Annotated in this window: 42 protein-coding genes, 1 tRNA gene and 1 pseudogene; 20 read left to right on the top strand and 24 right to left on the bottom strand. The window is 64.3% G+C overall.

Translation table 11 applies throughout. The features are described from left to right. Window positions 1–54: 54 nt before the first annotated feature. Window positions 55–552 (bottom strand): hypothetical protein, encoded by a 498-nt coding sequence (locus J7360_RS01365; protein ID WP_244667735.1) that lies wholly within the window; start codon window positions 550–552, stop codon window positions 55–57. Window positions 553–624: 72 nt separating this feature from the next. Then, entirely contained in the window at window positions 625–897 is a 273-nt protein-coding gene (locus tag J7360_RS01370) for a KGG domain-containing protein (RefSeq protein WP_244667738.1), read from the bottom strand. 881 nt (window positions 898–1,778) lie between these two features. Here J7360_RS01370 and J7360_RS01375 point away from each other — a divergent pair. After that, complete coding sequence (locus tag J7360_RS01375; RefSeq protein ID WP_209033099.1) at window positions 1,779–2,054, top strand: hypothetical protein; 276 nt, start codon at window positions 1,779–1,781, stop codon at window positions 2,052–2,054. A gap of 537 nt (window positions 2,055–2,591) precedes the next feature. On the opposite strand, the gene J7360_RS01380 is transcribed toward J7360_RS01375, so the two are convergent. Further along, entirely contained in the window at window positions 2,592–3,035 is a 444-nt protein-coding gene (locus J7360_RS01380; RefSeq protein ID WP_209033101.1) for a BLUF domain-containing protein, read from the bottom strand. Between the two features lie 492 nt (window positions 3,036–3,527). Here J7360_RS01380 and J7360_RS01385 point away from each other — a divergent pair, with 492 nt between their 5' ends. After that, complete coding sequence (locus J7360_RS01385; RefSeq protein WP_042806308.1) at window positions 3,528–4,079, top strand: CPBP family intramembrane glutamic endopeptidase; 552 nt, start codon at window positions 3,528–3,530, stop codon at window positions 4,077–4,079. A 445-nt stretch (window positions 4,080–4,524) separates the two neighbouring features. Here the strand turns inward: J7360_RS01385 and J7360_RS01390 are convergent, their stop codons facing one another. After that, complete coding sequence (locus tag J7360_RS01390; RefSeq protein WP_209033103.1) at window positions 4,525–4,920, bottom strand: H-NS family nucleoid-associated regulatory protein; 396 nt, start codon at window positions 4,918–4,920, stop codon at window positions 4,525–4,527. 261 nt (window positions 4,921–5,181) lie between these two features. Here J7360_RS01390 and J7360_RS01395 point away from each other — a divergent pair, with 261 nt between their 5' ends. After that, window positions 5,182–5,388, top strand: coding sequence for a hypothetical protein (locus tag J7360_RS01395; RefSeq protein WP_156202018.1), 207 nt, complete (start codon window positions 5,182–5,184; stop codon window positions 5,386–5,388). Here J7360_RS01395 and J7360_RS01400 read toward each other — a convergent pair. From J7360_RS01400 to J7360_RS01415, 4 genes are all read right to left on the bottom strand, one after another. Next, a complete protein-coding gene (locus J7360_RS01400) occupies window positions 5,385–5,636 on the bottom strand; it encodes a hypothetical protein (RefSeq protein WP_209033105.1) in 252 nt (83 codons plus the stop codon). The genes J7360_RS01395 and J7360_RS01400 overlap by 4 nt on opposite strands. A 58-nt stretch (window positions 5,637–5,694) precedes the next feature. Continuing rightward, window positions 5,695–7,032 carry a site-specific integrase gene (locus J7360_RS01405; protein WP_209033125.1) on the bottom strand — a complete coding sequence of 446 codons (1,338 nt, stop codon included), beginning with the start codon at window positions 7,030–7,032 and terminating at the stop codon, window positions 5,695–5,697. 251 nt (window positions 7,033–7,283) lie between these two features. Next, window positions 7,284–7,357: transfer RNA gene (locus tag J7360_RS01410), tRNA-Gly, on the bottom strand. Window positions 7,358–7,475: 118 nt separating this feature from the next. Then, entirely contained in the window at window positions 7,476–9,260 is a 1,785-nt protein-coding gene (locus tag J7360_RS01415) for an autotransporter domain-containing esterase (protein WP_014090904.1), read from the bottom strand. A 187-nt stretch (window positions 9,261–9,447) separates the two neighbouring features. Here J7360_RS01415 and thiS point away from each other — a divergent pair, with 187 nt between their 5' ends. From thiS to J7360_RS01435, 4 genes are all read left to right on the top strand, one after another. Continuing rightward, complete coding sequence (gene thiS, locus J7360_RS01420; RefSeq protein WP_022558627.1) at window positions 9,448–9,648, top strand: sulfur carrier protein ThiS; 201 nt, start codon at window positions 9,448–9,450, stop codon at window positions 9,646–9,648. A 49-nt stretch (window positions 9,649–9,697) separates the two neighbouring features. Continuing rightward, a complete protein-coding gene (locus tag J7360_RS01425) occupies window positions 9,698–10,492 on the top strand; it encodes a thiazole synthase (RefSeq protein WP_007964565.1) in 795 nt (264 codons plus the stop codon). Between the two features lie 222 nt (window positions 10,493–10,714). After that, entirely contained in the window at window positions 10,715–11,473 is a 759-nt protein-coding gene (gene trmB / locus J7360_RS01430) for a tRNA (guanosine(46)-N7)-methyltransferase TrmB (protein WP_057661141.1), read from the top strand. A 77-nt stretch (window positions 11,474–11,550) separates the two neighbouring features. Further along, window positions 11,551–13,413 (top strand): SLC13 family permease, encoded by a 1,863-nt coding sequence (locus J7360_RS01435; protein ID WP_057661143.1) that lies wholly within the window; start codon window positions 11,551–11,553, stop codon window positions 13,411–13,413. A gap of 58 nt (window positions 13,414–13,471) precedes the next feature. Here the strand turns inward: J7360_RS01435 and J7360_RS01440 are convergent, their stop codons facing one another. Beyond that, window positions 13,472–13,813 (bottom strand): Rieske (2Fe-2S) protein, encoded by a 342-nt coding sequence (locus tag J7360_RS01440; protein WP_007964568.1) that lies wholly within the window; start codon window positions 13,811–13,813, stop codon window positions 13,472–13,474. A gap of 260 nt (window positions 13,814–14,073) precedes the next feature. Here J7360_RS01440 and J7360_RS01445 point away from each other — a divergent pair, with 260 nt between their 5' ends. The 5 genes from J7360_RS01445 to J7360_RS01465 all read left to right on the top strand — a co-directional run bounded on the left by J7360_RS01445 (window position 14,074) and on the right by J7360_RS01465 (window position 18,877). Continuing rightward, the gene (locus tag J7360_RS01445) at window positions 14,074–14,349 is read left to right on the top strand and encodes a hypothetical protein (protein WP_057661145.1); all 276 of its coding nucleotides are present in this window, start codon (window positions 14,074–14,076) and stop codon (window positions 14,347–14,349) included. A gap of 463 nt (window positions 14,350–14,812) precedes the next feature. Next, window positions 14,813–15,526: a fumarylacetoacetate hydrolase family protein gene (locus tag J7360_RS01450; protein WP_007964570.1), complete on the top strand. Its 714-nt coding sequence runs from the start codon at window positions 14,813–14,815 to the stop codon at window positions 15,524–15,526. 60 nt (window positions 15,527–15,586) lie between these two features. After that, on the top strand, window positions 15,587–16,018 hold the full coding sequence (mscL, locus tag J7360_RS01455; protein WP_022558624.1) for a large-conductance mechanosensitive channel protein MscL: 432 nt from the start codon (window positions 15,587–15,589) through the stop codon (window positions 16,016–16,018). 123 nt (window positions 16,019–16,141) lie between these two features. Continuing rightward, on the top strand, window positions 16,142–17,560 hold the full coding sequence (locus J7360_RS01460) for a M28 family peptidase (protein ID WP_057661147.1): 1,419 nt from the start codon (window positions 16,142–16,144) through the stop codon (window positions 17,558–17,560). 264 nt (window positions 17,561–17,824) lie between these two features. Next, window positions 17,825–18,877: a LacI family DNA-binding transcriptional regulator gene (locus J7360_RS01465; RefSeq protein ID WP_007964576.1), complete on the top strand. Its 1,053-nt coding sequence runs from the start codon at window positions 17,825–17,827 to the stop codon at window positions 18,875–18,877. Between the two features lie 369 nt (window positions 18,878–19,246). Here the strand turns inward: J7360_RS01465 and J7360_RS01470 are convergent, their stop codons facing one another. Beyond that, entirely contained in the window at window positions 19,247–22,183 is a 2,937-nt protein-coding gene (locus J7360_RS01470) for a TonB-dependent receptor (protein WP_209033107.1), read from the bottom strand. A gap of 139 nt (window positions 22,184–22,322) precedes the next feature. Then, entirely contained in the window at window positions 22,323–25,790 is a 3,468-nt protein-coding gene (locus tag J7360_RS01475; protein WP_209033109.1) for a LamG-like jellyroll fold domain-containing protein, read from the bottom strand. A gap of 217 nt (window positions 25,791–26,007) precedes the next feature. Between J7360_RS01475 and J7360_RS01480 the strand changes: the two genes are divergently transcribed. Then, entirely contained in the window at window positions 26,008–27,972 is a 1,965-nt protein-coding gene (locus tag J7360_RS01480) for a glycoside hydrolase family 97 protein (RefSeq protein ID WP_007974028.1), read from the top strand. 137 nt (window positions 27,973–28,109) lie between these two features. Here the strand turns inward: J7360_RS01480 and J7360_RS01485 are convergent. From J7360_RS01485 to cysD, 8 genes and pseudogenes are all read right to left on the bottom strand, one after another. Continuing rightward, window positions 28,110–29,615: pseudogene (locus tag J7360_RS01485) on the bottom strand (carboxylesterase family protein). Next, window positions 29,615–30,532 (bottom strand): TrmH family RNA methyltransferase, encoded by a 918-nt coding sequence (locus J7360_RS01490; protein WP_057661153.1) that lies wholly within the window; start codon window positions 30,530–30,532, stop codon window positions 29,615–29,617. The pseudogene J7360_RS01485 and the gene J7360_RS01490 overlap by 1 nt, the downstream one beginning before the upstream one ends. Before the next feature lie 290 nt (window positions 30,533–30,822). Continuing rightward, window positions 30,823–31,392 (bottom strand): GNAT family N-acetyltransferase, encoded by a 570-nt coding sequence (locus J7360_RS01495; RefSeq protein ID WP_209033127.1) that lies wholly within the window; start codon window positions 31,390–31,392, stop codon window positions 30,823–30,825. 67 nt (window positions 31,393–31,459) lie between these two features. Then, on the bottom strand, window positions 31,460–34,135 hold the full coding sequence (locus tag J7360_RS01500) for a M1 family metallopeptidase (RefSeq protein ID WP_209033111.1): 2,676 nt from the start codon (window positions 34,133–34,135) through the stop codon (window positions 31,460–31,462). Between the two features lie 344 nt (window positions 34,136–34,479). After that, window positions 34,480–37,605, bottom strand: a complete 3,126-nt coding sequence (locus J7360_RS01505; RefSeq protein WP_209033113.1) for an efflux RND transporter permease subunit — start codon at window positions 37,603–37,605, stop codon at window positions 34,480–34,482. Next, window positions 37,602–38,672, bottom strand: coding sequence for an efflux RND transporter periplasmic adaptor subunit (locus J7360_RS01510; protein ID WP_007964558.1), 1,071 nt, complete (start codon window positions 38,670–38,672; stop codon window positions 37,602–37,604). The genes J7360_RS01505 and J7360_RS01510 overlap by 4 nt, the downstream gene beginning before the upstream one ends. 261 nt (window positions 38,673–38,933) lie before the next feature. Next, the gene (gene cysN / locus J7360_RS01515) at window positions 38,934–40,847 is read right to left on the bottom strand and encodes a sulfate adenylyltransferase subunit CysN (RefSeq protein ID WP_209033115.1); all 1,914 of its coding nucleotides are present in this window, start codon (window positions 40,845–40,847) and stop codon (window positions 38,934–38,936) included. Window positions 40,848–40,909: 62 nt separating this feature from the next. After that, a complete protein-coding gene (gene cysD, locus J7360_RS01520; protein WP_007964555.1) occupies window positions 40,910–41,818 on the bottom strand; it encodes a sulfate adenylyltransferase subunit CysD in 909 nt (302 codons plus the stop codon). A 179-nt stretch (window positions 41,819–41,997) separates the two neighbouring features. On the opposite strand from cysD, the gene J7360_RS01525 reads away from it, so the two are divergent. From J7360_RS01525 to J7360_RS01535, 3 genes are all read left to right on the top strand, one after another. Next, window positions 41,998–43,845: an assimilatory sulfite reductase (NADPH) flavoprotein subunit gene (locus J7360_RS01525; RefSeq protein ID WP_057661161.1), complete on the top strand. Its 1,848-nt coding sequence runs from the start codon at window positions 41,998–42,000 to the stop codon at window positions 43,843–43,845. 108 nt (window positions 43,846–43,953) lie between these two features. Continuing rightward, window positions 43,954–45,675 (top strand): assimilatory sulfite reductase (NADPH) hemoprotein subunit, encoded by a 1,722-nt coding sequence (gene cysI / locus J7360_RS01530; RefSeq protein ID WP_081027790.1) that lies wholly within the window; start codon window positions 43,954–43,956, stop codon window positions 45,673–45,675. Next, complete coding sequence (locus tag J7360_RS01535; RefSeq protein WP_022558611.1) at window positions 45,672–46,397, top strand: phosphoadenylyl-sulfate reductase; 726 nt, start codon at window positions 45,672–45,674, stop codon at window positions 46,395–46,397. Before cysI ends, J7360_RS01535 begins: the two co-directional genes overlap by 4 nt. A 134-nt stretch (window positions 46,398–46,531) precedes the next feature. Here the strand turns inward: J7360_RS01535 and J7360_RS01540 are convergent, their stop codons facing one another. From J7360_RS01540 to J7360_RS01550, 3 genes are all read right to left on the bottom strand, one after another. After that, on the bottom strand, window positions 46,532–48,133 hold the full coding sequence (locus J7360_RS01540; RefSeq protein WP_057661164.1) for a PepSY domain-containing protein: 1,602 nt from the start codon (window positions 48,131–48,133) through the stop codon (window positions 46,532–46,534). Further along, the gene (locus J7360_RS01545) at window positions 48,133–50,136 is read right to left on the bottom strand and encodes a TonB-dependent receptor (protein WP_057661188.1); all 2,004 of its coding nucleotides are present in this window, start codon (window positions 50,134–50,136) and stop codon (window positions 48,133–48,135) included. Before J7360_RS01545 ends, J7360_RS01540 begins: the two co-directional genes overlap by 1 nt. Window positions 50,137–50,331: 195 nt before the next feature. Further along, window positions 50,332–50,769: a DUF2946 family protein gene (locus tag J7360_RS01550; RefSeq protein ID WP_057661167.1), complete on the bottom strand. Its 438-nt coding sequence runs from the start codon at window positions 50,767–50,769 to the stop codon at window positions 50,332–50,334. Between the two features lie 302 nt (window positions 50,770–51,071). Between J7360_RS01550 and J7360_RS01555 the strand changes: the two genes are divergently transcribed. Further along, window positions 51,072–52,268, top strand: coding sequence for a GAF domain-containing sensor histidine kinase (locus J7360_RS01555; protein WP_057661169.1), 1,197 nt, complete (start codon window positions 51,072–51,074; stop codon window positions 52,266–52,268). An 850-nt stretch (window positions 52,269–53,118) separates the two neighbouring features. Here J7360_RS01555 and J7360_RS01560 read toward each other — a convergent pair. Continuing rightward, the gene (locus J7360_RS01560) at window positions 53,119–53,400 is read right to left on the bottom strand and encodes a hypothetical protein (protein WP_022558606.1); all 282 of its coding nucleotides are present in this window, start codon (window positions 53,398–53,400) and stop codon (window positions 53,119–53,121) included. 8 nt (window positions 53,401–53,408) lie between these two features. Then, window positions 53,409–54,392 (bottom strand): LysR family transcriptional regulator, encoded by a 984-nt coding sequence (locus J7360_RS01565; RefSeq protein ID WP_057661171.1) that lies wholly within the window; start codon window positions 54,390–54,392, stop codon window positions 53,409–53,411. A gap of 165 nt (window positions 54,393–54,557) precedes the next feature. Here J7360_RS01565 and cobA point away from each other — a divergent pair, with 165 nt between their 5' ends. The 3 genes from cobA to J7360_RS01580 all read left to right on the top strand — a co-directional run bounded on the left by cobA (window position 54,558) and on the right by J7360_RS01580 (window position 57,541). After that, window positions 54,558–55,760 carry a uroporphyrinogen-III C-methyltransferase gene (gene cobA / locus J7360_RS01570; RefSeq protein WP_081027792.1) on the top strand — a complete coding sequence of 401 codons (1,203 nt, stop codon included), beginning with the start codon at window positions 54,558–54,560 and terminating at the stop codon, window positions 55,758–55,760. A gap of 16 nt (window positions 55,761–55,776) precedes the next feature. After that, on the top strand, window positions 55,777–56,736 hold the full coding sequence (gene cysK, locus J7360_RS01575) for a cysteine synthase A (RefSeq protein WP_007964534.1): 960 nt from the start codon (window positions 55,777–55,779) through the stop codon (window positions 56,734–56,736). A gap of 298 nt (window positions 56,737–57,034) precedes the next feature. Continuing rightward, window positions 57,035–57,541, top strand: coding sequence for an isoprenylcysteine carboxylmethyltransferase family protein (locus tag J7360_RS01580; protein ID WP_057661174.1), 507 nt, complete (start codon window positions 57,035–57,037; stop codon window positions 57,539–57,541). The last annotated feature ends 130 nt before the right edge of the window (window positions 57,542–57,671 follow it).

The following is a 57,671-nucleotide window of genomic DNA, read 5'->3' on the forward strand; positions in this document are numbered from 1 at the left end:
CATGGATGAATCCTCTACATAAGGCGATAGTGTCGCGCATCTGCGGTGAGTTGATCAGACCTTCCCTAAGTCCCAGTGATCCTCCGCGTCCACCCCCTCTAAAAAATTCTGCATCGTCATCCGATAGCCCTGAACGAGAGGGAGCGACGCTATCAGCTTGCCCAAGAGCATCTCGTTGGGCTCAACAACGTCCATTTGATCGGGCACATGACCGCTTGCCTCGATTGCAGGCACCAACGCCATGCCATCGCCCGCGCCAATGTCTAACAACGTGCTTGGCCGAAGCGCATCGTAGAGGTTGGCCAGCTCCGCGCTCACGGCGTCATATAGGGCCAGATTGCCCCCGCCACGAATAAAGACCTCAAAGGCGCGCGGTTCGTCGTAGGCATTGCGAGAGCTCCCATGCTCAAGGGCCTCGATGATAGCGCGGCCCATGATCGAGCCTTGCTGGACAGCGCGCTCAAGATAGCGACTACTCCCTGCGTCGTCTCGGGCACCCAAGGCTGCCAGCGCATTGGCGAGATGAGTATTTGCGGCAATCAGATATGCCATGCCGTTACTTGGCCTTCGTCATGGGAGTGCTGCGTATGCTACTTCAGCGGCGAACAAGCCATGTCCTAACGACTAAGTAGCATCGACCTGTGCGGCTATTGGCACAGGAGAAAAGACATCTTCCAAGGCCACTCGCGCATGCTTTGCACTACCGCCCTTCTTGCCTATTCTCGCCATATGCTCCTTGTCCTGACTGACGGCTTGGCCTCCCTTCCTTCCTGCTTCTATGGCTCGTTCTGACGAGAAACGATGCGCATTGCCACTGGCTTGCGCAGCTCTGCCGCCCCGCCTGGCGAGCTCTAGTCGCGCTTCAACCGACATCGTTGCAAAACCCCGTTTCGGCATTTCTTTTACTATCTCGTTTGCGTCTGACATGCTCGCTGCTCCAGTCTTTCTTGGTGCGAGCTTAAGGAGCGTATGGGATGAGACTTGTGAAGCTGCTGCACAACAGAACCTCTCGGAAATAAACCGTTAACAGAAAGGACTAACCCGAAAGCGCTAGTGCACTGTGCGACGTGTTGCAACACGAGGAGCATATGATGGGCCGCCTGCAAGTTCGGCGTTATTCTGCTTCGAAGCGATGAGTTTGATCGATGAGACACCTTCCGCTGGCGGTTGTAGGGTTCGAGGTTCCTAAAGATGAAGCCGACTCGCACGGCCATGGAAAGCCCACCGTCATTTACCTTTCGCTTGCCCCGAGCGCCAGTTGGAAGCAGGCCTTCGATGCGTTTGTGGACGCAACTGGAGGAAAACTCGCAGACTCGCGCCCACTTGTCGTCGGCAACCGGATCATTGCCTACCCTTGCTTTGGGCAAGCGGCCGCCGTCGCATCTCAGCTTACGGCTGTGATTGAGGATCCCCGCCGCCTACAGCTGCGGTTGTAGGATCGTCCCGGTCCTGAATCCTTCTCGTAGTGAGGTGAGTCATAGGCTTCCATGCTGCGCATGCTTCAAGCCCCGACAGCGCTGTGGGCAATGAAGGGATGCGCGCCCCTCCTTCGCCCCTTCTTTTACAGATCGATCCAACTGAAGCCAGTTGATACGCAATACGTTTAGGTGCAATCTTTGCAACCGCCAGGGACTGCGGTATGGACATCCGCGTTGACGACAGTCAATGCGTCGTTGACGACAGTCAATGCGTCGTTGACCACCATCAACCACCTTTAGCAACAACGGGGACATCCGCAGGCCAAGGCCGCTTGGTGGGTTCACTCGGTTGGAGTCCCCATGCTGTTCATGATTGATCGATTTGCAGTCTATGTGACACCTCTTAGCGAACAGCTAGAGGCAGGCAACCGCTGGACAGTGTCTTGGCGCATTGATGATATCAAGCAACTGAACGAAACCGTAGAGAGAGGCACGCTGGCTGGAGTGTTTCCTACAGCCGCGCTTGCTGCGCAGGCGGGGCGGCGAGCCTCCATGGAACAGCTAGACCGGCTGATCGGCGAGACGGTGCGCAAGGGTAGGCAGACCTATATTGAGCCAGACGATGACCAAGATTAATGCAGGGGCGCTGCGACACCTGGAGAGCCAATGCCGGTCAGCAGGACCCCGGTGCTCGACACCCCGCACGAGTCCAGTTCTTTTCGGGCGTAAGCCACGGCCTCGGCGTATGTTGCAAATCCTGAAGAAGGCAATTGATAACAGTGCAGGGTTAAGCCGCCAGATCTCGAGACCAGGATCTCTGGAAAGAACTGGGACCCCATAGCAGCGGCATGAGCCGTAAGCGCGTAATCACCCACATGTCGGATCATGACGACATTCCTTGTAGTCGCTCCAGGGAAGCCATGATAAAACGTCCGCGGCAACCGAGTTGTCGGGATATTTCTCACAATTAAAATGAAGTTTCCTGATAGTCCACAACATCCCGCTGATGTATATTTTGCGTTGGATGTCAGACTATCTCACACCGTCAGAAGGCGGTGACTGACGTGCATGTGGCTTAGTTTTTTGTTGTATTTGAAAGCCGCCGGTAGATGCCGGCGGCGTTTTTATTTGCTCCGCTTGGTCATGGCCGCTCAGAATTTTAGATGCGGTTTTTCAAGATGGCAGGACCAGTTCTGACCCTTCCCAAAACGTCAGTAGGTGCTGGATCGCTTTCGGCTTTTCACCTGCAACCGTCAATGCGAGTCGCGCACGGTTCCAGCGCTGCGCACTGACTTCCACGATGGAACCGGGAAGAACTTTTCGGCAGGCCATCTGCCACTGCGGGAAGTAACGCTCGGTGATCTGATCGTTGTAAAGCTCAGCCACAAGATCGTGACGGCTTGACCGCTTGATGCGGTCGTAAGTGTCGTGCAGATGCGCGGGCGAGCCTTCGATGTATTGAAAGAACCGTTGACCGTCGTAGAGCAACACGCCGGTAATGGCGTTCTGCGCGTTCAGAGCGCTCGATGAAACCAACAAACGATCAACCTCAGCCAGTGTCCAAGGACGCCGGACCTCACTCACATAGGCAATCGCATGTAGGGGACCGGTTGTCACATGTGGGCTCTCAATAACGATAGACGTCTGCTTCCTAGCGCGCAGGTCACAGCTGGCCGGCTTTCCCTTGTGCCGGGTTGGCCGACAGTATCATGCTCCCCGTCATGGCCCACAAGCTTCACCGAACTTCGGTTGCATAGCAACAGTCGGCTCAATATGCTCCATCAAGGCTTTTTCGCCTTTATCATGGCAGGACGACTCACTAGATTTGACTGCCGCGAACTCACCGCCGCTTAAGTCTTCATTGCATGATTTCGGCACCGAGTAGCTCATAGCTCGGCGCAGTTATGTCCTTTGGCACGGTGCTTCGGGCTGGCTGCCCGATATGATCGTGCGCCCACGATGAAATTATCCGGCATGCCTCACGCTACTCACTCTTTTTCGTTTCCTCGCACCAGCTTTTCCAAGATGAGCCATCCGGTCAGCCGACTGGTGATGATCGGTGCGATCATGGCGCTCGCCTACTTTTCTTGGCTGCCCTTTCCTTGGCGGATGCCAGTCGTCGGTCTGATGGGGCTCGCGCTGGTATGGCTGGAAACCCAAGACCGACCAGCTTGCGGCCTGACATGGCTCGGGCTAGGCCGCACGCTTGGGTGGGTGGCGCTGCTGGTGCTCTTCGTCACCGCAATCATCACACCGCTTTTCCAGCCGCTGATCGACTACCTGACAGGCACCAAGACCGATTACAGCGCCTACGGTGCGCTTCGCAACAACGCATCAGCAGCCATGCAGCTGATTGGGTATGCCTGGATCAGCGCCGCCGTTGGAGAGGAGCTGGTGTTTCGAGCGTTTCTGATGCACCAGCTTGAAGCGCTTTTTAACCGCGTTGGACTGGGCCGCATTGGAGCAGCCGTTGTCGGCGGCGTTGTGTTCGGCGTCATGCACGCAAGTCAAGGCGTTTCGGGAATTCTACTGACGGGCCTTGTTGGCGCAGGGTTTGGGTATGCATACCTGCGCTCAAACCGGAACCTGTGGGCGCTCATCTTGGCGCACGGGTTGGTGGATACATGGGGCGTCACGACACTCTACCTTGGGTGGTATTGAGCCTACTCCGGCTTACTTGGAGGGCGAGCCGGTCTCCCAGGAACAAGGGTTCAAGCTGCAATAATGGACATTCCCTTATTTACCGGAGTGGAGCCCCCAGCCCATTGGTGCCATTACTTGACGCATCAAGGTGACCGGGCAATCCTTGGCGCCACACTTCAAAATTTCATCGCGTGGCGCAAAAACTGCAGGGCTGCACCCCCAGAACAGCCCTATCTTCAACATGTGGCATTCTGCGGACCCTGCGGTTTGAGCTTGGTCGTATCGCTTTAGGAAATCACTAAACGACCGGCTACCATGGTGCCTGCGAAGTGGTGCGCTGATGCAAAAAAAATTTTCTGCAGCCAAGCAGGCGTGATGTTAGTTGATCGCCGAAAAGAGCCACAGTTAAAGATGAGTGCCCGGAACGCTTTTCGAGCACTCATCGTCTTGGCTTTTGAGAGCATCAGCCCGGGAAAGCCGGAAACTTCTCATCCGGGTGCTTGGCTTTCCACTCCTTGTAAGACGCACTGCCCTGCCAGATGGTGAAGGCTTTGGGCGGACGGCCACGCCCTGACCACGTTTCTTGGTTGTGTGGCAGCCAATACTTCGGCGCTACTTCTTTCTTTGTGGAAGCAGATTTCTTCGGCTTGGTCACGCCAGCACCGATCAGAGCCGCAATCTCCGACTTCTGCTTTGCACTGAAATGCTCGGTGTATTGGTCGAGCAACTTGACGATCTCTGAATAGGCTTCAGATGATTGCTGCTGGCGTAGCTGAGCTTCCTGCTCTTCCAACTTCCGAATTTCTGCTGCCAATTTTTCCTTGGCAGCGGCAAGGGCACTCAGAGACGCGGTTCTCATTCGAAATTGATCCAGTCAATTGATAGTAAATTATTAGCGAAAAGTCGAGCCCAGTAAAGCCCTACTTCTCCGATCACAAGCTCGGCTTGCACTCTCAATAGTTTAAAATTGTTACGCGAGGCTTACGCCTGTTGCCGTTTTTTCAGAAAAATGACGTCACGCGCCCCTCGCCGCCTGGACATCTAACATATAGAGCCAACGACTTGACATGCTCTATTATTCGATTACAAGAAGCAAGCCACCCTTATCAAAAAAACCCACATGAAAATCGAAGATTTTTGGAACCAAGCCTTCATCGCAGCTCTGACCAGACTCCCCGTTGAGCAAGCTAAAAAAGAAGCCACAGATGCACTCAATGCATGCATTGATCATTGGAATGAAGAAGGCCGTCAATATTTTCCCCAACTCCCGCAACGTTGGTCCGATGCGGAAATCACCTCAATTCCGAGACAGGGAAAGGATTTCTAAAGCTGATGTCCGACAGGAAATGGCTCGGGATTCTCCTCAAATGAATATCCCAATTTCTCCGCCCTTTGTATTGCTTCTTCTTTGGTCGACCCACTACAAACAAACACATAAGGCGGCGGATCGGTTAGCACTAAAAACCATTCCGGCGGATCGGTCAGCGTTGCATGCCCATGCTGAGGACTTGCCTCAACAAGAATAACTTTGCGACTCTGCCGTTGAGGCTTCGATTTTTGGTTTCCATATGCCATCTATACACCTCATGCGGTTTAAGATATCCAACCTAGCGAAATTTGGTTGAGGATCGCTCTAATTCTTGGTCTTTGAAGAGAAATAGTGCACTCGATAGATCGGCAAAGCGACAGGCGGTTTGAAGCGCGCCAATGTCGCTATACGATCTGGAAGCGTGCGTCGATCGATATAGAACTTCTCCAACACCCCCTGCCCTCGCGCGTGACCTGTGATTGCAGCAATGGCTGAGGCCGATACACCCGCCTCATCCAGACGCGACGCAATGGTGTGGCGAAAGCCATGAAAGCCTTGCCCCTTCGCCGTGATCCCTTGGCGTTTAATGTAGACCGAAAACTGTCGGCTCAACTGTCGACCAAAGCCCAGTCCGGTGCTATTGGGCAGATGCGGAAAGATTTGCGTGTGTCCCGCTTGGCGCACTTCGTCAATGTAGACTAGAAAACCGGCATCGATCACCGGTTGCGCCAACGGCACAAAACGGCGGCTGTTCTTGTTTTTGACGCTCTGTCCCTTTCCACCCTGTCGCACGAAGAACCCTGCTACCCCGTCGATCGTGTCGATGTCCTCCACCCGAAGCTGCGCGATCTCGTTAACACGAGCCCCTGAGTAAAGCCCAAGCATCGGACCAAACCACCGATGTGGATACTTCTTGGCCCATGCAGGAAAAGCCACAGGATCGAAGATGGCCTTCAACTGGTCATCGGTGAAAGGCTCACCCGTGTCGTCTGCGTCAGGCGTCGAAATCGCACGGATACCGGCCAACGGATTGCTTCCCAGAAGCCCTGCCGAAACAAGCGACACCAAGAACACCGACAAGCGCTGTCGATGCTTGGCAACCGTCCAGGCGGCAGGCTCTGGAACTTGATGGGCTTGGGCAAGCGTCACTACATCCATGACCGCAAGGTCCTTGTAAGGCGCTCGCTTGGTCGCATTCGACGGCCACCACCGCACGACATCGAAAAATGCCCGCACATGGTCTGCCGTCAACGCGGACACTGCCAGGTCTTGCCCCACCGCACCAGCAAACAAACGCAATGAGTGGCGGCTTTCAAGCACTGTCTTGCTGTGGAGCTTCGCGCGACCCAAGTCCCCCAAGTGATCAGCAATCGCTTTGGACAACAGCGGGCCAGACGCCTTGGCCTTCCCGGTGCGCCAACCGCTTGGCTTGGCGGGCGGGACAACCTCGGCGGCAGGCTCGCGCAACAACTCAGCAAACAGCGCTGCGTCTTCAGGGGTATCGATCTGGGCCTTGCCCAGACGCGTGCCATTAGGCAGCGTCACATCGGTCAATGTGAGTTCGCGCAGTCCTTGTTCTCGGATGCGCCGCAACACTTCGTCCAGATCCACCGGCTTCCCCTGCCTCAACGCTTGGAACGCGTTCGATAGTGCCATCCCCATGCAGGCAGACACCAGACGCGCAGTATCGCCGGGGCGAAGATGGAGAGGACGAACCAGAAAACGCGAGCCGACCTGCCCCCGTAAATCAACAGGAACCAAGAAGCGCACGTAGAGGCCTGACGGCCGATGCAGCAAGAGGGGCTTTGGCAAAACGATACCTCAAACGATACCTTGGGAGGTCGTTCGAGGCGGTCTTCAGTCAGGCGAAATAGTCAGCACAATCAAGAGATTAGCGCTGAACTTCGCAAGACTGGAGCGGGCGATGGGAATCGAACCCACGTCAGTAGCTTGGGAAGCTACAGCTCTACCATTGAGCTACGCCCGCATGGCGCTGGCAGAGTTTATGCGGGTGCAGGTGTCCGGCGCAATGTGCGCCGATAAGACGAGGGCCGGTTGCCCGGCCCTCGTGTGTTGCGTGTGAGCCAACTGCGGCCTACCGCGCCTCAGAAGTTGCCGCTGAAGTTCACGAACAAGGTGGCATCGCGGGCGCTGCGCTGGGCCGTGGTGGTGCTCAGGCCGATGTTGCTCTGCAGGCCCCACAGCCCGGTACGGGCACCCAGCACGACGGTGGCGTAATTGCGATCGAAGTTCTGCCCCGGGACGGTGTACATGCCCACTTCCGGCATCGACTGCAGCCAGGCGCTGGCTTCGCCGCCGTCCTTGAACTCGTGGTCGTAGGTTGCCTGCAGGTACGGCTTGACCATGGCACCGTCCAGACGCACCTGGAAGCCGACTCGGCCGACCAGCGAATCGATGTCCTGGTTGGCGTAGCCCAGCGCGGTGGCGCTGTCGTTGCTTTCCGTATAGCCGTCGAGCTTGATCTTCTGCCAGGTCAGGCCGGCCACCGGGCCGTACTTGAGGTTGCCTTCGCCCAGCGAATACCCGGCGTTGAGGGCGGCGGTAAGGTTGCTGCCGTCGGGGGAGCCGCTGTGCACGCGGGTCGCTGGCCCAAGCTGGACTTCGCGGTCCACGTCGTAGCTCAGCCAGCTGTAGCTGACCTGGGCATTGACCCACACCGGGCCGGTATACCAGCCGAAGAAGCCGCCCAGCGTGGTGTCGTCCTGCTTGAAGCTGCCGTTGCGGTTGCCGAAGTCGGCGTCCATGCGGCCGAAACCGGCAAAGCCACCGAACACCAGGTCGCCTGCAGTCCAATCCACGCCGAACAAGCCGGCCGGCGCCATGCCGTCATACAGGTCGGCGTGGTCGTAGCGCTGCATGTCGCCACGCACGCTGCCCCACCAACGCATGCCATCGGCGTCCGGCTTGCCGTCCAGATGCCAGGCCACCTGGTCGGCGCGCGCGCGGCCGCCGGCCTGCGCCGAATGCGTCAGCACCTGCTGCAGACGCGGCGCTTCCAGCAACGAGATGGCGTATTCGCCCAGGATCTGGTGCACTGCCGTGGTCGGGTGAATGCCATCGGCGAACACATAGGTGTTCTGCGCATTGGCGGCGACCAGGCTGGTCGGGTTACAGGCAGGCAGCGGCACGGCCGGGTTGCAGGCGGTACTGGTGACATTGCTGAAGCCATAGGTGCCCGGGTTGGCGACGATTTCCTGCAGCATGTGGAAGGTGTCGACCGGAATCACGCGCAGGCCGGCGGACTGCAGGCCATTGAACAAGGCGGTGTTGTAGGCGGTGGCCGCAGCGGTGCCTTGCGCCATTCCCACGGCGCCGCCGGCGCGGAAGCGCGGGGTGAGGCCGACGTCCGGAATGGTCGGCACCATGACGTAACGCGCGCCGGCATTCTGCAAGGTGGCCACGGCACCGACCTGGGCGGTCACCGCGCTGCCGATGATGGCCTGCGCCTGTGCCGGGGCGAGCGACGCGGCGAGCAGGTCGTTGGCGCCGCCCCACACGGTGTACAGCGCATTGGGGTTGGCGCGGCCGCCATTGGCGGTGAGGTAGGTGTTGATCTGGCTGGTTACCGACGGTGCAGCGCCGAGCGCGCTGACCGAGCTGGCCTGGATGCGCGCACCGCCGGCAGCGTAGTTGTCGCCGGTCTGGCCGTTGCCGTTGGGCGCGGCATTGGTGCCGAAATGGTCGCCGACATATTCGGCCCACACCCAACCCGGGTTGGTGGTGAACTTGCCGGTGACCGCGCGCGAAGCGGCCGGCAGCAGCGGGTTGTAATAACCGCTGTCGGTGAGGCTGTCGCCGAAGAACACGGTCTGGTCGAAGGCCGACTCGGCCATGGCCGGGGCGGCCGCGATAGCGATGGCCATAGCCATCAGGGAGCGGATCGGGCGAAGTGTTGAAGCCATCGGAATGCCTGCTTGAGTGAGTGGGACCGGGCCGGCGTGCATACGTACGCTGGCGAATGGCACATGGTTTCACCCTCGCCGCCCGCGCTCACGCTGCATTGCCGCATAACGCAAAAACGCGCGCCGGAGTGGCACGCGATGCAACAATGATGACATGAACATCCAACTCAACGGCACTCCGCGCGCACTTCCGGACAACTTGCCGCTGGCCGCCCTGCTGGAGCAGGAAGGCCTAGCACAACGCCGCGTCGCGGTAGAGGTCAATGGCGAAATCGTGCCGCGCGGACGGCATGCAGAACATGCGTTACGCGAGGGCGATGTGGTGGAAATCGTGCACGCGCTGGGCGGCGGATGATGCGCCGCGCAGGCCGGCGCATCCGCGCCCGATCGGTGATAATTGCCGCATGACGAATCCCGCCCCCTCTGATGCGCTGGTCATCGCCGGCAAACACTACCGTTCGCGCCTGCTCACCGGCACCGGCAAGTTCAAGGATCTGGACGAAACCCGCCGGGCCACCGAAGCCGCCGCGGCCGAAATCGTCACCGTCGCCATTCGCCGGGTGAATATCGGCCAGGACCCCAACGCGCCCAACCTGCTGGATGTGCTGCCGCCGGAGCGTTACACGCTGCTGCCCAACACCGCCGGCTGCTACACCGCCGAAGACGCGGTGCGCACCTGCCGGCTGGCGCGCGAGCTGCTGGACGGCCACAACCTCACCAAGCTGGAAGTGCTCGGCGACGAGAAGACGCTGTACCCGGATGTGGTGCAGACGCTCAAGGCCGCCGAACAACTGGTCGCCGATGGGTTCGAGGTGATGGTCTACACCTCCGACGACCCGATCCTGGCCAGGCGCCTGGAAGACATCGGCTGCGTGGCGGTGATGCCGCTGGCCGCGCCGATCGGCTCGGGGCTGGGCATCCAGAACAAGTACAACCTGCTGGAAATCATCGAAAACGCCAAGGTGCCGATCATCGTCGACGCCGGCGTGGGCACCGCCTCGGATGCGGCGATCGCGATGGAACTGGGCTGCGATGGCGTGCTGATGAATACCGCCATTGCCGGTGCGCGCGACCCGATCCTGATGGCCAGCGCGATGCGCAAGGCGATCGAGGCCGGACGCGAGGCGTTTCTGGCCGGGCGGATTCCGCGCAAGCGCTACGCATCGGCGTCGAGCCCGGTGGATGGTGTGATTGGATGATGGGGTGGTCTGCTGGCGTCGTGCGTGCGACCGGCTGCATTAGGCAACCGCCAGGCAGTGGCCGCTCGACGATGGGCGTGATCGCATCCGGCGCCGCGTCGTCTTTCCCCTCGCACCAACCCCTCTTCTATTGGAAGAGGGGCTTTTCACCTTCTGCGTGGGCGCGCGATGTGGTTGTCGCGCACGCGCGAGGCCTTTGTTTGCTGACCTGACCGACCTTTCATGACCGACCCGTTTACCAGCGACGGCGCCAAGATGCCGCCCAAGCCTTTCACCATCGAAGAGGGGCGCCGCCAGGTGCGCAGCTTCGTGCTGCGCCAGGGCCGCTTCACGCCGGCGCAGCAACGTGCGTTCGATGCGCTATGGCCACGTTTCGGGCTGGATTACCTCGGTAAGCCGCGCGATCTGGCTGCCACCTTCGGACGCGATGCGCACAAGGTGCTGGAGATCGGCTTCGGTAATGGCGCTGCATTGCGCTTTGCCGCGCAACAGGACCCCAGCCGCGATTACATCGGCATCGAGGTGCATGCGCCCGGCGTGGGCCGCCTGCTCAACGCCCTGGATGAAGACGGCAGCACGCATGTGCGCCTGTATCACCACGATGCGGTGGAAGTGCTCGAACACGAGATCGCCGACGGTGCGCTGGACGAAGTACGCATCTATTTCCCCGATCCATGGCACAAGAAGCGGCACAACAAGCGCCGCCTGATCCAGCCGGCGTTCGCGCAGTTGCTGGTGCGCAAATTACGCGACGGCGGCCGCCTGCATGCGGCCACCGACTGGGCCGATTACGCCGAACAGATGTGGGACGTGCTCGATGCCACCCCGGGCCTGGTCAATCGCGCCGGCCCGCGCGGCCACGTCGAACGCCCCACCTGGCGCCCGCAAACTCACTTCGAGACGCGCGGCCAGAAGCTCGGCCACGGCGTGTGGGATTTGCTGTATGACCGGGATTCGGGAATCGGGATTGGGGATTCGTAACGGCGGCATCCCCGGCAACCAGACGCTTCAGCGCTTTTAACCAATTCCCACTCCCGAATCACGAATCCCGGCCCCCAATGGACACCGCGCTGACGCTGACCAACGATATGAAGCTCGTCCTCGGGCTGGTCGGTTTCACGATGGCGATGTTCCTGTTCGAGCGCATCCGCGCCGACGTGGTGGCGTTGATCGTGCTGGTGGTCTTGGGCGTCACCGGGCTGGTGGCGCCGGAAGAACTGTTCGGCGGTTTCTCCGGTAATGCGGTGATGAGCATCATCGCCACCACCATTCTGGGCGCGGGGCTGGAGCGCACCGGTGCGTTGAACCGGTTGGCCACCTGGTTGTTGCGGCGTTCGCACGGCAGCGAGCAGCGCCTGATGATGATGACGCTGGCCATCTCCGGCTTGAACTCGTCGTTCATGCAGAACCCGTCGGTGATGGCCTTGTACCTGCCGGTCGCCTCGCGCCTGGCCGCACGCACCGGGCTCACCTTGCAGCGCATGCTGCTGCCGATCGCCGCTGCCATCGTGATGGGCGGCGCGCTCACCATGGTAGGCAATTCGCCGCTGATCCTGCTCAACGACCTGCTGGTCTCGGCCAACAACAACCTGCCCTCGGGCATGGCCAGCATCGAGCCCTTGACGATGTTCGCGCCGCTGCCGATCGGCGTGGCGTTGCTGATCGCGGCGTTGCTGTACTTCCGCTTCTACGGCGACCGCAAGTTGATCGAAGAAGAACGCCTGATCAACGAAGGCGTGACGCCCTCGCGCACCGAAAGCTATTTCGCCAAGACCTACGGCATCGACGGCGATGTGTTCGAGCTGACCGTCACCGCCGAAAGCCCGCTGGTGGGCATGACTCTGGGCGAAGCCGAAGCCTTGCACGATGCGCCGTTGCTGCTTGCGCTCAAGACCGGCAACGACACCCGCCTGGCACCGCCGGCCGATATGCGCATCTGGGTCGGCAGCGTGCTCGGCGCGATGGGTCCGCGCCAGGAAGTAGCCGATTTTGCGCAAAACCAGTTCCTGCGCATGTCCTCGCGCCTGCGCAACCTGGGCGACCTGTTCAACCCCAGCCTGGCCGGTATCTCCGAAGCATTGATTCCGCCCAACTCGCGGTTGATCGGCAAGAGCGCCGGCCAATTGCGCCTGCGCAAGCAGGCCGGCATCAGCCTGCTGGCGATCAACCGCGACAAGCAGGTCATCCGCGAAGACGTGCGCAACGTGCCGCTGCGCGCCGGCGACATGCTGGTCTTCCACAGCATCTGGCAGGACCTGGCGCAGGCGGCGGAAAGCCGCGATTTCGTGCCGGTCACCGACTTCCCCAAAGGCGAGCAGCGCCCGCACAAATTCAAGATCGCGATGGCGATCTTCGCCTTCACCATCCTGATCGCGCTGACCTCGCGCCTGCCGGTGGCGCTGACGCTGATGACCGGCGTGGCCTGCATGCTGCTCAGCGGCGTGCTGCGCATGGACGAGGCCTACGCGTCGATCAACTGGAAGACCATCTTCATGATGGCCGGGCTGATTCCGCTCGGCTGGGCGATGGACAGCAGCGGCACCGCGGCCTGGGTCGCCGGCCATACCATCGACCGCCTGCCCGAAGGCATCCCGGTGTGGGCGCTGGAAATCAGCCTGGCCTTGCTGACCACCGCGTTTTCGCTGGTGATCAGCCATGTCGGCGCCACCATCGTGATGGTGCCCATCGCGGTCAATCTGGCGCTGGCCGCCAACGGCAACCCGACCGCGTTCGCGCTGATCGTGGCGTTGTCGGCGTCCAACAATCTGATGACCGCGTCCAACCCGGTGATCTCGATGGTGGCCGGCCCGGCCAACTATCAACCGCGCGAGTTATGGCGGGTGGGCGCGCCACTGTCGCTGATCTACATCGTGGTGATGGTGTCGATGATCAACCTGATGTTCTGGTGGGCGGCGCGCTAATCCGGCGTTGCGCTTTCAGCGCGGCTGACAACATGTCATCGGCAATCGTCCTTGGCGCTTACCCAAGCAGCACCTGCTCATCCTCGACCCGTACCGGCACCGCGAACAGCGATTGACCGCGACACGGGCCGCTGACGCATTCGCCGCCACTCAATTCGAATGCCGCACCGTGCGCGGCGCAGACCAACTGCCCTTCCTTGGTCTTGAGAAATTGCCCCGGCGCCCAATCCAGCCGGCGGCCGGCATGCGGACAGATGTTCAGCCAGGCACGGACCTGGGTCCCTTCGCGATACAGCACCAGCGACTCGGCACCGCTATCCAAGCGTGCTTCGACCTCCAAAAACCCGGCATCGGGAATCTGCGTCAACGTGGCAAGCGTGGTGAGCGATGGCGACGACATGCAGGGGACCGGGCAACGACGGGCCTGGATTGTGGCATGCGGGCCTGGGCGGCACGGAACCTCAGGCGTCGGCTACGGGATGAGAAGCGACAACACCATCCCCCAGCCAACCGGCCACAACTGGGCGTATGCGCTCTCATCCACGCTTGCTGCATGTGATCGTCTTCGCATATCGCAGCATCGATTAACGAACTTTTCACTCAATGACATGAAACCGCAACGATACTGCGCACTCGTTTCCTGCCCGGCAGCCCACCGCCATGCCCGCACGCCTCTTCCAATTCGGCAACTTCCACCACCTGTTTGCGCCGCGCAAGCCGCGTCACCCGTTGGTGCGCGTTGCCGCCGGCCTGGCTGGTCTGGCGATCCTTGCGGTGCTGATCTTCTTCAGCGTGTTCGTTGGTGCAGCGATGATCCTGGGTGGCATCGCCTGGAAGCTGTTGAGCAAGTCGAACCGCCGCACGCCGCAGCAGGCACGCGTGGTCGACGCCGAGTACCACGTGGTGCGCAAGCCCGCGTTGCCGTTGTCGCACTGACACCTGGCTGACTGCATTGCTGCATCTCTCGGCCTGCGCAGCAGGTGCCGGATGCGTGGATGGCTGCATCGATGATGTTTTTTCTTCCAGCAAGCCAGACCTGGCGTGCGGCAGTTTGCCGCGTTCTAAGCACGGCTATCGGCTGGGTGATGCGCTGCGCTGATGGGCCAGACGCGCATATGGCGCTGCCTCGAACACCGGTTCACTGGCCTGCGCCCTTCTGAATCAACGCCGCATCAATGCGCACTGCGCTCGCATTGAAGGCAAGCGGAGCGCTGTCAGCGCTGTGGTGGGTGCGCAATCGTCTCGTTGCACGCGTTGCCACTCACGCGTCGATGCGGCTGTCTGACGCCCTGCACGCGCTGCCAGCCCGGCCATGCCGTGCACTGGATGCGGGCGTCACGGTTCCGTCGTACACGGGCAAACCGCTAGACTCACCTGCCCATACGTTGAGGATGCGCGCATGACCCACGATGTGATTCCCGCCGCCGATGTTCCGCGCATTCCAGTGGTGGGCGGTGGCAGTTTTCCGGTGCACCGCATCTACTGCGTAGGGCGCAACTTCGCCGACCATGCGCGCGAGATGGGCGCCACCGCACCGGCCTCCAAGGACGAGCGTGGCCAGCCGACTTTTTTCATGAAGCCTGCCGATGCCATCGTGGTCGGCCACGGCGACCACATCCCCTACCCACCCGGCACCAGGGAACTGCACCATGAAGTGGAACTGGTGGTGGCGCTGGGCAGCGATGCGCCCGCTGGCGAGTTGCCGGTGGAACAGGCCGAGCGCTTGATCTACGGCTACGGCGTGGGCCTGGATCTGACCCGTCGCGATCTGCAGGCCGCTGCCAAGGCAAAAGGCTTGCCCTGGGATATCGCAAAGGGCTTCGATCACTCCGCGCCGGTGAGCGAGCTGGTGCATGCCGGCGAAGTCGGCGCGCTGGAGGCGCTGAATCTGTCGCTGGAGGTCAACGGCCAGGTGCGTCAGCAGTCATTGCTGGATCAAATGATCTGGAACGTGCCGGAGATCCTGCACGAGCTTTCCAAACTGTATGCACTGCGCGCAGGTGATCTGATTTTCATGGGCACGCCGGCCGGCGTCGGCCCGTTGCTGCCAGGCGACCAGTTCAGTGCGCGCCTGGAGAACGTCGCCGAGCGCCACGGCATCATCGCGGGCTGACATCGGGCCGGCTACGATCCGGCTGCGGCAGTTGGTCCGCGACCGCAGTTGGAGTGCACTATGGGAATGGTCAGCGAATTCAAGCAATTCGCAATGCGCGGCAATGTCATCGACCTGGCGGTCGGTGTGGTCATCGGTGCGGCGTTCGGCAAGATCGTCACCGCGCTGGTGGAGAAAATCATCATGCCGCCGATCGGTTGGGCCATCGGCAATGTGGATTTTTCGCGCCTGGCGTGGGTGCTCAAGCCGGCCGGCGTCGATGCCACCGGCAAGGAGATCCCGGCCGTTGCGATTGGCTACGGCGATTTCATCAACACCGTCGTGCAGTTTTTGATCATCGCCTTCGCGATCTTTCTGGTGGTCAAGTTGATCAACCGCGTGACCCATCGCAAGCCGGACGCCCCAAAGGGCCCGAGCGAAGAAGTACTGTTGCTGCGCGAAATTCGCGACACGCTCAAGAACGACACGCTCAAGCCGCCGGGCGCGCTGTAAGCGGGCACAACCCAGTGGCGCATCCTGTGGCGCAACTTCGCGCAGAAGGATGACCTTTCGCACGCAGACGGGGGACGTCGCGCTGATAAGCTCGGGGTCCCCTTGTCGTTGGAGCCGCCCTGCATGCGTCGTCTCGCTGTTGCCATCTCTACCCTACTCGCCTGCTCCTCCGCACTCGCCGCACAGACCAGCATCCCCGACAGCGCATTGCGTACCGCAGCGCAGTTGCGCGAGCAGGCGTTGGCCGACAACACCGGCTTTGCGGTGGTCCAATCGTTGACCACCGAAGTGGGCCCGCGCATTGCCGGTGGCGAAGCAGACCCGCGTGCGGTGGCCTGGGCCAAGGCGAAATTCGCTTCGCTGGGTTTCGACAAGGTGTGGACCGAGCCGGTGACCTTTCCGAAATGGGAGCGTCGCAGCGAACACGCTGCCGTGCTCGGCGCGCATGCGCAGCCGCTGACCATCACCGCACTGGGCGGCAGCCCGGGCGGCATCGTCGAAGGCGAGGTGGTGCGTTTCGAAACGTTGGCAGCGTTGCAGGCCGCGCCGGCTGGCTCGCTGGCCGGCAAGATCGCATTCGTCGATTACCAGATGGTCAAGGCGCGCGACGGCAAGGACTACGGCAATGGCGGCGCCGTGCGTAGCAAGGGACCGTCCGAAGCGATACGCAAGGGTGCCATTGGATTTGTCATGCGCTCGGCCGGCACCGATTCGCACCGCGTGCCGCATACCGGCATCACCCGTTTCGACGAAGGCCTGACGCCGGTGCCGGCCGCAGCGCTGTCGGTGCCCGATGCCAACCAGCTCGCGCGGCTCACCGCACTGGGCAGCACGCGCGTGCGTCTGGCGCTGGATTGCGGCTGGGACGGCACGGCCACCTCGTACAACGTGATCGGCGAAATCACCGGGCGCAGCAAGCCCAAGGAAGTGGTGGTGATCGGCGGGCATCTGGATTCGTGGGATCTGGGCACCGGCGCCATCGACGACGGTGCCGGCGTGGCGATCACGATGGCTGCCGGCCACCTGATCGGCCAACTCAAGCAACCACCCAAGCGCACCATCCGCGTGGTGGCCTTCGCCAACGAGGAGCAGGGTCTGTACGGTGGCAAGGCGTATGCGGCAGCGCACGGCAACGATGCCAAGGACATGACGCTGCATCAGATCGGCGCGGAAAGCGACTTCGGTGCCGGGCGCATCTATGCCTTCAACACCGGCGCGGCGGCGCCGGACGACTCGCGCGCGGCGACCAAGCAGATTGCCGAGGTACTGGCACCGCTGGGCATCGCGTACGAACCGGGCAAGGGCGGCCCCGGCCCGGATGTCGGGCCGATTTCGGCCAAGGGTGGAGCCTGGGGGTGGCTGGCGCAGGATGGCACCGACTACTTCGATCTGCACCACACCGCCGACGACACGTTGGACAAGATCGACCCGAAGGCGCTCGCGCAGAACGTGGCCGCCTACACCGTGTTCGCGTATCTGGCCGCAGAAGCCGATGGCGATTTCGGCAGCCGCGCCAAGAGCGTGCAACCGCCGAGCGAATGATTGCGAGGACGATGCGGTGCATGCGCCGAACGCTGGATGTGGCAGTGATTTGCTCATTTTCAGGCGGCAGGCGCATGCAGGAATCGCACGATGCCTGGCGCTGCTGATTGCGTAGATCGGCGCGTTCGTCTGGCGAGTGTGCAGTTGCGATGCAGCGGCTGCCGCTGGTACTGCGTGAGGTGATTGGTCGGTTGCTTTTCGTGGTCGCTTCACACCTCGAAGCGGTAGCGCGCATTCGCTCTTACCCCAGGATGAGCACACACAATGGTGGCCAAGCGGCAACGCAGTGCGAACAATGCGGCGACGTTGTTGGATGTCGCCAAACACGCTGGCGTCTCGCCGATGACCGCTTCGCGTGTGATCAACCGTCACCCGCATGTGGGCGAAGCGATGCGCGCGCGCGTGGAGGCCTCGGTACAGGCATTGGGCTACCGGCCCAATCTCGCCGGTCGTTCGTTGCGGACCAGCGGGCTGCTGCGTATCGGCGTGCTGTACAGCAACCCGAGCGCCGCGTACCTCAATCAATTCATGCTTGGCCTGCTCGAGCAGAGCAGCCTCACCGGCAGCCAGGTCATGGTGGAGAAGTGCGGCGCCATCCGCAGCCAGCGTGCGGCCACCGAGCGCCTGCTCGCTGCCGGCGTCGATGGGGTGATCCTGCCACCGCCGTTATGCGACTCGCGTCAGACCATCACCGAACTCGATGCGCGCGGCATTCCGGTGGTGGCGGTGGCCAGTGGCGCACCGATGGCGCAAATCAGCTCGGTGCGGATCGACGACTACCAGGCTGCGCGCGCCATCGTCGACCACCTGATCGAGCTCGGGCATCGTCGCATTGCGTTGATCAAGGGCGACCCGAAACACACCCCGAGCGCACTGCGCGCAAATGGCTATCTCGACAGCCTGCACGCTGCCGGCTTATCGGTCGCAGATGGCTTGATCGCAGAGGGCTTGTTCACCTATCACTCCGGGCTCCTCGCCGCGCGCAGCCTGTTGGCGCAGCCGCAGCCAGCCACTGCGATCTTCTGCAGCAACGACGACATGGCGGCCGCAGCGGTCGCGGTCGCGCATGGATTGGGCTTGCGCGTGCCCGAAGATGTCTCCATCGCCGGCTTCGACGATACGCCGGTGGCCACCACCATCTGGCCCGAGCTCACCACCGTGCATCAACCGGTCACCGCCATGGGGCGCGCTGCTGTGTCACTGCTGGCCGACGCGGTCCGTCAACGCCGCAAGGGCGACACCGCACCCGGCGTGCATCAGGTGATGAAATACACGCTGGTCAAGCGTGGCTCGACGGCAGGGCCGCCGAAGACATAGCGCGACAGCGCACCATCACCATCCCGGTTCGGCACAGACGCACCACATCCATCTGCGCGCACGCTGCGCCGTCGCAGCCGACCGCTGCCCTTTCAACGGCAATCAGACTCACAGTTGCAGCATTCCACTGCCGCCATGATGCACAGACGCCCATGCAATCACGCAAAAAAACGGCCACATCGCTTCCCGACGATGTAGCCGAATGGGAGGGTATTCGACGTCGCCGCCGAACGTACTGCAACGCCGTATCGCACGGCGACGGGAAGAACGCGCAATGACCGCTTGGAGAGGAACGAGGAGAACCGCATGTGCGGCACGGCGCGAGCATGCGCCGTTCCGCACATCAGTGTCTTGCATCAGCGCATGGCATCAGAAGCGCAAACGCAGACCCGCGTAGTAGCGACGCTCGAAGATGTTCTGGTCGAAGTAGTGATTGGTCCACTGCGCGTAACGGCGTTCGCTTTCGCCGGTGAGGTTGGTGGCCTGGGCGTACAGGGTCAGGTGGTCGTTGACGTCGTAGCTCAACGACGCGTCCAGGTAGCCGACGTCGTCGTTCCAGATCGCCAGCTCGTCGCCCCATGCGGAACTGTTGACCTGACTGAAGCGCTTGCTGCGCCAGTTGTAGGCCACGCGCGCCTGCAGCTTGTCCTTCTGATACCACAGCACCGCGTTGGCCTGATGCTTGGAGTTGTCGCCGATCGGCAGCGTGTTGCCGTCGATATCGGTGTTGTCGGTATCGGCGTCGGAGAAGGTGTAGTTGATGTTGGTCCCGAAGCCGCTCAGCCAGCCTGGCAGGAAATCGAAAGCCTGCTGGTAGCCGATTTCGAAGCCCTTGATCTTGCCGCCGCCGCCATTGACGATGCGCTCCACCGGGCCGCCCGCGCGCACGACGCCATCGGCATCGGGCAAGGGCTCGATGTTGGTAACGGTGGTGGGGAACGACTTCACGTCGATCAGGAACGCACCCACGCTGATCAACGAGGCATCGGCGAAATACCATTCCCACGAGGCGTTGTAGTTGGTGGCGCGATACGGATCCAGATCCGGATTGCCCGAACGGCCATTGAGGAACAGCACCGCATCCGATGGCAGCGACGGATTACGCGGCGGCGTGCCATTCACGGCGTAGAAGCTCACCAGACCACGGCCGAGATCGGGCAGATCCTGACGCGCAACCGCCTTGTTGTAGGCGAAACGCAGCTTCTGCGCGTCGGTGACGTCCAGCGACAGGTTCGCGCTGGGCAGCACATCGGTGTACTGGCGATTGAGACGGTTGGTGCCGATCGCCGGGCTGACGCCATTCCATTCGACATTGCCGATGTAGACGTTGCCGCTGCTCAAATACTGGTCGATCGCCAGCTTGGTCTGCACGATGCGCGCACCGATGTTGGCCGTCCACGGCACGCGCGTGCCGGTACCGCCCTCCAGATTGGCAATGAAATAGGCCGAGCTGGTTTTTTCGGTGACCTGGTAGGAATCGGCCGCCTGCTGATACGCCACGTTGCCCGGATACAGGCTGTTGAGATAAGCCACCGGGTCTTTCATCGCCTGCGGATTGATGGCAGGCAGACCCTGGCGACCGAGGCCGGTGACCTTGAGCGGATCGAAGTCGTTGAAATACGCCCAATAGCCGGGAATCGAATTGAACGGCAGCAAGCGCGCCTCGGACACGCCACTGCAGGTATCCACGATCAGCGGATCCTTGTAGTAGTACAGCGAACGGTTCGGGTCGGCACAGCTGGACGACACCGGCGACAGATAACGATAGGTATCGAGCTTGAAATCGCGCTCGCCATAGCGAATGCCGAACTGGAAGCCGCGCACCACGCCCTCGTCGAACTCGAAGGTGCCGTCCGCGCGGAATGCGTCCATCTTGGCCTCGATCTTGTTGCCCTGCGCCCAGGTGGACATCAGCTGCCAGTTGTCTGGGTTGGACACATCGGTAGCGAGGTTGACCGCCGGATAGGTGCCGCGAAAATCCACCGATGCATCCACGGTGGGCAGGCCGTTGACATTGGCCCACTGGGTCACGCCGCCGGCACGTGGGATCTGGTCGCCGCGCGTCACCGCTGCATCGGCACGCGCTTCGTCGTAGGTGCGCTGCGCATCGCCGTGCACCCAGCGGAACGAGGCACGGAACGGACCACCATCGTCGTAACGCAATTCCAGATTGGTGTTGAGCGCATCCGAATCGGCTACGCCGGCCATCGAATGCGCCTGAAAGCGGTTGTAGCGGAACTGGCCGTACTCCAGCACGCCGTTGGGGTCGACGACCGAGCCCGGCTGCAACTGGTTGGTCGCCCAACCGGTATGCAATTGTGCCGCCACCGAGGTGTCGTGGTCTTCGAGCTTGGTGTAGGCGGCGTCCGCCAGCACCGTCCACGAATCGTTGATGTTGAACTGGAACGAGCCGTTGACGCCGGTGCGCTGGCGATCGGTGCTGCGGTTATCCAGTTCGGTCGCCACCCAATTGTAGAAGTAGTCGCGCGGCAGATTGCCCGGGTCGGTATTGCTGCCGATACGTCCATCGCCGTTGAAGTCGAAGCCGACGTTTTGTTCGGTGGATTTCTGTGCGCCATTGGAATAGACGCTGGGATGCTTGTTTTCCAGCGTGGCATCCGAATACGACACCGCCAGCAACGCGCCCCAACGCGCGGTGCGGAAACTGGCCAACCCCGAATACAATTCGTTGGCTTTCTGCACGCGATCGCCGTACGAGCCTTCGGCCTGCCCGCTGAAGGTCCAGCCCTCGGGCAGATCGAACGGGCGCCGCGTCTTCAGCGAGACGGTGCCGCTGATGCCGCCATCCAGATCGGCCGCAGTGGGCGACTTGATCACGTCCACGCCACTGAACAGCGTGGGCGGAATATCCACGAAATCCGGCTGCGCGCGACCGATGTTCGGCTGACCATATTGATCGCCGCCGCCGGCACTCAAGTACAACTCGCCGTTCATGGTGGTCTGCACCTGCGGCATGCCACGGATATTGAGCTGCGAACCTTCGCCGGCCGAGCGCCGGATCTGCACGCCAGGCACGCGCTGCAGCGAATCGGTGATGGTGACGTCGGGCAACTTGCCGATGTCTTCGGCAGAGATCGAATCGATGATCTGCGCGGCGCTGCGCTTGTTCTCGATGGCTTCGGCCTGCGCACCGCGCACGCCCTTGACCATCACCTTGTCCAGTTCGGTTACGCCTGGAGTGGGGGCGGTGTCCTGCGCGCTTGCGCTGCCGGCAAGCAGGGTGAGCGCAGCCGCAAGTGCGGCCGCCAATGGGGTGTGACGGGTATTCGAATGCAGCTTGTTCATGGTCCCCTCCCAGGGATGACAAATCCACGACCGTTTCGACTGGCATTACCGGCAGGGCAATGCGGTATTGGCCGACGCACCAGGCGGTGCGTCAGTGAGAGCGTCGTGCACGGCACGGCGCGGCAACACGCAGACGTCGCTACGGAGACCCGTTGGCGACACCTGTCGATGGTTCGGCATTCCAGCCACGCAATTGCAGCGTGGCGTTGCGCAAGGCGGCAGCAGACGGGCCGCGAATTTCCACCACGCGTTCTTCGCCTGGCGCCAGGCTCAGATAATTGTCGCTGTAATAGGCTGGCAGGATGCGTTGGCCTTGCGCATCCACCAGGGTCAACTTGGTGTTGAGGGCCACCTGCTGCGACGGGTTGCGGACGGTGGCGCGCAGCACGGCCTCGTTGCCCTGCTGCAATTGCGTGGTGAGCTGCAGCGGCACCTTTGCGAGCACGTCCAGCCCACGCATCGCCACCGCATCGCGCGCCACCCAGTAAAAGTTGCGCGAACGCACCACCGCGTCGCGATCAAGCAACTGCAGCCGCACAAAGCCCAGCCCGTTGGTGTCCTTCAGCGATGGTGCCAACTGCAGCACGGGTGCCGACACTGCCACTGCAGCGGCGTCCAGCGCCTGTTCACGCTGTTGCAGCAGCTTGCCGTCACTGGCGTACACCTCTGCACGCACACGCAATCCACGCACCGGCGTGGCAGCGTTGTTGACCACGACCACTTCGTACCCCGGCAGATTCATCTGCACATGCAGGGTCTCGGCTGCATTGCGCACGCCGTAATACGCGGCGTGGGTGTCGTAATCGTGGCTATACACCTGCCACATGTTGCTCGGCCACGCCGGATGGCTCATCCACAGCAGGCGACCGCTGTTCTTGCTCCACAGTTGCGCGTTGAAGCCTTCGAAAATGGCGCGGTGGGTTTCGTAATTGAGCAGCTGCGCCTTGCGCTCGAAATCGGCCAGGCCGGTCGGTGCACCCAGCTTGTCGGTCAGCGTGCGCATGAAACTATTGGTATCGCCGTTACCGGACTGGTGCCAGTCGTGGTACGCCCAGGCGTCGCTGATTGGCCATTGGTCGCCAACGGCCGGCACCGAGGCCTTGAACGACTCCAGCGTGGAGAACGATGGCGTGCCCACTTCCACCGAGAAGCCCTGCGCCAGCTTGTTGAAGTAGGCCACCGGCTCGCGATAGTTGTACGGCCCACTGCCCTGCAAATTGATCTCGTTGGAACTGCCGGTGTACCAGCGCGTGCCGTCGAGTTCGGCAACCAGCTTGTCCAGGCCTTCGTTGAGGATGGGGGCCGGCACGCCTTCGTTGCGCCCGAACCACAACACGATGGACGGATGATTGCGGAAGCGCTTGATCACCTCGGCCGCGTTGTCCAGGAACAGCGCCGCATCGGCCGGTTCCATGTTGTAGTTCTGCGTGGACTGCCAGAAATCGTTGAGCACCAACATGCCGTACTCGTCGGCCAGCTCGAAGAAACTTGCTTCGGTGTTCTGCCCGACCCAGTTGCGCACCACATTGAAGTGCGCATCGCGCTGCAGGCGGAAGTACGGCTCCAGCCGCTCACGCGACACGCGCTTGCGCCAATCGTCCATGCCCCAGTTACCGCCTTTCACGGCAATGCGCACACCGTTGATGCGGATGACCAGATGCGGGGCCAGCGTGGAATCGTCCAGCTGCTGAACTGCCGGCGAGCCCAGCGCACCGGGATATAGCGACTGCGCGTTGCCGCCGGGTACTGGCCGGATCGCCGCATGGCGTACATCGACGATGCGTTCGCCACGCTGGCGGGCCTGGTTGAGATCGACCAGCACACGGCGCAATGCGCCATCGTCGTCGAATAACGACAGCTCGTAGGTCACCTCGCGAATACCGAAGCGCAGCTGCTGCGCATCCGAGCGCGCGCCTGCCACATCGACGCTGGTATGCAATGTATACAGCGCAGGCTCGCCGTAGCCGTTGGGCCACCACAGCCGCGGGTTGACGAGGCGCAACTGTGGCGTATCGCCCGCAGTGAACTTCAGCGTACTGCCGCCGGCCGGCACCATGACCTGGCGCTGGATGGTCACATCGCCGAAGACCAACTGCACGCTGCCCTGCACTGCGGCAGGCGTGTCGTTGCGCAGCGGCACGTTGATTTCCAGTTCGGCACGTTGATGATCCGGCGCCAAGCGCGCGGTCAGCACCTGGATGTCGCCAAGTGCGAGCGGGCCGCTGGCGTGCAACTGCACGTCCTGCCACAGACCGGCATTGCGGTCGCGTACCGCGGGAATCCAGTCCCAGCCCTCGCTGGCGATGAAGGTCGGGCCATCCAAGGCCTGCATGCCGCCGTTTTCGCCGACGCCTGCGCTCATCGATTGTTCGTGCGCAATGCCCGGATGCGGTGGCGGCGACACCCGTACCGCAATGACGTTGCGACCTGGCTTGAGCCGCGTGCTGACATCGAAACGACCGCGTGCGAATGCGCCGCGCGTACGCCCGACCTGCACGCCATTGACCCAGACTTCGCCGGCATAGTTGATGCCGTTGAACAGCAGTTCCAGACGCTTGCCTTGCGCGGCGGCAGGCAGATCGAAACTGCTGCGGTACCACCAGTCCTGACGGCTCAGCGCTTCGGGAATGGCCATGTTGTTGAGACCGATGTCCGGATCCGGATACACGCCACGGTCGACCAGCGTGGTGAGCACGGTGCCGGGCACGGTCGCCGCACGCCATGACGCATTGCCGGTGGTGTCATCGCGACGCGACAGCGTGGCGCCGGTCGCTTGACCAAGCTCCGGTGCTGCGGCCAGCTGCCATGCACCCACACGCCAGGAAGTGGCATCCAGCGACTGCAATGCCGGCGCGTTCGCCACCGGCTTTGCAACCGGCGTCGAGAACGCTGCACTACTGCGCGGCAGCGTTGCAGCCGGCTGCGGCGCAAGCTGGCCGGCCATCTGCTTGACCTGCAAGCGCCAGCCTGGCGATGCGTCTTCGAAGCGTTGCAGTGCCGGATCCGGCGCATTTTCGGCAAGCTGTGCAATGGCCTGTGCATCCAGCGCGCCCGCCTGTACCGTAAAGCCGGCGAGATCGCCGCCGAAGTGTTGCGTATACGCCGCCGGCTGCTGGCGTGGCCCGAATACGAGCGTCGGCGCGATGGCCGTCCGCTGCACAGGACCGCTGGCGACCTTGCGGCCGTTGGCATACAGGGTCAGGCGAGCGCCCTGGGCAACTGCGGCCACTTGCGTCCAGCTGTCTGCACGCAGGGTTTGCGTACTGCGCAACACATTGCCGGCGCCCTGCGCAAAGCCGAGTGTGCCGCCATCGATCACGAAGTAGCGGCCTGTGCCTTGCGGATCGCCCACGCCTGCAATCAATGCAGGACCTGTGATCGACCGTGATGGGCGCACCCAGCCAGAGACGCTCCAGTCCGCATCGGCAGACAACCACGGCGTCGGGGCAGCGAGCTTCTTGGTCAGCGCAACGCCACCGGCAAGCACGCGCACGTCATACGGACCGGGCGAATCGTCGGCAGGCGCTGCCTCCACTGCAGTCCAACCCATGCATGCACACAACACCCACAGCGCTCCGCGGCGGAACGCCCTGCGAACCATCAGCATTAGAGGCCTCTCCCAAGCTCTACTGCCACACAACGGTGCACATCGCTTCGATGCAATCGGCAACCCGTCGCGCAGACGTTTGCGTCATGACCTCCGTGATGCCGCCCGTGGCTGCCGCCCCTGTTTCAGCGGCCATGGTGCGAGGTAACGTTACCCCAGCTGGATATCGACAACAACCTTTCTGCGCTAGGGTTGGCAATCCCAGGAGGAGGGAATCATGCGAAACCTGATCCAGTCCGCAGTCCCCGCGGCATGTGCGTTGTTGTGTTTGATCGCTGCACCCGCTGCAGCACAGAGCTTGCGCGTGCAATCGCCTGATGCACGCACGCAAGTGGAATTCACGCTACGTGCCGGTGGCGTGCCCAGCTATCGCGTGCTGTATCGCAACACATTGGTGCTCGACGATGCGCCGCTCGGGCTGGATCTGGGCCGAGGCAACAAGCTCGGCCGTGACATGACGCTACACAGCAGCACGACCGAACTGCACGACAGCCGCTTCACCTTGACGGTCGGAAAGACGCGACAGGCGCGCGACCACTATCGAGAACTGCGCGTGCAACTGGCCGATACGCAACATCGCAAGCTCAGCATCGAACTGCGTGCGTACGACGACGGCGTTGCGCTGCGTTACGTCCTGCCGGATGCAGGCCAGGTGCACATTCGCGACGAACTCACCAGTTTCGCGTTCCCGCACGATTACCGCTGCTGGAACTTGAATCTGGGCCGTTTCGGAACCAGCCACGAGGGCGAATACGATGCAATCGCCGCATCCAAATTGCGCGCGCATAATTTGATCGAGTTACCGCTGGTGTGCCAGACCGATGCCAACGGCACCACGCTTGCGATCGGAGAAGCGAACCTGCGCGATTACGCCGGGTTGTATCTCACCGGTCGTTCCGAAGGCGGTCTGGGCGTATCGGCAAAACTGTCGCCGCGCCTGGACGACCCCACATTAGCGGTCAGCATCGATGCCAAGGGCCGCGATTTCGCCACGCCATGGCGGGTGATCATGCTGGCCGACAACCCCGCAAGCCTGATCGAATCCAACCTGATTTCCGCGCTGAATCCGCCGCCCGCCTTCGATGCGAGTTGGGTGCGCGCGGGTAAATCGGCGTGGGATTGGTGGTCGGGCAGCTTGGCCAGCGGGGTAGCCAACCCGGGTATGAATACCGCCACCATCCAGCGCTATATCGATCACGCGCAGCAGTTGAAACTGCAATACATGCTGATCGACGACGGCTGGTACTACGGCAGTACCGGCGATGGTCAGTACAACGCCGATGCGGATATTCGCCGGCCCGTCGCGCAACTCGATCTGCCCGGCCTGGTGAACTACGCACGCGAGCGCGACGTAGGGCTATGGCTCTGGGCGCACTGGCGCGCGCTCGATGCGCACATGGACGAAGCGCTCACCTGGTATCAGCAACTGGGCATCAAGGGCATCAAGGTCGATTTCATGGACCGCGACGATCAGCAGATGGTGGACTTCTATCACCGCCTGCTGCGCAAGGCTGCCGAGCACAAGTTGTTGGTGGATCTGCACGGTGCGTATCACCCGACCGGGCTGACCCGCACTTATCCGAACTATCTCACCCAAGAGGGCGTGCTCGGCGCCGAGTACAACAAGTGGAGCGCACGCATCACCGCGACCCACAACCTCACCTTGCCATTTACGCGCATGTTGCTTGGGCCGATGGATTACACCCCTGGCGGCTTCCGCAATGTCCGCCCGGCCGACTTCAAGCCACAGCACTTCGGTCCCCAGGTGATGACCACACGCGCGCAGCAATTGGCGATGTACGTGGTCTATGAGAGTCCGTTTGCGGTAGTTGCCGACAGTCCCGAGCAATACGAAAACGTGCCTGCCGCGCAGTTCTTGCGTGATGTGCCTGCAAGCTGGGACCAGACGCGTGCGCTGGATGGCGCCATCGGCGAGCACATCGCGCTGGCGCGGCGGCGTGGCAAGGATTGGTATGTGGGTGCGATGACTAACGAGCAGGCGCGCACGATGCAATTGCCGTTGTCGTTCCTGGGCAAGGGCAACTGGACAGCCACCATCTACGCCGATGGCCAGGCGCCGACGGACGTGCGCATCGAGACCCGCACACTCACCCGCAACGACACCTTGCAGCTGAACCTGGCGGCAAATGGCGGCGCGGCCATCAGGCTGCAAAAGAAGTAAAAGCCGATAAGCCGAGGTGACGTGACCAGGCGTACGTTGCGCAAGCGCTTTGGCGTGAGCGCGGGTGTGCTTGCGGTTCGATTCGGCGTCAAACGTGCGCACCGCGGCGGTGCGCACGTTTTGCAGCTGCGATTACGTTATGGCAAATCCACTGCCGCACACACCGCCGGACGCGCCTCCTTGATGGGTTGCACGCCACGCGCATCGAACTGCAGCCCTGCATGCGCCGGCGTGAATGCCGGCCAGGCCGGCAGGCCCTCGGCATTCGGATTACCCTGCTGCACGAACGCGGCCCAATAGCGCTGCAGGGACACCGGCGGCTGGCCGATCGACAGGTTCTTGAACAGGAACGGCAACTCTGCGCTATGCGTCACCTGCCCACCGGGAACGGCGGTATCGAACACGTAATGCCATACCGGCACGCCCAGCGCAGCCTGGCGCTGCGCCACGGTCACCGCCGGGCAGCGGAAGGTGAGATCGGTGGACAACTGCATGGACGCATTGCCTTGCCGTTCGGCGCGCTGCGCGATAGCGGCGCGATGCGTTTGCAGGATGGCGCCGGCGTGGTCGGGATAGTCGCGGCGCACCCGCCTCTCGGCGCCGTCCTCGCCGCCATAGCGCAGTTCCTGCACCACGTAACCGATCAACAGTGGCACCTTTGCCTGCGCGCCAGCAGCGAGCATCTGCGCTGGCGCATGCGGCAGCACGCGCCCGTCGACCACCGCCTGCAGCCAGATATAGCCGTCGTCATCCAAGGCCGGCACATCCACGCCCTACGCGGCCTTGAGCAGTTGGTTGACCGGCAACGCGCGCAGTTGCGCCAGACGCGTTGCCGGATCGTCGATGCCGGCGCGTTTGGCAATGCTCGCGCCCAGCGCGCGATTGTCTTCCAGGCTGCGCGCCGGCAGGCCGAAGCCGGCGGTGCCGCTCTGTTCGATGGCTGCCGAGAACAGGCCGCGTGCGAGCGGGCTAAGCATCAGCAAGCCCACGTCCTGGCCGCCGGCCGACTGCCCGGCGATGGTCACCCGCGCGGGGTCGCCGCCGAACTGCGCGATGTTGTCGCGTACCCATTGCAGCGCCGCGATCTGATCGAGCAAGGCGTAATTGCCGGCAGCTTCGTTGTCGCCATCGGCCAGCTCCGGCAACGACAGGAACCCCAACGCGCCCAGCCGGTATTGCAGCGTCACCACCAGCATGCCCTGCGCCACCAGGTTGGTGGGCAGATGTCCGTCGGCGCCGCCCGCCACGTTCGCGCCACCGTGGATCCACACGAACACCGGCAGCGGCTTGGCCGGATGCAGCTGCGGTGTCTGCACTTCGACATAGAGGCAATCTTCGGTGCCGCGCCTGGCCATGGCGTTATTCCACCCAAGCGCCGGCTGCACGCACGGCGTGGCGGCCACAGTGGCCTCGCGCACCTGCGTCCATGCGGCGATCGGTTGCGGCGGGCGCCAGCGCAGCGCACCCAATGGCGGCGCAGCGAAGGGGATCGCGCGGAAGACCGCGCTGCCATCGTCCTGCCATTGGCCACGCACCGCACCATGATCGGTACGCACCTCGGGTGGTGCCGCCGGCGTGGTGGCAGACGCGCTTGCACCGAAGAAGCAACCGGTCGCAAGCAACAACGCAGAAAAACGCACCATCAGTGTTCTCCGGTGAGCATGCGCGCGTGCCAGGCGGCCTGGAAGACCGCGGTGGCCGAGGCAACGTTGAGACTTTCCACCTTGCCGCTGCCGCGGATCGACAACTGCAGATCGCAATCGCGCGCAAATGCCCGGTCCATCCCTTCGCTTTCTGCGCCCATCACGTACACCAGGCGCTGCGGCAACGCGGCGGCGAAGACATCCTGGCCACCGTCGACCAGTGTGGCAGCAATCGCAAAACCGGCCTGACGCAGCTGCGCCAACGCCGTTGCAGTGTCGGGCAATTGCACCAGCGGTACCGCTTCGGCGCCGCCTTCGGCCACGCGTGCGGCCGCGCCCGACAGGCCCAGCGTGGAGCCAGCCGGCAGCAACAGACCGGCCACACCGAAGTGCGCCGACGAGCGCAAGATCGCCCCGAAATTATGCGGGTTGCCCACCCCGTCCAGCCACAGCGCCAGCACCGGGCCCTGCGGCAACGCGGCCAGCCATTCCTGCAAAGGTTGCGGGGTGACGCGCAGCACCTCGGCCACCACTCCCTCATGGTGCGCACTGGCAGCGAGCTTGCTCAGATCGGCCTCGTCCACCACGCGATAACCGATGCGCCGGGTCACGCACCAGGCCAGCAGCGCCTTGAATTGCGGAATGCGCGCCTCGCTCAGGTACAGCTTGCGCAGCGCCTCCGGGCGCGTCTTGAACACGGCCTGGACGGCATTGATGCCGTACAGCCGCACCTCACGCGCGTTGCCGCTCGCTGCAGCGGCAGGTGGCGTGGCGGCCGGAGCGTGCTGCGCTGGAGCACGGGGTGCGGCGCTGCGCGGCGCCGGGGTGCGCGGCGCAGCGCGGCCCCACGGATTGTGCGAGGGGCCGGAGCCGCCATCGCGTGGCGGCCGTCCGCCGCGTCCATCATGCTGTGTCATTGTCGGATCCAGAAGTTCGTGTTGCTTGCAGTGCCAAACGGCTGTTTCCGGCCGTTTCGCCGTATGCGTGTCGATCGTGTTGCAGCACCCGCAGGGCCGCTGCCGCACAAGCAGTGACGACGATGGTAAGCCACTGGCGCGATGGTCCGTCTACGGCGGCCGGGCCGAAGCATGTCGAACGTCGTGCCGCCCTGCCGGGGCGACGTTGAAGTGACCGACTGCGCGCAGGCTCTACGAGACTCCTGCGGCCGCTATTTCACGTTCCGCAGCTCGCAATCATGGGCGTGCAGTCACGCAGGGGCGGATGCGCATCCGGGCACGCAAACCGCAGCGGGTGGATTCACCCGCGCGAACACGCGCAGATCGTGCAGCCCATCCGGCTTGAGCAGCGCACAGCGGCTGACGCCTTCTTCGACGAAGCCATTGCGCAGCAACACCGTGGCCGATGCAGGATTGGTATCGAGCACGGTGGCCTGCACGCGATACAGCGGCAGGGTCTGCATCGCCCAGGCGACATACGTGCCCACGATGCGTGTCATCCAGCCGCGACCCCAGTACGTGCGACCGATCCAATACCCCAGTTCGGCCGAGTAAAGACGATCGCCCTGCCCTGGGCGCACGGCGATCGTACCGCAGGCCTGGCCATCGATCACGATGGCCAGCACCGGGTCTTGCAAATCGACAACCCTACCGGCTAGGAACGCTTCGCCGTCGGCACGGGTATATGGGTGAGGGAATCGCTCGCTCAATCCGCGCGGCACCAGCGGGTCGTTGGCATGCCGCAGCAAGGCATCCAGGTCGTCCTGACGCCAGCGGCGCAGCACGAAGCCTTCCCCGTGCACGATCAGCGACTCGTCCATTGCGGTGGTCATGGCATGCGCAGCATTCACTCCCGCGATACTGCGCACGCTGGCCGCACGCCGCAACTCAGCGCTGGACGGTTTGCGCCTGTTTCAACGCAGCGCACAGGCGGATGGTCTCGCCGGTCTGGGCCAGGCCACGGTCGGCGCCACTGAGCTTGGCCAGGCGCGGCTTGAAGAACGCATCCAGGCGATCGGCCTCCTCCACGCTGCAGCCGCCGGATGCACCCAGCGCCGGCAACCCGCCGCCATCGAACGAGCCACTGCGTTGCACGAGGCGGTCGAAGTTGGCGGTGAACCAGGCCCACATCGAATCATGCGAACGCTCTTTGCTGTGCCCGCGCATCAGCAGGCTCTTCATCTCGCCCACCTTGATCGCATCGGTCAGCGCAAAATCGCGCACCTGCTTCAGCAGCGCCGGGTCCTGCACTGCACCCAGTGCGGCGATCATGCCGTTGCGCTGGGCCGGGTCGGCATGCGTGCGCAGTGCATCGATCAGCGCCTGCACTGCCGGCGCGCCGCGTTCCTGGGCAGTCACGGCCAGTACGGTGCCCAGCAGGTCCGGGTTGGCGGCGGAGAAATCCAGCGCACCCTTGCCGCCGGCCAGCACCGCATCGCCTTGCGCCAGCAGGGCCTTGCGTACCTCAGCGTTCTGCAGACGCAAGGCGAACACACTGGCCAGCGACGTGCGCAGCGCAGTGTCGTCGATCGACTCACCGCTGCGCCGCGCGTAACCCAGCGCACGCAGACGCGGCAGATACGCCTGTTCGGCAGCCTTGCGCAATGCGCCGCGCTGCGCCTCGGTGGTGGCCTGGTAACGCCAGATCCACCCGAAACGGTCCAGTAACGCGGTGGACACATCTGCCGATGCCGACGGCGCCAGCTGCGCGAGCGCTGCCAGCACGGCCGCGTTGTCGGCATCGCCGTGACGGTACGCCGCATTGATCGCATCGGCGTAGGCGAGCTGTTCGTTATCGTCCAGCTGGCCGACCTGCTTGCCCAGCGCCGCCAATTGCTTCTTGGGCAGCGAAAAGCGGTAATAGCCGGCGCCGCGCGCATTCGGGAACACCCAGGTGTTCTTGCCGGCGCCTTCCAGCACGATGCTGCCGCTGCCGTCTTCAAGCAGCTGGCAGGCGGTACCGACCTGGTTCTTGCCCTTGCCGTACTTCACGCACACCGGCACGCCCCATTGCTGCGCGGCAGACCCGCTGGACCCCAGCGGCAGGTAGCGCTGCTGCTGCAGTTTGACCACGGTCTTGCCGCCTTCGCGCGCCACCTGGGTCTGCAGATACGGCACGCCCGGCTGGTTGAGGAAGCTGCGGAACGCGGCCTTGAAATCGTCGCCCTTGCCGGCCGCTTCTGCGATCGCATCGACCAGGTCGTCGGCAGTGGCGTTGCCGAACTTGTGCTTGGCGATATAGGCGCGCATGCCCTCGCGGAACACGTCTTCGCCGACGAAGGCTTCGAACATCGCCAGCACCGCCGCGCCCTTCTGGTAGGTGATGCCATCGAAGGCGGTTTCGATATCGCCATTGCCGGTGATCGGCTGGCGGATCTTGCGTGCGCTCACCAGGCTGTCGTTCTCCATCGCATGCTGCGCACCGCCGATACGGTCCAGATTGGCGTGGTATTCCGGATGCAGCTGCATGGTGATCTTCTGCTGCATCCAGGTGGCGAAGGCTTCGTTGAGCCACAGGTCGTCCCACCACGCCATGGTCACGGTGTCGCCGGTCCACTGATGCGCCAGTTCGTGCGCATTGACGTTGAAGGAGCGCTGCACGTTCTCGGCCGGCGAATCCTTGTCCAGCAACAGCAGCCAATCGCGGAAGGTCACAAACCCCGGGTTTTCCATTGCGCCGGCACTGAAGTCCGGTGCGGCGACCAGATCGAGCTTGTCGAACGGATAACCGAAGGCGTAGTAGTCCTCCAGCGCGGCGATGATGGCGGGGGTCTGGTCCAGTGCCGGGGTGATGCGCGGGCCCTGGCCCTTGGCGGCAATGCCGCGCAACGGCGTGGCGTTGGGGCGCTGCGGGGTGGCCGCCATCGGCGCCACATCCACCACGTCCCACGGGCCGGCGGCGTAGGCGACCAGATAGGTCGGCAGCGGCACGGTCGGGGCGAAGGTCACCGTCTTCCAGCCCTTGCCGGCCGGCTTGGTCGAGGTCGCGATGGTGTTGGCCAGCGCCTGGTCATCGCTGGGCACGGTTAGGCTGATGTCGAACGGCGTCTTGAACGCCGGCTCGTCGAAGCCCGGGAACGCGTAGCGCGCACTGATCGGCTCCATCTGCGTCATCGCATACGCCTTGCCCTGGTACTTCACCTGGTACAGGCCCTGCAGCTGCTGGTTGAGCGGCGCGCTGTAGGTCATGTCCACGGTGAGCGTCTGCGGCGAGAGCGTGCGGCCGAAGTCCAGCCGCGCCACACCGGTCTGCGCATCGGCTTCCACGTAGCGTGCAGTCAGCGCCTTGCCCCTGCCGGGCTTGACGGTGACCTTGCTGACCTTCAATTCCTTGCCGTGCAACCAAAGATGGTCGGATGCCTGCTTGAGCTGCACGCGAATGGTGGTGCGGCCGCTGAATTGGGTCTGCTCCGGGTCGATCTTGAGCGCGAGGCTATAGCGCTCGGGCACTGCCCAGGTCGGCAGGCGACCATTGGGAACCGGCTCGGCGGACGACTGTGCCAGCACGTTGCCGCAGCACAACGCGAGAAGAGAAGGGGCAAGCAGGCAGGCAAGACGACGCATCGACAACTCCGGGGATGGCAATCGCCGAAGTGCACCATATTCATCCATGCCTGTCATGGGCCATTGGTTGGCGACCGGCTCGCATCCGCGCCGCACCTACACGGGCCACAACGCGCACCCGTTCTAGCTGGGTAGCGTGACGAGGATTCGCAGCGACTGCCTACCGTGCACAGCCGTACGAGACGCATTGCAGCGCGCGGCATTGCTGCCGCATGCAACGAATTGCGCAGCGCAGACGCCGGCCGCTCAGATGGACGAATGCACACGCCGGCCCGGCGCATCGATGACCTGACGCCATCCTCCGCATCGACGAATGCCGGCAGCCGTTGCGCCGCCGACCTCATTCACGCATGCCCACCCACCGACGGCGTCTGCGCTTCCAGGGTTTCCAGCTGGCGTGCCACCGCTTCGGGCGACTTGGTGTACGGCGCGATCAGGCTATAGAACGCCGGCACCACGTACAGCGACAACAACGTGGACAGCGAGACGCCGAAGATCACCACCACGCCAATCGTGGCGCGGCTGGCCGAACCGGGCCCGCCGGCCACCACCAGCGGAATCGCGCCGACTACCGTCGCAATCGAGGTCATCAGGATCGGGCGCAAACGCACCGATGCCGATTCCACGATGGCCGCATGCACACTGCGCCCTTCGTCGCGCAACTGGTTGGCGAATTCCACGATCAGGATGCCGTTCTTGGCCGCCAGGCCCACCAGCATCACGATGCCGATCTGACTGAACAGGTTGAGGGTGCCGCCGGTCAGCCACAGCCCCACCAGCGCGCCCAGCACCGCCAATGGCACCGTCAGCATGATCACCAACGGGTGCGCGAAGCTCTCGAACTGGGCGGCCAGCACCAGATACACCACCAGCAGCGCCATGCCGAAGGTCAGCAACACCGCACTGCCCGATTGCTGGTACTCGCGCGATTCGCCTTTCCAGTCCACCTGCGCATAGTCGGGAAGCTCTTCCTGCGCGGCCTGCTGCGCCCAGGCAATGGCATCGCCAAGCGGATAACCCGGTGCCAGGCCGGCGGTGATCGTGATCGCGCGCAGGCGATTGAAGCGGTTCAAGGTGCCGGCTTCGGCCACTTCGCTCAAGGTCACCAGGTTGGAGAGCGGGATCAGTTCGCCGCGGTTGGACCGCACGCGAATGGCGGTGAGGTCTTCCGGCGACATGCGGCCTTCGCGCCCGGCCTGCAGCATCACGTCGTATTCCTCGCCGTTGTCGACGAAGGTGGTGACGCGGCGCGAGCCCATCAGCGCTTCCAGCGCGCCGCCAATGGCAGCGACCGGCACGCCCAGATCGGCCGCGCGCAGGCGATCGATATTGACGCGCATCTGCGGGCGGGTTTCCTTGTAATCCGAGTCCGGGCCGACCAGGCCGGGGTTGGCTTCCATGCGCTGCAAAATGCGATCGCGCCACTGCGCAATCTCCGCGTAATCCGGCCCGCCCAGCACCAGCTGAAACGGCTGGCCGCGGCTACGCACCAGCCCGCCGCTCACCTGCGTGCGCGCACGCACGCCGCTGAGCACGTTGAGTTTCTGCTGCACCTCATCGGCCACTTCGGTGGTGGGGCGGGTGCGCTTTTCCCAATCCTGCAAGAACACGCTGACCCGGCCGGTGTGCATTTCCTCGCTGCTGCCAAAGCCACCGGGCACGCGCGGGTTGGCGCGCACGATGGGTTTGTCCGGCCCCACGAAGGGGCGCAGGATGTCTTCCACCTGATGCATCTGCCCCACCGTGTAATCGAAGCCGGCACCTTCCGGTCCGTCGATCATGATCTGGAAATTGCCGCGGTCTTCGGCCGGCGCCAGTTCGGAGGGAATGCGGCCCATCAGCCATGCGCTGGCGCCCAGCGCCAACAGCATCAGCAGCGCAAAGATCCATGTGCGGTGCACATGCCGCTCCAGCGAGCGCCCATACGCACCGGACACCGCCTGCATGCGCCCATCGAACCAGTGGTGGAAGCGATTGGGCTTGGCCTGCCCATGCGCGCGCAACAACTTGGACGACATCATCGGCGTCAGCGTCAGCGCCACGAAGGCCGAAATCGCCACTGCCGCCGCCAGCGCCACCGCCAACTCGCGGAACAGCCGCCCGGTATTGCCTTCCAGAAAACCGACCGGCAGAAACACCGCCACCAGCACGGCCGTGGTCGCAATCACCGCGAACGCCACCTGCCCGGTGCCGCGCTTGGCGGCCACCAGCGGCGGTTCGCCCAGATCGATCCGGCGCTGGATGTTTTCCACCACCACGATGGCGTCGTCCACCACCAAGCCGATACACAACACCAAGGCCAGCAGGGTGAGCAGGTTGATCGAAAAATCGAAGGCGTATAGCGCAATGAACGCGGCAATCAGACACACCGGCACCGTCACCGCAGGAATCAGCGCAGCGCGTGCGCTGCCCAGAAACACCCAGATCACCACCAGCACCAGCACCACCGCTTCCACCAGCGTGTGATACACGCGCTCCACCGCCGCATCGATGAAGGTGGTGGTATCGAAGGCGACGAAGATGTTGGTGCCCTTCGGTAGAGACTTCTGCACTTCTTCGGCTTGCGCGCGCGCTTCGCGCGCCACGTCCAGCGCATTGGCGGTGGAGTTGCGCACGATGCCCAGCCCCACGTTGGGCACGCCATTGCTCTGGAAATAGGCGCGCCGCTCGGCCGAGGTCAGCTCCACCCTGGCCACATCGCCCAGCCGTACCACGTAACCGCCCTCGCCCTTGTTCAACGGCAGCTTGGCGAAATCTTCGGGCTTGAGATAACTGCGCTCCACACGCAAGGTAAAATCGCGCTGCGCCGATTCGATGCTGCCGGCCGGCAACTCCACGTTTTCGTTCTGCAGCGCCGCTTCCACATCGGCCACGGTGAGTTCGCGTGCGGCCAGCTGGTCGCGGTCCAGCCAGATGCGCATCGCATAGCGCTGGCGCCCGCCGATCCGCACCTGCGCCACGCCGTCCAGGCTGGAGAAGCGATCGACCACATAGCGCTCGGCGTAGTCGGACAGCTGCAGCGTGTCCATCGTGCTGGAGCTCATGTTGAGCCAAAGGATGGGGTCGGCGTCGGCTTCGACCTTGGAAATCTCCGGTGGACGCGCCTGGTCGGGCATGCGGTCGGACACGCGGCTGACCGCATCGCGCACGTCGTTGGCAGCCGCCTCCACATCGCGCGACTGCACGAATTCGATGCTGATATCGGAGGAGCCATTGCGGCTGCGCGCCTCGATGGTGGAGATGCCCTCGATGCCGGCCAGCGCGTCTTCCAGCACCTGGGTGATGCGGCTTTCCACCACTGCCGCCGAGGCGCCGGTGTATTCCACATCCACCGACACGATGGGCGGATCGATGGCCGGCAATTCGCGCAACGTGAGGCGGGTGAACGACATCACCCCCAGCACGATCAGCAGCAAACTCATCACCACCGCCATCACCGGGCGGGTGATCGACAGGTCGGAGAGTTTCATTGTGCGGCCGCCTGCGGGCGGGGTGCTGCGGGTGGCGCCTGATCGGCAACCTTCACGCCCGGGCGCAGCTTGCCGGTGCCATCCACCACGATGCGCTCACCGGCCCTGACGCCTTCGAGAATTTCCACCTTGCCATCGCGGCGCTCGCCCAGCCGTACATCGGCGCGCTCCACGGTGCCGTCGGGCTTGACCCGGAACACATATGATTCGCGCCCCACCTGCACCACCGCAATTTCCGGGATCACCATCGCCTGCCGCGCCGGCTGGAACAGCCGCACATCCAGCAACATGCCCGGGCGCAGCCGGCGATCGTCGTTGGGAAAGTCAGCACGCACCGTCACCGAGCGCGTGGTTTCGTCGATCCGCGAATCGATGGTCACCACCTCGCCCTGGAACTGTGCGCCCGGATACGCCGCCGCGCTGCCGCTCACCGCATTACCGAGTTGCACCAGGCCGAACTGCGATTCCGGCACCTGGAAATCCACGTACATGCGCGCCACATCGTCCAGCGTGGCGATCACCGTGCTGGAGGTGATCAGCGAGCCAGGGCTGATCTGGCGGATGCCCAGCACGCCGGAAAACGGCGCACGCACTTCGCGGTCGGTGATTTCCGCGCGCATCTGCTGCACGCGCGCCTGCGCGGCATCGCGTAGGGCGCGTTGCGTGTCCACGGTGGACTTGGCCACCAGTTGCTGGCCAACCAGACTCAACTGGCGGCGGTACAACTGGTCGGTTTCTTCGAAGGTGGCCTGTGCGGCGGTCAAGGCGGCCTGCTGCGAATTGCCGCGCAGACGCAGCAGCAATTGCCCGGCCTTGACCTCGTCGCCGCTGTCGAAATACACCTGCTCCACCACATCGCTGACCGCGGCGGTGAGCGCCACCGATTCGCGCGCGCGCACGGTGGCGATCGACTGTACGGTCGAGTTCCAGGGCTGGGTGGCCACCGCCTGCACAGAGACCGGAATGGGTTTGGCAGCGGCCGGCGTGCTGGCCTGACGGCTACAACCGACCAGCACAACGGCCAACAAGAGCGCGGCGCAAACGCGCGCGCTGGGCAGAACAAGCATCAGGACATCCTGGCGGGGTACGTCGAAAGTTTACCGACCTAGCCGCCATCAATTGACAGAAAGGGCGCGCTTTGCACCATGACCAAAGACCCTTGCTGTCCTTGGCACGATGCGCTGGTTAGCGTGACCAAGACGTGGCGGCGGATTCGCCAGACGGGCGCAACCGGTCTGCAGCAACGGCATGTATGGGGTCATACACCGCCGCTGCACACGCGTACCGCGCTTGCCTGAGGACCGCCTGCCCTGCCGTGTTGGCCGCGCTTAGCGTTCCAGCCCCAGATATTCGAGCACATGGTGCGCCAGCGCCTCTACATTCTCACCATCGGCGTGAAGATGGATCTCCGGCGTCTGGGGTGCCTCGTATGGCGAGTCGATGCCGGTGAAATTGGGAATCTGCCCGGCACGCGCCTTGCGGTACAGCCCCTTCACGTCGCGCGCCTCGGCAACCGCCAGCGGCACGTCCACGAAGACCTCGACGAACTCGCCCTGGTCGAAGCGCTCGCGCGCCAGTTGCCGCTCGGCGCGGAACGGCGAAATGAAACTCACCAGCACGATCAGGCCGGCATCGGCCATCAGGCGGGCCACTTCCGCCACACGACGGATGTTTTCCACGCGGTCTTCATCGGTGAAGCCCAGATCGCGGTTGAGCCCGTGGCGCACGTTGTCGCCATCCAGGATGAAGGTGTGATAGCCCAGGGCGTGCAGGCGCTTGTCGACCAGGTTGGCGACAGTGGACTTGCCGGCACCCGACAGGCCGGTGAACCACAACACGCGTGGCGCCTGGCCCTTGATGCGCGCACGTGCGCCGCGATCCACGTCCAGATGCTGCCAGTGCACGTTGCCGGCGCGGCGCAACGCGAATGCCAGCGTGCCGGCGGCCACGGTGGCATTGCTCTGCCGGTCGATCAGGATGAACCCGCCGAGCACGCGTTTGCGCGCGTAAGGCGAGAACGCGATCGGTTCGTCCAGCGCCAGGTTGCAGTAACCCACTTCGTTGAGCTCCAGCCGTTTGGCGGCCAGCCGCTCCTGCGTGTTCACATCGACCTTGTGCTTGATGTCGCTGATGCTCACGGTCACCGTGCGGGTGCCGATCTTGAGCCAGTACGGGCGGCCGGGCAGCAACGCAGCATCGTCCATCCACAGCAGATGCGCGGCGAACTGGTCGGCCACTTCCGGCGGGTCGTCGATGGCGGCGATGATGTCGCCACGGCTGATATCGATCTCATCGCGCAAGGTCAGCGTCACCGCCTGCCCGGCGCGTGCGCTGCTCACCTCGCCGTTGGCATCGCGCACGCTCGCCACCTGCGTGCGGCGCCCGGACGGCACCACCACCACTGCATCGCCCACCTGCACCTGGCCGGCCGCAATCGTGCCCGCATAGCCACGGAACTGCGCGTTGGGACGGTTGACCCATTGCACCGGCAGGCGCAGGCCGCTCGCGGCGTCCGGCGGCTCCAACTGCACGGTGTCCAGGTGCTGCAGCAGATACGGGCCGCTGTACCACGGCATCCGCGTCGAAGCGCTGGACAGATTTTCGCCCGCCAGCGCCGACAGCGGAATGCACTGCACCTGGTCGATGCCCAGCTGCGCGGCGAGCGCGGCGTAGCCTTCCGCAATATCGGCGAACACCTGCGCGTCGTAGTCCACCAGGTCCATCTTGTTGACCGCCAGCACCACATGCCGGATGCCCAGCAACGACACGATGTAGCTATGCCTGCGGGTCTGCGTCAGCAGGCCCTTGCGCGCATCCACCAGCACCACCGCCACATCGGCAGTCGACGCGCCGGTGGCCATGTTGCGCGTGTACTGCGCGTGCCCGGGGCAATCGGCCACGATGAATTTCCGTCGGTCGGTATCGAAATAGCGGTACGCCACATCAATGGTGATGCCCTGCTCGCGTTCGGCCGCCAGCCCATCCATCAGCAGTGCATAGTCGATGCCCCCACCCTGGGTGCCATGCCGTCGGCTGTCGCTTTCCAGCGCGGCAAGCTGATCGTCGAACAGGCGCTTGCTGTCGTACAGCAACCGCCCGATCAGCGTGCTCTTGCCATCGTCCACGCTGCCGCAGGTGATGAAGCGCAGCAGCGGCTTGGATTCGTGTTGATGGAGGTAGGCACCGATGGTGCCGGGATTGGGGAGTGGGGAGTGGGGATTCGCAAGAGCGCTCCCCTCCACCTTCCCGCTCGCCGCGGGTTGCTCTTGCCAATCCCGAATCCCGAATCCCGAATCACTGCCCATCAGAAATACCCCTCAAGCTTCTTCTGTTCCATCGAGGCGCCCGGGGCGTGGTCGATCATGCGGCCCTGGCGCTCGGAGCTGGTGCTGACCAGCATTTCGGCGATGACCGCTTCCAGCGTGTCGGCGTTGGAGTCGATGGCGCCGGTGAGCGGGTAGCAGCCCAGCGTGCGGAAGCGCACCGAGCGCAGTTGCGGGGTTTCGCCCGGGTGCAGCGGCAGGCGCGCGTCGTCGACCATGATCCAGGCGCCGTCGCGCTCCACCACCGGCCGCGGGGCGGCCAAGTACAGCGGCACCACCGGAATCTTCTCGCGGTAGATGTACAGCCAGATGTCCAGCTCGGTCCAGTTGGACAGCGGAAACACACGCACGCTTTCGCCCGGACCGGTGCGCGCGTTGTACAGATTCCACAACTCCGGGCGCTGGTTCTTCGGATCCCAGCGGTGGCGCGCAGTGCGAAACGAAAAGACGCGCTCCTTGGCGCGCGATTTCTCTTCGTCGCGGCGTGCCCCGCCGATCGCCGCATCGAAGCCGCCATGCTCCAGGGCCTGCTTCAGGCCCTGGGTTTTCATGATGTCGGTGTGCACGGCGGCACCGTGACTGATCGGGCCAACGTCCTGCACAACCCCGTCGGGGTTGATGTGCACACGCAGGTCCACCCCGGTCTCGGCCGCGCGGCGGTCGCGGAAGGCGATCATCTCGCGGAACTTCCAGCGTGTATCGATATGCAGCAGCGGGATCGGCGGCCGCGACGGCGCGAACGCCTTGAGCAGCAGGTGCAGCAGCACCGAGCTGTCCTTGCCCACCGAATACAGCATGACCGGAACCCGGAACTCAGCGGCGACTTCGCGCAGGATGTGGATGCTTTCGGCTTCGAGCCGGTCGAGATGGGAAAGCGGCGGCAGAGTCATCGGGATGTCGTGGATGTCGGCGGGCAGACCAGCCGATGGTAGGGCAAGGCGCGGCAGTGTGTGCCGCCCTGATGAGTGCACGAAATAAGCGCCCGGCATAACGCGATAACGGCAATTCCTTTCTGGTGGGCACAACGCTTCCCTAACATCGTCACTCTCATCAAACTCCCCGGATCCGAATGACCGCCGCCAGTTCCGCGCTACCGCCCAGCCCCTTGCCCGACGAGCGCAAGGTACTGCTGGACCGGTTGGTCGACGGCCTGGACACCGCATCGCTGTGGTGGCTGTCCGGCTACGCTGCCGGGCTGGCGCAGGGCCATCCGCCGCGCTCGCTGGCGGTGTTGCCGGGCGGACAGGCGCACGCACTCGCCCAGGAAGGCCAACGCCTGACCGTGGTGTACGGCAGCCAGACCGGCAATGCCCGTCGCGAGGCAGAGCACCTAGCCGCCGAGGCCGAGGCCGCGGGTCTGAGCGTGCGCCTGGTGCGCGCCGACGCCTACCCCACCCGAGAGCTGGCCAGTGAGCGGCTGTTGTATGTGGTGATCAGCACCCAGGGCGAAGGTGACCCGCCAGACGATGCGATCGGCCTGGTGGAATTCCTGACCAGCCGTCGCGCGCCCAAGGTGCCCGAGCTCAAGTACGCGGTCCTGGGCCTTGGCGATTCCAGTTATGCCGATTTCTGCGGTATTGCCCGGCGCATCGACGAACGCCTGGCCGAACTGGGCGGCAGCCGCGTGCAGCCGCGCGGCGAAGCCGATCTGGACATCGACAGCGTTGCCGTGCCGTGGCGCGCACAGGCACTCACGCACGCGCGCGAGCAGCTCAAGGGCGGCCTGCACTCGGCCACGGTCACGCCGCTGCGCAGCAGCCCGACCACGCCGGTGTGGTCGCATCAGCAGCCGTTCGCCGCCGAGTTGTTGTCCAATCAGATCATCAGCGGACGCGACTTCAAGGGCCCGGGATTTCGCGTCTATGCGGCGCCCGGCAAGCGCGTGCGCCATCTGGAATTTTCGCTGCAAGGCAGCGGCCTGAGCTATGAGCCGGGTGACGCACTGGGCATCCGCCATCGCAATCCGCCCGCGTTGGTCGATGCGGTGCTGCAGACCTTGCGGTTGGACGGCGATGCCGCAGTCACCGTCGGCGAGCAGACCCTGGCATTGCATGCATGGCTCGCCACCCAACGCGAACTGACCAAGCTGTCGCGGCCGTTTCTCACCGCACATGCCGAGCGCGCAGGCGCGCAAGAGCTGCAAGCGCTGCTCGACCCCACCCAGACCGCCGGCCTGGCGTCGCTGCTTGCCGATCATCAAGTGATCGACGTGCTGCGCCGCTGGCCGGCGGATTGGGACCACGCCGGCCTGCTCGCCGCGCTGCGTTCCCTCAACCCGCGGCTGTACTCCATCGCCTCCAGCCGCAAGCGCGTCGGCGATGAAGTGCATCTGGCCGTGGACGAGGTCACCTACCAGGCGCATGGGCATGCGCATCTGGGTGCGGCCAGCGGCTTTCTGGCCGCGCTTGGCGAAGGCGACACCGCGCCGGTCTACATCGAACCGAACGAGCGCTTCCGGGTACCGGCCGATGCCGATCGCGACATCCTGATGATCGGCCCGGGCACCGGCGTGGCGCCGTTCCGCAGCTTTGTGCAGGAGCGAGCGGAAACCGGTGCCAAGGGCCGTAACTGGCTGTTCTTCGGCGCCCAGCATTTCAATACCGATTTCCTGTATCAGGCCGAATGGCAGCAGGCCCTGCAACGCGGCGAGTTGCACGGGCTGGATCTGGCGTTCTCGCGCGACCAGGCCGAAAAGCTCTACGTCCAGCACCGCCTGCGCGCGCGCGGTGCCGAGGTCTATGCCTGGCTGCAGGGCGGCGCGCATGTGTATGTATGCGGTGCTATCAGCATGGGCAAGGACGTGCATGCCGCCCTGCTCGAGATCGTCGCCAGCCACGGCGCGCTCGATGCCGAGGCCGCCAGCGCGTACCTCACGCAACTCCAGGTGGAGGGGCGGTATGCGCGGGATGTTTATTAGTGCCGGGATTGGGGAGTCGGGATTGGGGATTCGTGAGAGCAGGTGTCCGCGATCTTTGTGCTGTGCGGGTAATGCCCGCGCTTTGCTGTTGCTAATCCCCAATCACGAATGCCGAATCCCGTCATGAGCCACTCTGTAGAAGACATCAAATCCGAAAGCCGCCGTCTGCGCGGGTCGCTGGAACAGAGCCTGGCCGATGCGGTGACCGGTGCATTGCGTGAGGACGATCAGACCCTGATCAAGTACCACGGCAGCTACCAGCAGGACGACCGCGATATTCGCGACGAGCGGCGGCGGCAGAAGCTGGAGCCGGCGTACCAGTTCATGATCCGCACGCGCACGCCGGGCGGGGTGATCACGCCCACGCAATGGCTGGCGCTGGATGGCATCGCCACCCGCTACGCCAATCATTCGCTGCGCATCACCACGCGCCAGGCGTTCCAGTTCCATGGCGTGATCAAGCGCGAACTGAAGGCCACCATGCAGGCCATCAATGCCACCTTGATCGATACGCTGGCCGCCTGCGGCGATGTGAATCGCAATGTGCAGGTGGCCGCCAACCCGCTGCTGTCGCAGGCGCATGCCACGCTGTATGCCGATGCCGCGCGCGTGTCCGAGCACCTGCTGCCCAACACGCGGGCGTACTACGAAATCTGGCTGGACGAAGAGCGCGTGTCCGGCTCCGGCAGCGAAGACGAGCCGATCTACGGCGAGCGCTATCTGCCGCGTAAATTCAAGATCGGTTTCGCCGCACCGCCGCTCAACGATGTGGACGTGTTCGCCAACGATCTGGGCTTTATTGCCATCCTGCGCGATGGGCAGTTGCTGGGCTACAACGTCAGCATCGGTGGCGGCATGGGCGCCTCGCACGGCGATGCCGAGACCTGGCCGCGCGTGGCCAACGTGATCGGCTTCGTGACCCGCGACCAGTTGCTGGATATCGCCACTGCGGTGGTCACTACGCAACGCGACTTCGGCAACCGTGCGGTGCGCAAGCGCGCACGCTTCAAGTACACCATCGACGACCACGGGCTGGACACCATCGTGGCCGAGATCGCCCGCCGCGCAGGCTTCGCACTGCAACCGGCGCAGCCGTTCGCGTTCGACCACAACGGCGACCGCTATGGCTGGGTCGAAGGCGAAGACGGGCTATGGCATCTGACCCTGTCGCTGCCGGCCGGCCGCATTGCCGACACCGATACCGCAGCGCATCTGAGTGGGTTGCGCGCAATCGCGCAGTTGAACGTTGGCGAGTTCCGCATGACGCCCAACCAGAACCTGGTGATCGCCGGCGTACTGGCCAGCGAGCGCGCACGCGTCGATGCGCTGGTCGCGCACTACGGGCTGGATGCCGGCAACCAGTCCGCCACTGCCTTGGCGCGCGGCGCAATGGCCTGCGTGGCACTGCCAACCTGTGGCCTGGCGATGGCCGAGGCCGAGCGCTATCTGCCCGATTTCAGCGCGGCGCTGCAGCCGCTGCTGCAACAGCACGGCCTGGCCGAGACGCCGATCGTGCTGCGCCTGTCCGGCTGCCCCAACGGCTGCTCGCGCCCGTATCTTGCCGAGATCGCGCTGGTCGGCAAGGCGCCCGGGCGCTACAACCTGATGCTGGGTGGCGACCGTCGCGGGCAGCGGCTCAATACGCTGTATCGCGAAAACATCACCGAGCCGGAGATCCTGGCCGCGTTGGAACCGCTGTTGGCGCGCTATGCCGCCGAACGCGACCACGCCAACGATGAAGGCTTCGGCGATTTCCTGCATCGCGCCGGGGTGATCGCATTGCCGCCCTACCCCACGCACCGTCGCCTCGACCTGGAATTGCTCGCATGACCGCGCTGCCTGCTGCATCGATCACGTCTTCCGCGTTCGACGATCTGGACGCGCTCAATGCGCAGCTGGAAGGGCTGCGTGCCGATCAACGCGTGGCCTGGGCGCTGCAGCACGGCCCGCAGAACGCGGCCTTGTCGTCCAGCTTCGGCGCGCAATCGGCGGTTACCCTGCATCTGCTCAGTCAACAACGTCCGGACATCCCGGTGATCCTGATCGACACCGGTTATCTGTTTCCGGAAACCTACCGTTTCGCCGATGCCTTGACCGAGCGACTCAAGCTCAATCTCAAGGTGTATCGCCCGTTGGTCAGCCGCGCCTGGATGGAAGCGCGCCACGGCCGCCTGTGGGAGCAAGGCATGGTCGGCATCGATCAATACAACAATCTGCGCAAGGTCGAACCGATGCGCCGGGCCTTGGACGAACTCGATGTGGGCACCTGGTTTACCGGCCTGCGCCGCAGCCAGTCCGGCGGCCGAGCGCAGACGCCGATCGTGCAGAAGCGCGGCGAGCGTTACAAAATCAGCCCGATTGCCGACTGGACGGATCGCGATGTGTGGCAATACCTGCAAGCGCACGACCTGCCGTATCACCCGCTATGGGAACAAGGCTACGTGTCCATCGGCGATTTCCACACCACGCGTCGCTGGGAGCCCGGCATGCGCGAAGAAGACACGCGCTTTTTCGGTCTGAAGCGCGAGTGCGGCATCCACGAAGATATCTAGCGGCAACGGCCAGTTGCCAGTTGCGCTTGTACGGGGGTGACGCTTCACCAGCATGTGCGCAGCTGCATGGGCACGCTGCATCCAGCATGCAACGGCAGTGCGCTGCGAGCTGCACTCATGCACCGGCGCACGCATCACCCCGCCGAGGCATCGGCGTGAGCGCGCCGCATCCAGTAACGGTCGAACACCCACATCAGCAACAACGACAGGCCGACCAGCGGGAAGATCAGCCCGCACAGCGCCAGCAACGCCATCAGGCCGCGTAGCGTGCGCGGGTCGGCCGGCAACGGCGGTACGCCCAAGCTACCGCTGGGGCGGCGCTTCCACCACATCACCGCCGCGCTGACGCATAACAGCACGATGGCGATGCAGGCGAGCAACAGGATCAACTGATTGGCAGTGCCGTATTGCTGGCCCAGATGCACGTTGATGCCCCATTCCAGCAGCCTGGCCAGCGGCCCGTAGTCCCGATAGCGCATGTCCAGCAGTAGCGCACCGCTGTACTGATCCAAATGGATCACCCGCTGCCGCTGCAGATCGGCCGGGTACACCGACGCGGTATAGACCCCGGTCGCACCACGCGGCGGCGCCACGCTATATCCCGGCAGGATGCCGCGTGCCTCGAAACGCGCCATCGCTGCATCCAGACCGATCGCGCCGCGTCCCGGCGCAGCGAATCCAGCGGAATCGCCGTGATCGGCATGTGCGTTGTCTGCCGAGTGCGCGTGCTGGGCCGCGTGCCCCGACTGGCCAGGGTGCGCTGCGTGGTCTTCGTGGCCTGCATGCGCTGCGCTTGCTGGGAGCGCTCCGTGCCCGGAGTGCTCGAAATGCTCGTCGCCCATCTGCAACGCATGCGCTTGCTGGCCATGCGCGCGCTCATCCACCGCGCCGGTTCGCTGTGCAGGTACCACAGATTCCGGCAGGCGCGCCTGCTGCAACGACCACGCCGGCTCGCCACTGTCGGCCAAGCGCTGCTGCGACATCGGCTGCTGCACGCGCAACCCGGCCGGATAGCCGAAATCATGTCCATTGGCCCACCGATTGACCTGCGCCCCCCATAGCCACGACCACGGCATGCCGGTCAGCGCCAGAAACAGCAGGATCGCACCGACCCCGGCACCGGTCACTGCGTGCAGGTCGCGCCAGAACAGCCGCTGTTTCGGTTTGCCACGCACACTGATCACGCCGCCGCGTCGCCCGCGCGGCCACCACAGATACACACCCGTGAGCACCAGCACGATGGCCCATCCGCCGGCCATTTCGATCAGGCCGCGGGCATATGGGCCCACCAGCGCAAGACTATGCAGCCGGCGGATCGTCCAGCCGAGCGTGCCATGCTCGGGCAGGGCGCCCAACACCTGCGCACGGTACGGATCGACATACGCCACCTGCCGCACGCCGTGCGCATCCACCAGCCCGATCTCGGCGCTCGCATCCGCGCATTTGGGCGTGGTGTACACAAACAAGCTGCCGCCGTAGCGCCCTTGTGCAGCGGCAACCAACTGCTGTGCGGGCAGACGCGCATCGCCTATCGGCACCACCTTCAATCCGTGGTGCACGCTGCGATCGATGGCGTCCTGGTACAAGAACGCAGCCCCGGTCACCGCCAGCCAGATGATGAAGGGCAGCACGAGCAGCCCGGCATAAAAATGCCAGCGCCACACCGCGCGATAGAAGCGCCATCGGCTACCTTGGCGCGCGTCGTCTACGCGACCCTGGTCAGTCGTTGCATGCATCAGAAGCTCCAATCCCACGACACCGACAACGCACGCCCATCGCCGGGCGAGTAACCGGAGCTGCCACTGTCGTACCAGGCGTACACATACGCACGATCGGTGACATTGCGCAGCTGCAGGCTGAGCGCATTGCGCGCATCCACGGCCCAGCGCGCGCCCAGATTGAGCAAGGCGTAGCCACCGGTGCGGCCCAGCGTGTTGGTGCGTTCCAGGTAGTAATCGCCTTGCGCATTGCCCCAGGCGCTCAACTGCACCGACGAACCGACCTGCCACTCCAGCCCGGCGGTGGCCAACCAGTGCGGCACGTTTTCGATCTCCTTGCCGCGCGTGGCCGGGGCGCTCGGATCGGGCGTGGCGATGCTGGCCTTCTGCCGCGAATACGAGACCCACGCGCGCCAATGCTCAGCCGGCTGCAAGTTGAGCTGCGCATCCCACCCGCGCCGCAGCGTGCGGCCGACATTGGCCACATCGCCGATGCCCACCACGCCATTGACGCCGAGAACAGTCGCCACCTCCCCGGATGCGCGCTGCTCCCAATACGCCAGGCGCCCATCCAGCAGGGACGACGGTGCGAACTTCAAGCCGGTCTCCCAGCCGTCGTTGATCGAGGGCCCCAGATTGCCGGGCTGGCGGCGGTAGGCGCCATCGCCGCTGCCGATCTGGAACGTGCGCCCCCAGTTCGCATACACGCTGCCCTGCTCGCCCACGCGGTAGCTGGCACTGAACTTGGGTTGCTTGATGGTGCCGTAGTCGTAGGTTGGCGCGACGACGCCGGCCAGCACGTCGTGCAGCTGTCCATCGACACGATCGATGCGATACCCCGGCACCAGCTGCAGGCGTGCAATCGGGGTCAGCACCGCCTGCACATACGCACCACGCGTGCGCAGGTCGTAGTCCCAATCGCGTAGTTGTGCCCCGCGCACACGCGCCACGGTGCGATACCGCTGCGATTGGTTGTCCTGCCACTGCGCATCCACCCCGGCTTCCAGGTTGGCCTGCAGCGCGCCCCAGTCCGGCTGCCAGTTGCTACGCAGCAGCAGCCCGCGATGGGTTTCGTCGGTATCGCGTTCCTGCTGCAGCCCGGCCGCAGAAAACCGTACCCAGCGTTGATTGTGGTAGTCGTTCTGGTAGGCCTTGGCGCTCCATTGCGCCTGCTCGCCGAGCGCACCGTCCGCATGCAACGCAGTCTGGCTCGTGCGACGCTCGCTGCGGTCGTCCTGCGCATAGTCCGGCGAGCTGCGCGGCGCCGCACGTGCGGTGGCGGCATCCAGATAGCCGGCTTCCAAGGCATGGTTGTCGTAGTACCGCGTGGTGAGCCCTGCGCGGAATGCACCGTCCGGGTCGGTGTAGAACCACTTGCCCGCCACGCTGCGTTTGCGTGCGTCGGCATGATCGCGATAGCCGTCCGAGTCGCGCCAGGCCAGCACATAGTTCTGGCTCCAGACGCCCTGTTCGAACCCCTTGCTCAGTTGCACCTCGCGCGCATCGAAGCTGCCGGCCGTCACGCTCAAGCGGCCGTCGTTGCCGCCGGTACGGGTGAGCACGTCCACGCTGCCGGCAATGGCATTCAAGCCATAGCGCGCGTCGTTGGTGCCGCGCACGATCTCGATGGCGCTGATGTCCTGCGGAAATACCGCGTCCAGATACGGCATGGCGCCGGCGTTGTCGTTGCTGGGGATGCCGTCGATCAGCAGTTTCACCGCATTGATGCGTCCTTCGCCATTGAATCCGCGAAACGAAAAACGCCCTGCATCGGTACCCATGCGGAACTGGGTAACCTGCACCCCGGGCGCGCGCATCAGCAGCTCCCAGCTGTAGTCCACATGCTGATCGTGCAGCAGCTCGCCACCGATCACATCCACCGAGCTCAGCACGCGCACCGTACTCGGGCTGCGCTGCGCATGCTCGCTCACCTGCAGCTTGCCCAGGGTGAGTGCCGCGTCTTGCGCCTGCACATCACATGCAGGCCCCCACACCAACGCCAACGACGGCGCGCACCACATCGCTTTCAACAACCGCAGACGCATGACCAACCCTTCGCCGTGACTGCACGGCCGCACAGCCGTGCGCTGCCACCGTCGCGGCGCGCATCGGCATCACTGGATAAGAAGCGAGTCGCCCGCACTGCCCGGCAGTGACGCCGACAACCTCAGGCGCGCACGGGGCATTGCTGCATGGACGCCCGCACAGGGGCCAGCTTATGCAGCCAGCGGTGGTCCGCGTGCGCCGAGTGCGGCCCATCGAAAGACCGCGCGTGCGCTTGCCTGGGTGACCGCCGGAGCCGGCGTCGGCCGCAGCTGCAGCAGGCACAGCAACGCCACGATGAGCACTGGCAGCAAGCGTGCGGCCAAGACGCAGTAATCGCAGGCTTCACCATGCGTCGCTGCGTCGTGGCTGCCGGCGTGCTGCGTGTTCACTACGGCGCCGGGCTGCGCGTCCACGGCCATAGCTGGCGGCTGGGTTCGATGGCCGGCATGCAGCGAGCTCTCTGCCGACAGGGCCGGAACGCCCATGCACATCGGCTCGCTCGGCTGCGCCTGGCTCCAGCGGCTGATCAGCGGAGCGACCAGCATCAGCACCACCGCCAGACAGGCAAGCAGGGGCAACAACCGGTGGCGACGGGACAAACGCAGCATGCCTGGAAGTGTAAGCCGCCACGCAAGCCGGGGCGATGGTCGCGGCCGATGCGCGACCGGATGTCGCACCCGGTTGCACCGGTCGCCCCGAATGATCCGCGCCCAGGCATGCGCCGGAACCGGCGCGCCAGAATCGGCTGGGCCTGCCGCTTCAGCTTCCGAGCCAGTTGACCGCACGCCGGACGCGTCACGCGTCGCCGTGCTGGTCGGCAGTCACACTTTCGTCCGGCCTCTGTGACCGTAGACACATGATGAGCCTTGGCATGCCCTATGCTTGCCGCTTCCACCTTGTAGCTGCGCGCATGAGCACCATCCTGTCCGATCGAGCGGCCGAACCGCTTCCCTGCGCACCCAAGCCTCCCAGCGAAGCATTGCGTCTCCAGGCGCTGCGCAGCTACGGCATTCTCGACACCCCGCGCGAAGCGGCCTTCGAAGACATCACCCGGCTTGCCTCGATCATCTGCCAGACGCCGATCGCGCTGATCAGCCTGGTCGACGCGGACCGCCAGTGGTTCAAGAGCGAGCTCGGGATGGGCGAGCGCGAGACCCCGTTGTTCAAGTCGATGTGCGCGCACGCGCTGCTCGACAACGATGTGCTGGTGGTGCCGGACACGCGCGAAGACATCCGCTTTTCGCGCAACCCGCTGGTCACCGGCGAAGCACCGCTCTATTTCTATGCAGGTGCCTTGCTGAAGACGCCCGACGGCCTGCCGCTGGGCACGGTCTGCGTCCTGGACCGGAAACCACGCCAGCTCACCGACGAGCAGGTGGAAGCCCTGCGTGCACTGGCACGCCAGACCATGGCGCAGCTGGAACTACGCCGCGCACTGGCCATCGCCGAGGAATCGGATCGCTACCGCAGCCGCCTGATGGCCATCGCCGGACATGATCTGAAGACCCCGCTGCGCACTGCCGCCTATGCCATCGACAAGATGCGTCGGCATGCCAACGTCGACTCCATTCCGACCTTGGTGACCGCACGCGATGCGATCAGCCTGGTCGGCCGCAGCCTGGACGAGCTGGCCACGCTGGCCGCCGCGAGCGAGGCCGCCATGCCGGACCTGCAGCCGCTGCAGCTGGAAGACGTGCTGCATTCGGTTCTCGGCGTGTGGCGTCAACCGGCCATCGACAAGTACCTGGCCCTTCGCTACGTGCACACCTCGCTGCGCGTGCGCAGCCACCCCACACTGCTGACCACCTTGATCGGCAACCTGGTCGGCAATGCCATCAAGTACACCGAGCGTGGCCGCGTGCTGGTCGGCACTCGTCGCCGCCCCGGTTTTGCGGAAGTGGACATCATCGACAGCGGCATCGGCTTGAACATGGACCATCCCGAGCAGGTCTTCCAGGCGTTCCGCCAGGCCGACCCGCGCAGCGACGGTTTGGGCATCGGCCTGTGGATCGTGCATCGCACTGCCGAGACGTTGGGCTGCGAGGTGGACGTCCGGCCACGGCCGCAGGGCGGCACCTGTTTTTCGGTGCGGATTCCCTTGGCTTGACGATGCGTGGCTCGCAGCGTGTTCGGGCTGCGCGGCGTACGCCTGGGGTCGCACCGGTTTGGGCAGCGATCTGCGGCCAGACCAGAACGCGCGGCCACTCCGTCCCGTCGCGCCGACGTTGCAGCAGCCGATAGCAGATGCCATGCGAAAACCCGCGTCAGCGGCGACCGCTGAGACCCGGCAACTCGCCGCAGGCATGCAAACCAGCACCGGCCTGGATCGCGCACTGTCTGCTGTGGCATGGCAGGTCTAGGCGGTGTTCCATCTTCAAGCGAGGTGCCGCTGCGGAACACAAAAAAAGGCGGACCCAGGCTCCCGACCCGGATCCGCCGCCAAGCATGCCGGGCCTCTCCCCAGGGACCCGGATGCGCCAGCCGCTCTGTGCACAGCCTCGCGCAACAGCGATGCGACAGCGCTAGCAACCTTCGACGACACCGCGAAACACACCGGCAATGCGATCACCTGCATCGCCAGCTCTGCGCCGTCCACCCCTAGACGTCCGAGAGTGTCGCGTCATGATTGCTATAAGGGTTTTCGACAACGCAGCGCGCAACTTGATGCGCCCGGTAGACGCCAACTGCATCGCCCTGACACGGGTAGGGAAAATCACCCACAGCACACGCTGCGGCGCAGTTGGGCCCATGCGCATCACCTTGATTCTACAGGCATTTTTTCCGGACAATTGCGCTGCAGCGCAGCACCGGCGTCATCGCGAACGCACCGATTGCAGCGCCAGGCAGCCAGTACCTGGAACGGCTATGCACACACGTCCACTCCCACCACTCCTGTGCGCCGTCCATACCGCCTGACAACTGCTCGCGAGGGTGTGCTAGCCGCCCATATCGCAGCGTCAGACGTCGGACGCAGCCGCATCCTGGCGCGCGAACCACTCCGCCGAATGCACATCCTCGGCCGCAACGTCCAGCGCCTTGCGCAGCACCTCCAGCGGAATCTGCACGCGCGTGCTGCCCGCCTGCACCGCCACCCATAACGCTTCGTCGCGCGGGTCGGCCAGCACCGTCATTACCTCATGCTCGCGGCCCTCGATGCTGGCCGATAGTTGCAGCGACATGCCGCCGTCCGGCTCGGACGACCACAGTCTGCTCAGTGCCGGACGCAATGGCTCGGTCATCGTGCCGCTCAGCTGGTGATGATCTGGGTCAGCGATTCCCAGGTCGGCGGCAGTGGCCAGTTCGGTGCCTGATTGCCGTCCAGCACCCGGCGCAGATCGCGCTTGTCGATTTGCGGCGCGAGCACATGCACCAGATCCAGGGCGTAGTCGCGCAGCACGCGGTCGCGCGGCAGCACCGCCCAGGCGATGCACTCGGCAATCGGCGCGGGCGCCGGCCAGGCGCGCAGATCCTCGTCGAAGGCATTGACCGCCATTTCCGCGACCAATCCCACGCCAAGCCCTGCGCGCACATAGGTCTTGATCAGGTCGGCATCCAGCGCGGTCAGCGCGATGCTCGGCTCCAGCCCCACCTGCGCAAACGCGCGCTGCAGCGAGGAACCCGGCCGGGTGGAGGATTCGTAACTGATCAGCGGATGTTCGGCCAGCGCGTGCATGTCCGGCGCCGTGCGTGGGTGATCCAGTGCATGCCCCCGCGGCACCACCACCAGCCGCCGCCAGCGGTAGAGCGGCACTGCGATGCCGGCGCTCGGCTCGCCACCGGCGGTGCTGACCACCGCGATGTCCGCATCGCCCTGGCTCAGCAGATCCAGGGCTGCACTTTCGGCGGCCTGCTGCAGATGCACGCTCACTTGCGGGTAGGCATTCTTGATCTGCGCCACCGCCGGCGGCAGCACGAAGCGCGCCTGGGTGTGGGTGGTGGTCAGGGTCAGCTGGCCCTGGCTTTCGCGGCGCTGGTTGGCGGCATAGGTGCGGATGTTGTTGGCCTCCGACAGCACCGCACGCGCGCGCTCGATCACTTCCACACCGGCCGGCGTCACCGCATCCAGGCTGCGCCCCTTGCGCACGAACAACAGAAAGCCCAGTTCGTCCTCCAACTGCTTGAGCTGCTTGGACAGGCCGGGCTGGGTCGCGTGCACGCGCGCGGCGGCCAGCGTGATGTTCAGCTCGGCATCGGCGATGGCCACCAGATAGCGAAGTTGGGTCAGCGTCATGGGCTTATATCCAAAAAAGCGCGAGGCGCTACAAGGGATTCGACTGTAGAGGAGTTCTGCGGGCCAGCTTATAACCGAACGCTATTTTTAGGATGTATGAAGTCATTTCCGACGGCTATAAGCCAGCGTTACGGTCTGGCCCTCCCCCAACGATGCCGCCGAACCGTGACTCCTGCGTTTCCGCTGCTTGCCGACCTGCGTGGCCGTGCCGTCCTGGTGGTCGGCGGCGGCGCCGATGCCGAGCGCGCCACTGGCCAGTTGCTGCAGGCCGGTGCGCTGCCGCTGGTCGGCGCGCCCGAGCTCTCCACGCAGTTGCGGCACTGGGCGCAGGCAGGGCGGCTGCGCTGGTTGGCCGGCCGGTTCGACCCGGCATGGCTGGCGCAGTCCGACCAACCGCTATGGCTCACCATCGCCGCCAGCGAATCGGCAGCGCTCAACGACGCCCTGCGCCAGGCAGCAAGTGCCCATCGGCTGCTGACCCACGCCGCAGCGCCTGCGGCGTCCGCAACGGTTCCTGCGCGCTCCGCAGGATCGCGCAGCGCGATCGGCACGCTGGTACCCGGCAACGTAAGCCTGGTCGGCGCAGGCCCCGGCGATCCGGGCCTGCTCACCCGGCATGCGCTGCGCGCGCTGCGTCAGGCCGAGGTGGTGCTGCACGACCGCCTGGTCAGCCCGCAGATCCTGCGCCTGGCACGGCAAGGCGCGCGTCTCATCGAAGTGGGCAAGTCGGCGCAAGGCCATAGCACCCGGCAGGAACAGATTCACGCCCTGATGCTGGAACACGCCCGCGCCGGTCGCCGCGTGGTACGGCTGAAGGGCGGCGACCCATTCGTGTTCGGCCGCGGCGGCGAAGAGCTGGAATTCCTGCGCGCGCACGGCATCGGCTTCCAGGTGATTCCCGGCATCACCGCCGCCATCGCCTGCGCTGCCTATGCCGGTATCCCGCTCACCCACCGCGACCACGCGCAATCGCTGCGGCTGATCACCGCGCACTGCAAGGACTCGCTGGACACGCTGGACTGGCAGGCGCTCGGTCAGGAGCGGCAGACGCTGGCCTTCTACATGGGCGTGGCCGGGCTGGACGCCATCCAGCAGCGGCTGCTGCAGGCCGGGCGCGCAGCCTCCACCCCGTTTGCGCTGGTCGAAAACGGCTCGCGCCCGCAGCAACGCGTGATCACCGGTACGCTCGCCAGCCTGGCCGCCAGCGCCCGGCAGCACGCCGTGACCGCACCGGCGCTGCTGATCCTGGGCGAGGTAACGGCACTGGCGCAGACGCTGCATTGGTTCGGCAGCGCGCCGCTGAGCGCCTCGTCGCCGCACTCACCCGGCGCAACGCCCCACACGCCCACACTGGCCCACGCAGCCTGATTCCGACGGAGACCCCATGGCCCTGTACGACAACATTCTCGACACCATCGGCCGCACCCCGGTGGTCAAGCTCCAACGCCTCGCCCCGGACAACGTGACCTTGTACGTCAAGGTCGAATCGTTCAATCCCGGCGGCTCGGTCAAGGACCGGCTGGCGCTGGCGATCATCCTGGACGCCGAACAGCGCGGCCTGCTCAAGCCCGGCGACACCATCGTCGAAGCCACCTCCGGCAACACCGGCGTGGCACTGGCCATGGTGGCCGCAGCGCGCGGCTACAAGTTCGTCGCCACCATGGTGGAAACCTTCTCCATCGAACGCCGCAAGCTGATGCGTGCCTATGGCGCCAAGGTCATCCTGACCCCGGCTGCCGAGCGCGGCAGCGGCATGGTGCGCAAAGCGAAGGAACTGGCCGAACAGCACGGCTGGTTCCTGGCCAGCCAGTTCGCCAATCCGGCCAACCCGGCCTACCACCGCAACACCACCGCTGCCGAGATCCTGCGCGATTTCGCCGGCCACCGGCTGGACCATTTCGTCACCGGCTGGGGCACCGGCGGCACCCTCACCGGCGTGGGCGAGGTCTTGAGCGTTGCGCGCCCGGAAGTGCGCATCACCGCCACCGAGCCGGCTGGCGCCGCCTTGCTGCAAGGCCAGGACTGGAAGCCGCACAAGATCCAGGGCTGGACCCCGGACTTCGTACCCGAGGTGCTCAACCGCGAGGTCGCCCATGAGGTGCTGAGCGTGGAAGACACCGACGCCATCACCGTAGCGCGGCGCCTGGCCGCCGAAGAAGGCATCTTCACCGGCATTTCCGGCGGCGCCACCGTCGCCACCGCGCTGCGCGTGGCAGAAGGCGCGGTGCCTGGCGCCGTCATCCTGGCGATGCTGCCCGACACTGGCGAGCGCTACTTCTCGACCCCGCTGTTCGCCGACATCAACGAAGGCTCCGACGACGACTGGCTGGCCGGGCTACCCTGATCGGGCGCAGTCGATGACCACACCTGAAGCCGCGCGATACGCGGCTTTTTGGCCACGGCCGAACAGCGTATGTGCGCCGGAAGACGCTGCATAGCGGCGGGCACCTCATGCCAACGATCCCTGACCGCCTCAAGGCGAAAGCGCACGCGGTATTGCCGAAACCAAGGACGTGGCAGCGTACCCGGCACGCCTTGGCGCCGGGCGCAGCATCCGTCCTGTTCCCAGCTACAGACACGCCCGCACTCCCGTCCATGTCAAGGAAACGTTAGGATGGCGGCCGCGATGTAGGGAGAAATGTGTGAGCAACCAGCCGTATGGACACAGCGAGACCCGCGCCGCGCGGGCGCCATGGCTGGTAAAGATGACCTCCCCGGTCCACTTCGCGCTAGCCCTGGGGCTGGGCGCATGGTTGCAAGAGGCGCTGGATCTGCCTCTCACCCCTCCCACGCCACTGGCCTGGATCGAAGTGGCTGGCGGCGGCATCGCCGGTCTCGGCCTGGCGCTGGCGGTGAGCTGCTTCATCCTGTTTGCGCGTCGGCGCACCACCATCATGCCCAGCGGTCATCCCTCGCGCCTGGTGCTGGACGGCCCGTATCGTGTCACCCGCAACCCGATGTACCTGGCCTTGGTGCTGAGCTACGTCGGCCTGTGCCTGCAACTTGGCCTGCTGTGGGCGGTTGTGTTGGTGCCGCTGCCGTGGCTTGCGCTGCAGCGCTATGTCATCCCGTTCGAAGAGGCGCGTCTACGGGCCGAATTCGGCCGCCACTACAACGACTACTGCGCGCGCGTCCGCCGCTGGTTGTAGAGCCGAAATGCATCACCTCGTGCGTGGCGAGCGTTGCTGCCGATCGCTCCGAGAGAGCGCCCAGCTGACGCGGAACGGCATATATTCCACTCCGTCAGACAGTCGCAGCAGATGAGATGAATGGCCGATA

Origin of the sequence: Xanthomonas sp. D-99 (assembly GCF_017746145.1) — a bacterium.
In the GTDB taxonomy this organism is placed as follows: domain Bacteria; phylum Pseudomonadota; class Gammaproteobacteria; order Xanthomonadales; family Xanthomonadaceae; genus Xanthomonas; species Xanthomonas cissicola.

Coding starts and splice junctions, on each gene's coding strand:
- J7360_RS01555 (WP_057661169.1), top strand. CDS start 51,072: ATGAGCACCATCCTGTCCGATCGAGCGGCCGAACCGCTTCCCTGCGCA.
- J7360_RS01425 (WP_007964565.1), top strand. CDS start 9,698: ATGACGAATCCCGCCCCCTCTGATGCGCTGGTCATCGCCGGCAAACAC.
- J7360_RS01365 (WP_244667735.1), bottom strand. CDS start 552: ATGGCATATCTGATTGCCGCAAATACTCATCTCGCCAATGCGCTGGCA.
- J7360_RS01540 (WP_057661164.1), bottom strand. CDS start 48,133: ATGCATGCAACGACTGACCAGGGTCGCGTAGACGACGCGCGCCAAGGT.
- J7360_RS01535 (WP_022558611.1), top strand. CDS start 45,672: ATGACCGCGCTGCCTGCTGCATCGATCACGTCTTCCGCGTTCGACGAT.
- thiS (WP_022558627.1), top strand. CDS start 9,448: ATGAACATCCAACTCAACGGCACTCCGCGCGCACTTCCGGACAACTTG.
- J7360_RS01450 (WP_007964570.1), top strand. CDS start 14,813: ATGACCCACGATGTGATTCCCGCCGCCGATGTTCCGCGCATTCCAGTG.
- J7360_RS01390 (WP_209033103.1), bottom strand. CDS start 4,920: ATGAGAACCGCGTCTCTGAGTGCCCTTGCCGCTGCCAAGGAAAAATTG.
- J7360_RS01470 (WP_209033107.1), bottom strand. CDS start 22,183: ATGAACAAGCTGCATTCGAATACCCGTCACACCCCATTGGCGGCCGCA.
- J7360_RS01440 (WP_007964568.1), bottom strand. CDS start 13,813: ATGTCGTCGCCATCGCTCACCACGCTTGCCACGTTGACGCAGATTCCC.
- trmB (WP_057661141.1), top strand. CDS start 10,715: ATGACCGACCCGTTTACCAGCGACGGCGCCAAGATGCCGCCCAAGCCT.
- J7360_RS01550 (WP_057661167.1), bottom strand. CDS start 50,769: ATGCTGCGTTTGTCCCGTCGCCACCGGTTGTTGCCCCTGCTTGCCTGT.
- J7360_RS01415 (WP_014090904.1), bottom strand. CDS start 9,260: ATGGCTATGGCCATCGCTATCGCGGCCGCCCCGGCCATGGCCGAGTCG.
- J7360_RS01465 (WP_007964576.1), top strand. CDS start 17,825: ATGGTGGCCAAGCGGCAACGCAGTGCGAACAATGCGGCGACGTTGTTG.
- J7360_RS01400 (WP_209033105.1), bottom strand. CDS start 5,636: ATGGCATATGGAAACCAAAAATCGAAGCCTCAACGGCAGAGTCGCAAA.
- mscL (WP_022558624.1), top strand. CDS start 15,587: ATGGGAATGGTCAGCGAATTCAAGCAATTCGCAATGCGCGGCAATGTC.
- J7360_RS01375 (WP_209033099.1), top strand. CDS start 1,779: ATGCTGTTCATGATTGATCGATTTGCAGTCTATGTGACACCTCTTAGC.
- J7360_RS01490 (WP_057661153.1), bottom strand. CDS start 30,532: ATGACACAGCATGATGGACGCGGCGGACGGCCGCCACGCGATGGCGGC.
- J7360_RS01565 (WP_057661171.1), bottom strand. CDS start 54,392: ATGACGCTGACCCAACTTCGCTATCTGGTGGCCATCGCCGATGCCGAG.
- J7360_RS01435 (WP_057661143.1), top strand. CDS start 11,551: ATGGACACCGCGCTGACGCTGACCAACGATATGAAGCTCGTCCTCGGG.
- J7360_RS01495 (WP_209033127.1), bottom strand. CDS start 31,392: ATGGACGAGTCGCTGATCGTGCACGGGGAAGGCTTCGTGCTGCGCCGC.
- J7360_RS01525 (WP_057661161.1), top strand. CDS start 41,998: ATGACCGCCGCCAGTTCCGCGCTACCGCCCAGCCCCTTGCCCGACGAG.
- J7360_RS01560 (WP_022558606.1), bottom strand. CDS start 53,400: ATGACCGAGCCATTGCGTCCGGCACTGAGCAGACTGTGGTCGTCCGAG.
- J7360_RS01475 (WP_209033109.1), bottom strand. CDS start 25,790: ATGCTGATGGTTCGCAGGGCGTTCCGCCGCGGAGCGCTGTGGGTGTTG.
- cysD (WP_007964555.1), bottom strand. CDS start 41,818: ATGACTCTGCCGCCGCTTTCCCATCTCGACCGGCTCGAAGCCGAAAGC.
- J7360_RS01405 (WP_209033125.1), bottom strand. CDS start 7,032: ATGGGGATGGCACTATCGAACGCGTTCCAAGCGTTGAGGCAGGGGAAG.
- J7360_RS01510 (WP_007964558.1), bottom strand. CDS start 38,672: ATGCTTGTTCTGCCCAGCGCGCGCGTTTGCGCCGCGCTCTTGTTGGCC.
- J7360_RS01500 (WP_209033111.1), bottom strand. CDS start 34,135: ATGCGTCGTCTTGCCTGCCTGCTTGCCCCTTCTCTTCTCGCGTTGTGC.
- J7360_RS01370 (WP_244667738.1), bottom strand. CDS start 897: ATGCCGAAACGGGGTTTTGCAACGATGTCGGTTGAAGCGCGACTAGAG.
- J7360_RS01480 (WP_007974028.1), top strand. CDS start 26,008: ATGCGAAACCTGATCCAGTCCGCAGTCCCCGCGGCATGTGCGTTGTTG.
- J7360_RS01460 (WP_057661147.1), top strand. CDS start 16,142: ATGCGTCGTCTCGCTGTTGCCATCTCTACCCTACTCGCCTGCTCCTCC.
- cysI (WP_081027790.1), top strand. CDS start 43,954: ATGCCGAATCCCGTCATGAGCCACTCTGTAGAAGACATCAAATCCGAA.
- J7360_RS01505 (WP_209033113.1), bottom strand. CDS start 37,605: ATGAAACTCTCCGACCTGTCGATCACCCGCCCGGTGATGGCGGTGGTG.
- J7360_RS01545 (WP_057661188.1), bottom strand. CDS start 50,136: ATGTGGTGCGCGCCGTCGTTGGCGTTGGTGTGGGGGCCTGCATGTGAT.
- J7360_RS01385 (WP_042806308.1), top strand. CDS start 3,528: ATGCCAGTCGTCGGTCTGATGGGGCTCGCGCTGGTATGGCTGGAAACC.
- cysK (WP_007964534.1), top strand. CDS start 55,777: ATGGCCCTGTACGACAACATTCTCGACACCATCGGCCGCACCCCGGTG.
- J7360_RS01395 (WP_156202018.1), top strand. CDS start 5,182: ATGAAAATCGAAGATTTTTGGAACCAAGCCTTCATCGCAGCTCTGACC.
- J7360_RS01445 (WP_057661145.1), top strand. CDS start 14,074: ATGCCCGCACGCCTCTTCCAATTCGGCAACTTCCACCACCTGTTTGCG.